Genomic DNA, 57671 nt, shown 5'->3' with positions numbered 1-57671 from the left:
TGTGACCTACAATCCGGACTCGCACAGGTTGTCGGTCATTGATCAGACCGGACTACCGGCAAACAACAACCCATAGAGCAGGCCATTGGAAGGATAAAAACAGGAAATCATCAGCGCAAACGAAAACACCCGACCACGCAGTAACTGATGTCACACCCCGTTTTCAGGTACCTGACCCCGTCGAGGACGAGGTCAGGTATCCATTACGATTTCAAAGGTCTCAGAACAGCTTCCGGCCTTTGTTCGCCGCAATGCGCATGCGCAGGGCGTTGAGCTTGATGAAGCCCGCTGCATCCGCCTGGTTGTAGGCGCCGCCATCTTCTTCGAAGGTAGCGATGTTGGCGTCGAACAGCGAGTCGTCGGACTTGCGGCCAGTGACGATCACATTGCCCTTGTACAGCTTCAGGCGCACAACGCCGTTCACGTTGACCTGGGACGCATCGATCATCTGTTGCAGCATCAGACGCTCAGGGCTCCACCAGTAGCCGGTGTAGATCAGGCTGGCGTACTTGGGCATCAGCTCGTCCTTGAGGTGAGCCACTTCGCGGTCCAGGGTGATCGATTCGATCGCACGGTGGGCGCGCAGCATGATGGTGCCGCCAGGGGTTTCGTAGCAGCCACGGGACTTCATGCCCACGTAACGGTTCTCGACGATGTCGAGACGGCCGATACCGTGCTCGCCACCGATACGGTTCAGGGTCGCCAGTACGGTGGCCGGGGTCATTTCGACGCCGTCCAGCGCGACGATGTCACCGTTGCGGTAGGTCAGTTCCAGGTACTGCGGCTTGTCTGGAGCGTTTTCCGGGGAAACGGTCCAGCGCCACATGTCTTCTTCGTGCTCGGTCCAGGTGTCTTCCAGCACGCCGCCTTCATAGGAGATGTGCAGCAGGTTGGCATCCATGGAGTACGGGGACTTCTTCTTGCCGTGGCGCTCGATCGGGATCGCGTGCTTATCGGCGTAGTCCATCAGCTTTTCACGGGACAGCAGGTCCCACTCGCGCCACGGAGCGATCACTTTCACACCTGGCTTCAAGGCGTACGCACCGAGTTCGAAACGAACCTGGTCGTTACCCTTGCCGGTGGCGCCATGGGAAATGGCGTCAGCGCCGGTTTCGTTGGCGATTTCGATCAGGCGCTTGGCGATCAGCGGACGAGCGATGGAAGTACCCAGCAGGTACTCGCCTTCGTAAACGGTGTTGGCGCGGAACATCGGGAAAACGAAATCGCGCACGAACTCTTCGCGCAAGTCGTCGATGTAGATCTCTTTGACGCCCATGGCCTGAGCCTTGGCGCGTGCAGGTTCGACCTCTTCGCCCTGACCCAGGTCAGCGGTGAAGGTCACCACTTCACAGTTATAAGTATCCTGCAGCCACTTGAGGATCACCGAAGTGTCCAGGCCGCCGGAATACGCCAGAACGACCTTGTTTACGTCCGCCATGCCATCACTCCACGGGGTTCTACGGAAAGCCGGGAAGTCTACCGCTCATGCAGAATAATTTACAGTGGCGCGACAGCTTATGACGACGAAGCGACAGATTATGTCGAGGGAGCGACGATGACCAAATAGTCAGGAAGTTGCCGAAACGGCCGCCTTCGTCGCTTGCGGGGCGACTTGTTCCGCGGGTGCTCCGCGCTCCAGGCGTACCGCCACTCGACGGTTCTTCGCGCGGTTGGTGTTGTTGGTGTTAGGCGCCACCGGATAACGCTCGCCATGGAAACGCAGGGTGATTTGCGACTCCTGGATGCCATTGGCCTTGAAGAACTCCATCACTGCCAAGGCTCGGCGCCGCGACAGGTCGCGGTTGGTCAGGCGGTTGCCGCTGTTGTCGGAGTGACCGTCGAGTTCGATGTGATTGACCGTCGGATCGGCCTTCATGTACTCCAGCATCACCTGCAGTTTGGCTTTTGCGGCGCTGTCGAGTTCGATTCCGCCGCCGGGGAAACCGATTTCGGATTGCTTCACCTGTTCGAAATTCTGTGGCAACAGTTTCGCTACACACCCCTGATAGTCGGCAAACGCTTTGGTGAACCTGACCGGCAACAAGCGTACTTCCGACACCCGCCCATCCCCCGAGGAATGTCGAACCACCGGGCCGCGACCGTCCATCAGGCCACTGATCAGACGCCCGGCCTGAACCTGCGAGCTATTGAACAATACGTTGCCACTGCCGATTCTCACCGTGCCCAGGTTGATATCGTCACGGCCCGGTTGCCACGGCGCCGCAGCGGCCAGCAGCGTCGCCGAGCCACCGCCAATCATCGGGTTGTAGGCTTTCAGACGAAACGTCGCCTGCTCGCCGGCACGACGCACGAACTCGCCCGAACCGAAATCGGTGATCGGCTGAGTCAGGCGGCATTCGAACTTGTCGCCTTCTACCGTCCACTCAATGTTCTCCAGACGGGTCTGGAAAGTGAGCGCCATCGCCGGAAGGCTGGCAAACACACTGAGCAAGGCTAAATAACGCTGGCGCACGGGAGGCTCCACTGGCTTCTACAACAAAAAGACCGACATACACATGTTTACGGCATACCTGTTGGATATCGGAAGCTTCCTGCAAAACTTGATAGCGAGTGCCTGCAAGAGTCTTTTCCGGTAGCATTCCCTTGAGTTTGACCCGCCTGGAATCCCCTCATGTCCGACCGCCTGACCCTGCTGCGTCCCGACGACTGGCATATTCATCTTCGCGATGGTGCCGTGTTGACCAATACCGTCGCGGATGTCGCGCGCACCTTTGGTCGCGCCATCATCATGCCCAACCTGGTTCCTCCGGTGCGCAACGCGGCCGAAGCCGACGGCTATCGCCAGCGGATTCTCGCTGCCCGCCCGGCCGGCAGCCTATTCGAGCCACTGATGGTCCTGTACCTGACCGACCGCACCCAGCCTGAAGAAATTCGCGAGGCCAAGGCCAGCGGATTCATTCACGCCGCCAAGCTGTACCCGGCCGGCGCGACCACCAACTCGGATTCTGGCGTCACCAGCATCGACAAGATCTTCCCTGCACTCGAGGCCATGGCCGAAGTCGGGATGCCGTTGTTGGTCCACGGTGAAGTCACCCGAGGCGATGTCGACGTGTTCGACCGCGAAAAAATCTTCATCGACGAGCACATGCGTCGTGTAGTCGAGCGTTTCCCGACCCTCAAAGTGGTCTTCGAACACATCACCACCGCGGACGCCGTGCAGTTCGTCAACTCGGCTTCGGCCAACGTGGGCGCGACCATCACCGCGCACCACCTGCTGTACAACCGCAACCACATGCTGGTGGGCGGGATTCGGCCGCACTTCTATTGCCTGCCGATCCTCAAGCGCAATACCCACCAGGAAGCCCTGCTCGACGCCGCCACCAGCGGCAGCGAGAAGTTCTTCCTCGGCACCGACTCGGCTCCCCATGCCCAGCACGCCAAGGAAGCGGCCTGCGGTTGCGCCGGTTGCTACACCGCCTATGCGGCCATCGAGATGTACGCCGAAGCCTTCGAACAGCGTAATGCGCTGGACAAGCTCGAAGCTTTCGCCAGCCTCAACGGCCCGCGGTTCTATGGTCTGCCGGCCAACACCGATCGCATCACCCTGGTCCGTGAAGAATGGACCGCCCCGACCAGCCTGCCATTTGGCGAGCTGACCGTTATCCCGCTGCGCGCCGGTGAAAAACTGCGCTGGCGCCTGCTGGAGGAACACGCGTGAGTGAAGACCATTTCGACGACGAACTGGAAGGCAATGGCGGCGGAGGCGGCCCGCGTCATCCAATGGCGGCCAGGTTCCGTGGTTACCTGCCGGTTGTCGTCGACGTAGAGACCGGTGGCTTCAACTCGGCCACCGACGCTCTGCTGGAGATCGCCGCGACCACCATCGCCATGGATGAAAAGGGTTTTGTTTACCCGGATCACACCTACTTCTTCCGTGTCGAGCCGTTCGAAGGCGCGAACATCGAAGCGGCGGCCCTTGAGTTCACGGGGATCAAGCTCGATCACCCGCTGCGCATGGCCGTGAGCGAAGAGTCTGCCCTGAACGATATCTTCCGCGGCGTGCGCAAGGCCCTCAAGGCCAATGGCTGCAAACGGGCGATCCTGGTCGGGCATAACAGCAGCTTCGACCTGGGCTTCCTCAATGCGGCGGTTGCGCGGCTGGACATGAAGCGCAATCCGTTCCATCCGTTCTCCAGTTTCGATACCGCGACGCTCGCCGGCCTCGCTTACGGCCAGACCGTACTGGCCAAGGCTTGCCAGGCAGCGGACATCGACTTCGACGGTCGCGAGGCTCACTCGGCTCGCTATGACACCGAGAAGACGGCAGAGCTGTTCTGCGGCATCGTCAATCGCTGGAAACAAATGGGTGGCTGGGAAGACTTCAACGATTGATGGCTTTCTGTAGGAGCGAGCCTGCTCGCGATGGACTTGAGAACGCCGCCGGGTGTCAGATTCCCCTCGTTATCGTTCACGACCATCGCGAGCAGGCTCGCTCCTACACAGTCCCGGCGTTATCCCGCCCATAAAAAAACCGGCCTCGATGGCCGGTTTTTTTGTACCTGCGCGCCTTACAGAGCGGCAGCGTGCTCGGTCAGGTAAGCCGCAACGCCTTCTGGCGAAGCGTTCATGCCCTTGTCGCCTTTCTTCCAGTTGGCAGGGCAGACTTCGCCGTGCTCTTCGTGGAATTGCAGAGCGTCGACCAGACGCAGCAGCTCTTCCATGTTACGGCCCAGCGGCAGGTCGTTGATGATCTGCGAACGGACAACGCCTTTGTCGTCGATCAGGAACGCGCCACGGAACGCAACGCCGTCAGCGGACTGAACGTCGTAGGCCTTCATGATGTCCTGCTTGATGTCGGCAGCCATGGTGTAGCGAACTTCGCCGATGCCGCCGTTGTTGACCGGGGTGTTGCGCCAGGCGTTGTGGGTGAAGTGCGAGTCGATCGACACAGCGACCACTTCAACGTTGCGCGCCTTGAACTCGGACATGCGGTTGTCCAGAGCGATCAGCTCGGACGGGCAAACGAAGGTGAAGTCCAGCGGGTAGAAGAACACCAGGCCGTATTTGCCTTTGATCGCCGAAGACAGGGTGAAGCTGTCAACGATCTCGCCATTGCCGAGTACGGCCGGTACGGTGAAGTCAGGGGCTTGTTTGCCTACGAGTACGCTCATTGGATATCTCCTGGTGTAATAGCGTGAGAAACAGGGTTCGCATCAGCCTGCCACCCTGAGGCGACAGCCCTGTGACACGAACCCCGGTCGCAAAAGACCGGCCATCATACACCGCGTGTTTGAGCTGGCTTAGCTGTTTTTTCCCGGTACGATGAAATCCCCGGCGGTTTTGTATCACCGGTTTGCCATATAGACCGTTCGTCAGCCATCCCCGCTTATGACGAAAAGTACTCTGAAACCACTTTGACAATCATTCTCGTTAACATTAAGATCCATCGCAATTGAGTCACAATCAGCGACGGTCTTCCTTATGTATGTTTGCCTCTGCACTGGCGTCACCGACGGTCAAATCCGCGATGCGATCTATGAAGGATGCTGCAGCTACAAGGAAGTCCGTGTGGCTACCGGCGTCGCCAGTCAATGCGGCAAATGTGCCTGCCTCGCCAAGGAAGTGGTCCGTGAGACCCTGACCAAACTGCAAACGGCCCAGGCTGCAATTCCTTTTCCAGCAGAATTTACAGCCGCTTGAATATCGAATTCCAAAGAACCGGACATATGTCCGGTTTTTTTATGCCTCAAAATCAACTAGTTATGCTCTAGACGCGGAACACAAACATTCTTATTCCGATTAATTTTCATTTAAGTTTCAATAACTTAGGTTTGACACTATTAAATACCCGGCTCAAACTCTGCTCTATTGACAGCTAATACAGGGCAGGACCCCATCATGAAAGGCGACGTTACAGTCATCCAGCATCTCAACAAGATCCTTGCCAATGAGCTGGTCGCGATCAATCAATATTTCCTGCATGCACGCATGTACGAAGATTGGGGCCTGAACAAGCTCGGCAAGCACGAGTACCACGAGTCCATCGACGAGATGAAGCACGCGGACAAGCTGATCAAGCGCATCCTGTTCCTTGAAGGCCTGCCGAACGTCCAGGACCTGGGCAAGCTGCACATCGGCGAGCACACCAAGGAAATGCTGGAGTGCGATCTGCGTATCGAGAAAACCGGCCATGCCGATTTGAAAGTAGCCATCGCGCATTGCGAAACAGTTGGCGATTTCGGTAGCCGTGAACTGCTTGAAGATATCCTCGAGTCCGAAGAAGAACATATCGACTGGCTGGAAACCCAATTGGGCCTGATCGATAAAGTGGGTCTTGAGAACTACCTGCAATCGCAGATGGGCGAAGACGAGTAAGTTCTACGCCATTAATCTCGATGCAATAAAAAGCCCCACCCTCTTTCGAGTGGCGGGGCTTTTTGTTACCCGGAATTCAGGTTTACCCTGAAATCCTGATGTGGGAGCGGGCTTGCTCGCGAAGCAGGCGACACGATTTATCTGGAAACCGCGTTATCGTTCTTCGCGAGCAAGCCCGCTCCCACACACGGCGAATCAGGCTTCGGTCTTTGGAGCAGCAGCCTTGGCGGCGGCGTCCTTGATCAGGCTCTGCAGCGAACCGTCAGCAGCCATTTCAGTCATGATGTCGCTACCGCCGACCAGCTCACCGGCAACCCACAGTTGCGGGAAGGTTGGCCAGTTGGCGTATTTTGGCAGGTTGGCGCGGATTTCCGGGTTCTGCAGGATGTCCACGTACGCAAACTTTTCGCCACACGCCATCACGGCCTGCGCGGCTTTCGCGGAGAAGCCGCACTGCGGGGCATTCGGCGAGCCTTTCATGTAAAGCAGAATGGTGTTGTTGGCAATCTGCTCTTTAATCGTTTCGATGATATCCATGGAGCACCTCGGCTGAACTTTCCGACTCATGGGTCGGCACGGTGGCGCATTGTAACGGAAAGCCGAGCGCCCTGCTCGGTCTCTCCGTCAGACTGATTCAAGCCGCCGCCACGGTCACCGGCACACCATTGAGTGCAGCATTTCCCGACAACTCGTCAAGCTGGCAGTCGTCGGTCAGGTCGTTGGCGCTTGAGCCCGGCTGGCTGCTGGCAATCGTCATTTGCACGCCCGGCCGCGCGTGACCCCAGCCGTGCGGCAGGCTGACCACGCCTTTCATCATGTCCAGGCTGCCAAGCACTTCGACTTCGATCACACCCACCCGCGAACTGACCCGGACGCGCTGCCCGTCGCTGAGCCCGCGGCTGGCCAGATCGTCCGGATGCATCAGCAACTGGTGACGCGGCTTGCCTTTCACCAACCGATGATAGTTATGCATCCATGAGTTATTGCTGCGCACATGTCGGCGGCCAATCATCAACAACTCGTCGGCGGCCGGCGCCTGCAAGGCTGCGAAGCGCGCCAGGTCAGCGAGAATCGCGGCCGGCGCGGCCTGGATGCGTTGATTGGCAGTCTTCAGGCGGAGCGCCAGGTTAGGCTTGAGCGCGCCCAGATCGACGCCATGGGGATAATCGAACAAAGTCGCCAGCGACAGCTTGTGCTCTGAATTGTCGCCGTACATCCCCATGCGCAGGCCGCGATCGATCATTTGCGCAGGGGCGATGGTGGGCTTCAGTTCTTTACCGGTCCTGGCGGCAAATGCCTTGGCCAGGCCGACGAAGATCTCCCAGTCGTGCAATGCACCTTTGGGTTTGGCGAGGATGGCGCGGTTGAAGCGGCTGACGTTGCGCACCGCAAACAGATTGAAGGTGGTGTCGTAATGGTCGTTTTCCAGCGCCGATGTAGACGGCAGGATCAGGTCGGCGTAACGCGTGGTTTCATTGATGTACAGGTCGATGCTGACCATGAATTCCAACCCGTCCAGCGCCTGTTCGAGTTGTCGGCCATTGGGTGTGGACAGCACCGGATTGCCCGCCACGGTGATCAGCGCCCGGACTTGACCTTCCCCTTCGGTGAGCATCTCCTCGGCCAGCGCCGAGACAGGTAGTTCTCCTGCGTACTCCGGGCGCCCGGAAACCCGGCTCTGCCACAGATTGAAATGCCCGCCCGAAGTCGTCGCCACCAGGTCCACTGCCGGCTCGGTGCACAAGGCGCCACCCACGCGATCGAGATTGCCGGTGACCAGATTGATCAACTGCACCACCCAGTGGCACAGCGTACCGAAGACCTGGGTCGAAACGCCCATGCGGCCATAGCAGACTGCACTCGGTGCCGCGGCGAAGTCCCGCGCCAACTGGCGGATCTGTTCGGCCGGCACGGCGCACAACGGGCTCATGGCCTCGGCAGTGAACGGCGCAACGGCCTTGCGTACATCCTCCAGGCCGTCCACCGGCAGATGGCTGTCACGTGTCAGACCTTCAGCGAACAGGGTATTGAGCATGCCGAACAACAGCGCGGCATCACCGCCCGGGCGCACGAACAGATGTTGGTCGGCAATCGCCGCCGTCTCACTACGACGCGGATCGACCACCACCACCTTGCCACCCCGGGCCTGTATCGCCTTCAAGCGTTTTTCCACATCCGGCACGGTCATGATGCTGCCGTTCGACGCCAGCGGGTTGCCGCCCAGGATCAACATGAAATCGGTGTGATCGATGTCCGGGATTGGCAGCAACAGACCGTGGCCGTACATCAAATGACTGGTCAGGTGATGGGGCAATTGATCGACCGAGGTGGCGGAAAACCGATTGCGGGTTTTCAACAGGCCGAGGAAGTAATTGCTGTGGGTCATCAACCCGTAATTGTGCACGCTCGGGTTGCCCTGATAGACCGCCACGGCGTTTTGCCCGTGATGCTCCTGAATGGCGGCGAGGCGTTCGGCGACCAGATTGAATGCCGCTTCCCACTCGATGGGCTGCCACTCATTGCCCACCCGCTGCATCGGCTGATGCAGGCGATCCGGATCGCTCTGAATGTCTTGCAGGGCCACGGCCTTGGGACAGATGTGCCCACGGCTGAACGTGTCCTCAGAGTCGCCCTTGATCGATGTGATCTGGACGCTACCGCCTTCGACCTCGGTGGTTTCGATGGTCAGGCCACAGATGGCTTCGCACAAATGGCACGCACGGTGATGGAGAGTCTTGGTCATGGCCAGTCTCTGTCTTGTTTTGGGCGGGCAGCGTTGGCCGCGGAAACAAAACTATGGCGCCAGAGCCGCCGCCACGCCAGCGACGTTCGTCTTGTGAATCGAGGGGTATCAGGCCAGCCGATGGCTGCCCGGGTTCAGTTCGAAGGCAGCCTGGGCGGCGCCTGCAACTGGATTTCCTGCAGGGCTTCAATCGGCCCGTGGGGGCCATGCACACCGGTCAGTTCGCCGATCAGGCGCCAGTGCTCGTCGAGCCCGGCGCCGATGAATGACAGGTCAGAAACCGACTGTCAGCGCACCATTGCCGCCCCGCCTGATTGCCAAGTCCCGAGGGGCCGGTGTACAAATGAACCGCTGCTATCAGGAAACAGGCTTCAAAAGCGCTACCTCGGTGAACCCGTAGCACCTCTGAAACTCCCTAAAAACTGTAGCCCTATTGGTAAGACGCGACATTTAATTATAAGATCGCGCCTCCCCCTATTTCGTCGCCCCCGTGCGGCTTACGCCGCAGGTCTCGCCCGTTGTTCCGTTAAACAAGGCTTTGAGCATCTGCGGTTTGTAGCAAAAGGTAGTCAATGATGAGCGCAAGGCACTTTCTCTCCCTGATGGATTGCACGCCCGAAGAGCTGGTCAGCGTGATCCGTCGAGGCGTTGAGCTCAAGGACCTGCGTAACCGCGGCGTACTGTTCGAGCCTCTGAAAAACCGCGTGCTCGGGATGATTTTCGAGAAATCCTCGACCCGTACCCGGATCTCCTTCGAGGCCGGCATGATCCAGCTCGGTGGCCAGGCGATCTTCCTGTCGCCCCGTGACACCCAACTGGGCCGTGGCGAGCCGATCGGCGACGCCGCCATTGTCATGTCGAGCATGCTCGATGCGGTGATGATCCGTACGTTTTCCCACAGCACCCTGACAGAATTCGCCGCCAATTCGCGCGTCCCGCTGATCAACGGCCTGTCCGATGACCTGCACCCGTGCCAGTTGCTTGCCGACATGCAGACCTTCCTCGAACACCGCGGCTCCATCCAGGGCAAGACCGTGGCCTGGATCGGCGATGGCAACAACATGTGCAACAGCTATATAGAAGCGGCGATCCAGTTCGACTTCCAGTTGCGCGTTGCCTGCCCGGAAGGCTACGAGCCCAACCCGGTGTTCCTGGCCAAGGCCGGCGATCGGGTCACTATCGTTCGCGACCCGAAGGAAGCCGTGCGTGGTGCGCATCTGGTGAGCACCGACGTCTGGACCTCCATGGGCCAGGAAGAGGAAACCGCCAAGCGTCTGCAACTGTTCGCACCGTACCAGGTCAACCGCGCCCTGCTCGACCTGGCCGCTGAAGACGTGCTGTTCATGCACTGCCTGCCGGCGCACCGTGGCGAAGAAATCAGCGTCGACCTGCTCGACGACCCGCGCTCTGTGGCCTGGGATCAAGCCGAAAATCGTCTGCATGCGCAAAAGGCCTTGCTCGAATTCCTCGTTCCGCCTTCGTACCACCACGCATGAGCCAGCCATTACTGCTTAACCTGCGCAACCTCGCCTGCGGCTATCAAGACCAGCGCGTGGTGCAGAACCTCAACCTGCACCTCAACGCAGGCGACATCGGTTGCCTGCTGGGCTCCTCGGGTTGCGGCAAGACCACCACCCTGCGGGCGATTGCCGGTTTCGAACCGGTACACGAAGGCGAAATCCAGCTGGCAGGCGAGACGATCTCCAGCGCCGGTTTCACCCTTGCCCCGGAGAAACGCCGCATCGGCATGGTGTTCCAGGACTACGCGCTGTTTCCGCATTTGAGCGTGGCCGACAACATCGCCTTCGGCATTCGCAAGCATCCGCAAAAGGATCGCGTGACCGAAGAACTGCTGGAACTGGTCAACCTGAAGAACCTCGGCAAGCGCTTCCCCCACGAGCTTTCAGGTGGCCAGCAGCAACGTGTCGCCCTGGCCCGCGCCTTGGCGCCGGAACCGCAACTGCTGTTGCTCGATGAACCGTTCTCCAACCTCGATGGCGAATTGCGCCGCAAGCTCAGCCATGAAGTACGCGACATCCTCAAGGCCCGTGGCACCAGTGCGATTCTGGTGACTCACGATCAGGAGGAGGCCTTCGCGGTCAGCGACCACGTTGGCGTGTTCAAGGAAGGTCGTCTGGAGCAGTGGGATACGCCCTACAACCTGTATCACGAACCCCTGACACCCTTCGTGGCGAGTTTCATCGGTCAGGGCTATTTCATTCGCGGTCAGTTGAGCAGCCCCGAATCGGTGCAAACCGAGCTGGGTGAGTTGCGCGGCAATCGGGCCTACACCTGGCCGGTAGGCGGCGCCGTGGACGTGCTGCTGCGCCCGGACGATATCGTCTATGCGCCCGACAGCGCACTGAAGGCACGAATTGCCGGCAAGACGTTCCTGGGTGCATCGACCCTGTATCGCTTGCAACTGCCGACAGGCGCACAGCTGGAATCGATCTTCCCGAGCCATGTCGACCGTCAGGTTGGGGCGGATGTGGGTATTCGTGTCGCGGCTGAACACCTGGTGCTGTTCCAGGCGTCCGGCAGCACGGCGGCGCAGATTCCTGCTGTTGAATCGGGCGTCCGGCGCTACAGCACAGCCAACTGATACACACGAAACAATTGTGGGAGCGGGCTTGCTCCCACAATTGGATTGGAGCTAACCCAGCAAAAGCGTTCCGCTTGCTACGAGCGTTGCATCCCCGCCGATCATCACCCGCTCGCCTTCCAGCCGGCAGAACAACTCCCCGCCCCGCGTCGAACGCTGATAGGCCGTCAGGCTCGACTTACCCAAACGCTTCGACCAATACGGAATCAGAAGGCAATGGGTCGATCCGGTCACCGGGTCCTCATTGATGCCGATTGCCGGGGCGAAGTAACGGGAAACAAAATCGTGCTGCTCGCCCTGCGCCGTCACGATAGCGCCCAACCACGGCAGTTTTGCCAGGGCCACCATGTCCGGCTTGCAGTCGAGCACGGCTTGCTCCGACTCCAGCACCACGAACAGCTCATTCGAAGCCAGTACCTCGACAGCCTTCACACCCAGTGCACGCTCGATGTCCGAGATCACGCTCACCGGCGCCGCAGTGATCGACGGGAAATCCAGCCACAATCGTCCATCTTCACGGGTCACGCTCAATGGACCGGATTTGCAGGTGAAGTCCAGCCGTTCGACGGGCTCTTTATAGACCTCAAACAGCACATGGGCGCTGGCCAGCGTCGCGTGGCCGCACAATGGCACCTCGGTGGTCGGCGTAAACCAACGGATGTGCCAGCCCTGCCCTTCACGCACCACAAACGCTGTTTCGGCTAGATTGTGTTCGGCGGCAATCTTTTGCATCAACTCATCGGCGAGCCATGTATCGAGCCGATAGACCATCGCCGGATTGCCACTGAATGGCTGATTGCTGAACGCGTCGACCTGATGAAACTCAAGCTGCATAACCTTCTCCCTTTGTCAGACCGCCGAGCATGCCGCGCTGGCCCAGCCGGCACCAGTGACAGAGCAGGCTGATTTTCACCATACAGCGCTGCACTTGGTCTTCAAGCGCGGCCGATATCGGCAAACTTCGCCTGGGTGTGTTCGGCCAGCACCGCCGGTGCCAGTTCGACTTCCAGTCCACGTCGGCCCGCACTGACAAAAATGCTGGCGAAGGGCTGAGCCGAACTATCAATGAAGGTACGCAAACGCTTTTTCTGCCCCAGCGGACTGATCCCGCCCAACAGATAGCCAGTAGAGCGCTGCGCTGCCGCCGGGTCGGCCATTTCGACCTTTTTCACGCCCGCGGCGTGGGCCAGCCCTTTCAAGTCCAGACTGCCGACAACCGGCACTACGGCCACCAGCAACTCGCCCTTCTCGCTGGCCGCCAGCAAGGTCTTGAACACCTGCGCCGGATCGAGCCCGAGTTTTTCAGCCGCTTCCAGCCCGTAGGAAGCGGCCTTGGGGTCATGTTCGTAACTGTGTACGCGATGTTCGGCCCGAACCTTTTTCAACAAATCCAATGCGGGGGTCATGACAGCTCCAGACTGGGCGACAGAAGAAAAATACTGCGCCCGATTCTAGGACATTGATTGTTAAAAGGCTCTACGGCGGCGCATCCATGACGCCATTGCCTGGCCATCCCATTCCCCAATGACTCGCTCATTCATACAGCGAATAGTTTCTTTATGACCGACGGTTCACTTTCGACCTTTGACAGCAGCGTTTCTTGTCTATATTTTTTCGTTTATGAAACTGCACGAAACGCCCTACCGTTGCACCCAGCAGTAAACCGCGACCAGGATGGGGATCCTGCCTCGGCGAAAAACGCGCTCCGACCATGATGGAAAAAAGCGCCAGACAACAAAAAAAAATGAGGTTTCAATGACAACTGCTTTACAACAACCGTCGCTCTCGAGCCAATGCATGGCCGAGTTTCTGGGTACGGCGCTGCTGATCTTTTTTGGTACAGGTTGCGTTGCCGCGCTCAAGGTCGCGGGTGCCAGTTTTGGCTTGTGGGAAATCAGCATTATCTGGGGCGTCGGCGTCAGCATGGCGATCTACCTTACCGCCGGGGTTTCCGGGGCTCATCTGAACCCTGCCGTCAGCATTGCCCTGAGCATTTTCGCGGACTTCGATAAGCGCAAATTGCCTTTCTACATACTCGCCCAAGTGGCGGGTGCCTTCTGTGGAGCGCTATTGGTCTACACCCTCTACAGCAATCTATTCTTCGAATTCGAACAATCACACCATATGGTTCGCGGCACTCAAGCCAGCCTTGAGTTGGCCTCCGTGTTCTCCACCTTCCCGAATCCAGCGCTGACCACCGCCCAGGCATTTCTGGTCGAGGTGATCATCACGGCCATCCTGATGGGCGTGATCATGTCCCTGACCGATGACAACAATGGCCTGCCAAAAGGCCCGTTGGCACCGCTGCTGATCGGCCTGCTGATTGCGGTGATCGGCAGTTCGATGGGGCCGCTGACCGGTTTTGCCATGAACCCTGCGCGGGACTTCGGCCCTAAACTGATGACTTTCTTCGCTGGCTGGGGTGAAATTTCCTTCACTGGCGGGCGCAATATCCCGTATTTCCTGATTCCTGTTTTTGCACCGATTGTCGGTGCCTGCCTCGGTGCTGCAGCCTATCGTGGGTTGATTGCCCGCCATCTGCCCAGCGCCGTACCTGCTACAAAGGATGCAACAGCTGCCATTGACGGCAAACCCAGAACTTCTTGATACCGTTGGCGCGCGCCCCCTGCCCTTTGATCGCGCGCCAGACCTCACTCCCTTATTTCGTCCAAGGCAATCGACATGACCGACACACAGAATAAGAACTACATCATTGCCCTCGATCAGGGTACGACCAGCTCCCGCGCGATCATTTTCGACCGCGACGCGAACGTGGTCTGCACCGCCCAACGGGAGTTCGCGCAGCATTACCCGCAAGCCGGCTGGGTCGAACACGATCCGATGGAAATCTTCGCCACCCAGAGCGCCGTGATGGTCGAGGCCCTGGCGCAAGCCGGCCTGCACCACGACCAGGTGGCGGCCATCGGCATCACCAACCAGCGCGAAACCACCGTGGTCTGGGACAAGAACACCGGCCGGCCGATCTACAACGCGATCGTCTGGCAGTGCCGACGCAGCACCGAGATCTGCCAGCAACTCAAGCGCGATGGCCACGAGCAATACATCAGCGACACCACCGGTCTGGTCACCGACCCGTATTTCTCCGGCACCAAGCTCAAGTGGATCCTCGACAACGTCGAAGGCAGCCGCGAGCGCGCGCGCAACGGTGAACTGTTGTTCGGCACCGTCGACAGCTGGCTGATCTGGAAATTTACCGGCGGCAAGGTCCATGTCACCGACTACACCAACGCTTCGCGCACCATGCTCTTCAACATCCACACCCTGGAGTGGGACGCGAAGATGCTGGAGGTGCTGGATATTCCGCGCGAAATGCTGCCGGAAGTTAAATCGTCCTCGGAAATTTATGGCCGCACCAAAAGCGGCATCGCCATCGGCGGCATCGCTGGCGACCAGCAAGCTGCTCTGTTCGGCCAGATGTGCGTCGAGCCAGGCCAGGCGAAAAACACCTACGGCACTGGCTGCTTCCTGTTGATGAACACCGGCGACAAAGCCGTGAAATCCCGACACGGCATGCTCACCACCATCGCTTGCGGCCCACGTGGCGAAGTGGCCTACGCGCTGGAAGGCGCGGTATTCAACGGCGGCTCTACCGTGCAGTGGCTGCGTGACGAACTGAAAATCATCAACGACGCCCACGACACCGAATACTTTGCCAACAAGGTCAAGGACAGCAACGGCGTATACCTGGTGCCGGCCTTCACCGGTCTTGGCGCGCCCTACTGGGACCCGTACGCCCGTGGCGCACTGTTTGGCCTGACCCGCGGTGTACGCGTAGATCACATCATTCGTGCCGCGCTGGAGTCGATTGCCTACCAGACCCGCGACGTGCTCGACGCCATGCAGCAGGACTCCGGCGAACGCCTCAAGGCCCTGCGCGTGGACGGCGGCGCGGTGGCCAACAATTTCCTCATGCAGTTCCAGGCCGACATCCTCGGCACGCAGGTCGAGCGCCCGCAAATGCGCGAAACCACGGCACTGGGTGCGGCTTACCTGGCAGGCCTGGCCTGTGGCTTCTGGGGCAGCCTGGAAGAGTTGCGCGGCAAGGCCGTGATCGAACGCCAGTTCGAGCCGACTCTGGATGAAACGGCGAAGGAAAAACTCTACGCCGGGTGGAAAAAAGCGGTCAGCCGCACCCGCGATTGGGCAGTTGAAGACGAGGCTGAATAAGCGAACTCCAGTCCCCGTATCTGTATGTAACTGGTAGGGAGCGGATTCCTGCGGCATCATGGGCAAATTTTGCACGGCAGCCCAAAGGACGCCCCATGAATCTGCCTCCCCGTCAGCAGCAAATCCTCGAACTGGTCCGCGAACGCGGCTATGTCAGCATCGAGGAAATGGCCACTCTGTTCGTAGTTACCCCGCAGACCATTCGCCGCGACATCAATCAGCTCGCGGAAGCCAATTTGTTGCGTCGCTACCACGGCGGCGCGGCTTACGACTCCAGCGTTGAAAACACCGCCTACGCCATGCGCGCCGATCAGATGCGCGATGAGAAACAGCGTATCGGCGAAGCCATTGCCGCGCAGATTCCCGACCATGCGTCATTGTTCATCAATATCGGTACGACCACCGAATCCATTGCCCGGGCATTGCTCAACCACAGTCACCTGAAAATCATCACCAACAACCTGCACGTCGCCTCCATGCTCAGCGCCAAGGACGATTTCGATGTCCTGCTGACCGGCGGCAATGTGCGGCGCGATGGTGGCGTGGTGGGCCAGGCCAGTGTCGATTTCATCAATCAGTTCAAGGTCGACTTCGCCCTGGTCGGCATCAGCGGCATCGATGAAGACGGCAGCCTGCTGGACTTCGACTATCAGGAAGTGCGGGTGTCCCAGGCGATCATCGCCAATGCCCGGCAAGTGATACTCGCGGCCGACTCCAGCAAGTTCGGGCGCAACGCCATGATTCGCCTGGGGCCGATCAGCCTGGTCGATTGCCTGGTCACCGATCAGCAACCTTCGCCAGCGCTGGCGCAGCTGCTGAACCAGCACAAGGTTCGGCTGGAAGTCGTTTAACCCCACCATCTCCAGTGCCTACACTGGCGCTATCGCGGGCAAGCCCGCTCCCACAGGCCCGTGTGATCCTTGTGGGAGCGGGCTTGCCCGCGAAGACGATCGCACATACAGCATCCCTCTTGCGCCATAACGCGCATCAAAATGTTCGTAAATTTTCCTTTAACGGCCCTTCGATGAGTATTTTCAATCGAAGCTGACTGGCTGCGGGCGTCTTTATGGGCTAGTATTTTCGCAAATGAACATTAATGTTCGAATTCAAATACAGAACATCAAAGAATTCCGAGGCCGTGCCGATGCCCACTTCCACCTTGCCTACGCCCCCTCTCGCCGAGGTTTACGATATCGCCGTCATCGGTGGAGGGATCAATGGCGTGGGGATCGCAGCGGACGCCGCCGGCCGTGGTCTCTCGGTGTTCCTTTGTGAAAAGGATGACCTGGCCAGCCATACCTCGTCGGCCAGCAGCAAGCTGATTCACGGTGGCCTGCGCTACCTCGAACATTACGAATTCCGCCTGGTGCGTGAAGCCCTGGCCGAACGCGAAGTGCTGTTGGCCAAGGCTCCGCACATCGTCAAGCAAATGCGTTTCGTGTTGCCGCACCGCCCGCACCTGCGCCCGGCGTGGATGATTCGCGCCGGCCTGTTCCTCTATGACAACCTGGGCAAGCGCGAGCAATTGCAAGGTTCGAAAAGCCTGAAGTTCGGCCACGACAGCGCGCTCAAAAGCGAAATCACCAAGGGCTTCGAATACTCCGATTGCTGGGTCGACGACGCACGCCTGGTGGTGCTGAACGCCATGGCCGCCCGGGAAAAAGGCGCCCACGTTCACACCCAGACCCGCTGCGTCAGTGCACGCCGCGCCAAGGGCTTGTGGCACCTGCACCTGGAACGCGCCGATGGCAGCCTGTTTTCGATCCGCGCCAAGGCATTGGTCAATGCGGCCGGGCCATGGGTCGCCAGGTTCATTCGCGATGACTTGAAGATGGAATCGCCATACGGCATCCGCCTGATCCAGGGCAGCCACCTGATCGTGCCGAAACTGTACGAAGGCGAACACGCGCACATCCTGCAAAACGAAGATCAGCGCATCGTGTTCACCATTCCGTACCTGAATCATTTCACCCTGATCGGCACCACCGACCGCGAGTACACCGGCGATCCGGCTGCCGTTGCAATTACCGATGGCGAAACCGATTACCTGTTGAACGTGGTCAACGCTCATTTCAAAAAGCAAATCGGCCGCGACGACATCCTGCACAGCTATTCCGGTGTGCGCCCGCTGTGCAACGACGAATCCGACAACCCGTCGGCCGTGACCCGCGATTACACCCTGGCGCTGTCTGGCACTGGCGAAGAGGCTCCGTTGCTGTCGGTGTTCGGCGGCAAGCTCACCACCTATCGCAAACTGGCCGAGTCGGCGCTGGCGCAACTGGCACCCTACTTCAAGCACATCCAGCCGAGCTGGACCGCCAGCGCCACGCTGCCGGGCGGTGAAGACATGACCACCCCGCAAGCCCTGAGCTCGCGCATTCGCGACAAATTCGACTGGGTACCGAGCGAGATCGCTCGCCGCTGGGCTACCACCTACGGCAGCCGCACCTGGCGCATGCTCGAAGACGTGCAAGACCTCAGCGATATGGGCGAGCACATCGGCGGCGGTCTCTACACCCGCGAAGTCGACTATCTGTGCAGCGAAGAATGGGCCACCAGCGCCCACGACATCCTCTGGCGTCGCAGCAAGCTCGGCTTGTTCACCACGGTGACCGAGCAGGAAAAGCTCAAGGATTACCTGAGCAAGGTCGAACAGAACCGCAGCAAGATCGAAGCCGCCTGATCGGTCACCTGTATAAACAAAAGCCCCTGGATCTCACGATTCAGGGGCTTTTTCGTATCGATGAATTTCAGTCGCGCAAATCCGATTCATGAATGGGCTGCTCACGGTGGGTCGCCCGCTGATACTGCGCCGGCCACACGGCCTTGTGCCCGCCCAGGTCGTCGTCGGCGTGCAGCGCCCAATACGGATCGCGCAACAACTCACGAGCGAGGAAGATGATGTCCGCCTGACAGGTGCGCAGGATGTGCTCGGCCTGGGCCGGCTCGGTGATCATGCCGACTGTGCCGGTGGCCATGCCCGACTCCTTACGCACCCGCTCGGCGAAGCGGGTCTGGTAACCCGGCCCTGTGGGAATCTCCGCATTCACCGCCGTCCCGCCCGACGAGACGTCGATCAGGTCGACTCCCAGGGCTTTGAGGCGGCGCGCCAGCTCCACGGTTTCATCGGGGTTCCAGCCGTCTTCTACCCAGTCGGTGGCCGACACCCTGACAAACACCGGCAACTCCTCAGGCCACACCGCACGTACCGCTTCGGTGACCTGCAGCACCAGCCGAATGCGATTTTCGAACGAACCACCATATTGATCGCGACGCTGATTGCTCAACGGCGACAGGAACTGATGCAGCAGATAGCCATGGGCGGCATGCACTTCGACCACCTTGAAACCGGCCGTCAGCGAGCGCTTTGCCGCATCGACAAAGGCCTGGATCACCTTGGCGATCTCGCCGTCATCGAGTTGCCTGGGTTGGGTGTGTTGGGGATCGAATGCAATCGGTGAAGGTCCGACCGGCACCCAGCCGCCCTCATCCGGCTTGACGCTGCCATGTTTGCCGAGCCACGGCCGGTAGGTGCTGGCCTTGCGCCCGGCATGGGCCAGCTGAATGCCGGCAACGGCGCCCTGGGCGGTGATGAAGCGGGTGATGCGTTGCAGGGGTTCAATCTGTCCGTCATTCCACAGACCGAGGTCCTCGGCCGTGATACGCCCGTCGGCGGTGACCGCCGTGGCTTCGGTAAACACCAGCCCGGCCCCGCCGACGGCGCGGCTGCCGAGGTGGACAAGGTGCCAGTCATTGGCCAGGCCATCGGCACTGGAGTACTGGCACATCGGCGATACCGCGATGCGGTTGGGCAGGGTCAATTGGCGAAGGGTAAAGGGTTCAAGCAGCAGACTCATGGGGCACCTCTCGAATCAGTGGGCAGGCTCCAGGTTCTGTTTGAATAGTCGACGAGTGACAGGAAAAAGGTACAACACCCGCCCCCGCGGGCAAAAAATTCGACAAGACGTCACAAGGCCAAAATCAAGCAGTGTTTAGAGCCTAGTCGACATCGGGGGATGTTGCCCCTTGCAGGAGCGAGCTCGCTCGCGATGGAAGACAGGACACCGCGGGGTATCAGGTCCCCAGCGCCATCGTTCACGTCCATCGCGAGCAAGCTCGCTCCTACAGGGGGTCAACGCGGTTCGATGTGGGCAATCATCAGTTGAACCGTCTCGTTGCCGCGAAACTCGTTGAGGTCAAGCTTGTAGGCCAGTTCCACCCACTTGATGGTCGGATTCGGCCAGATGTCGCGGTCGATCCCGAAGGCAATGCCATCGAGTTTCACCGAACCACATTCACTTTTGAGCACGACTTTAAGGTGCCGCTCGCCAACGACGCGCTGCTCGACCAGCTGGAACACCCCGTGAAACAAGGGTTCCGGGAAGTGCTGTCCCCAAGGACCGGCATGCCGCAGGGCACGGGCCAGTTCCAGATGGAACTCTTCCACCGCCAGGCTACCGTCCGACAACAGGCGGCCAGTCAGGTCTTCTTCGCGCAGTTGCCGGCGCACTTCAGCGTCAAAGGCTTCGGCGAACAAGGGGAAATTCGCTTCCGGCAGCGTCAGGCCGGCCGCCATCGCGTGGCCACCGTACTTGGTGATCAGATTCGGATGCTGCGCCGCCACCACACTCAAGGCATCGCGGATGTGAAAGCCCTGGACCGAACGCCCCGAGCCCTTGAGCAGGCCATCCCCGGCATCGGCAAAGGCAATGGTCGGGCGGAAATAGCGCTCTTTCATCCGTGACGCGAGGATACCGATGACGCCCTGATGCCACTCGGGATCGAACAGGCACAAGCCGAATGGCATTGACTCCACCGGCAGATCCTTGAGCTGCGCCAGTGCTTCGCGCTGCATGCCCTGCTCGATGGATTTGCGATCCTGGTTCATGCCGTCCAGCTGAACAGCCATCTCACGGGCCAGACCTGCGTCTTCGGTCAGCAGGCATTCGATGCCCAGGCTCATGTCATCCAGACGCCCTGCAGCGTTCAGGCGCGGGCCGACAATGAAGCCCAGATCGGTGGAGGTGATGCGCGCATGATCGCGCTTGGCCACTTCGAGGATCGCCTTGATCCCCGGCCGGGCACGTCCGGCGCGAATCCGTTCCAGGCCCTGATGCACCAGAATCCGGTTGTTGGCATCCAGCGGCACCACGTCGGCCACGCTGCCCAGAGCCACCAGATCGAGCAGTTCGCCGATATTCGGCTGAGGCTTGCTTGTGTACCAACCCAGCTCGCGCAACCGCGCACGCAGGGCCATCAGCACATAAAAAATCACCCCGACACCGGCCAACGCCTTGCTCGGAAACTCGCAACCGGGCTGGTTCGGGTTGACGATGGCATCGGCCAAAGGCAGCTCGTCACCGGGCAAGTGGTGGTCGGTGACGAGCACCTTGAGCCCGGCCTTTTTCGCCGCTGCCACGCCTTCGACGCTGGAGATGCCGTTGTCGACGGTGATCAGCAAATGCGGCTGACGCTCGAGCGCCACCGCGACGATTTCCGGTGTCAGGCCGTAGCCGTAGTCGAATCGGTTGGGCACCAGGTAATCGACATGTGCTGCACCCAGCAAACGCAGGCCCAGCGTGCCGACAGTGCTGGCCGTCGCGCCGTCGGCATCGAAGTCGCCGACGATCAGGATACGCTGGCGCTGTTCGAGCGCAGTCACCAGCAGATCCACGGCGGCATCGATGCCCTTGAGTTGCTGGAACGGAATCAACCGCGCCAGGCTCTTGTCCAGTTCCGCCTCGGACTGCACGCCACGAGCCGCGTACAGGCGGGTCAACAGCGGTGGAATATCACCGAGGAATGGCAGGGTGTCGGGCAGCAGGCGAGGTTCGATGCGCATGGGGTGAAAGATGCTTCTCTTCAATACGTAGGATAAAACCGGGTGACGCGGGGCAGCGGCAAAAAATCAGCCGCGCTCACCGGCCAGCCACTGCAACTGGACTTCGTGCTGACCACGGTCGTCGGTGACGAAGATCGTCCCTTCGCTGATCATCACGTCCCACTTGATGACGCGAGGCATGTCCTTGGCCAGGGTCTCCAGGACTTCCTGAGGCACGGCAGCGATGTTGACGTTCTTCAGGTTCTTCACCGCCGGCACCACTTTGCCTTCCCACACGCGCAGGCTGCCGTAGGCCAGCAGGCTGGTGCGCTCAGTGCGGCGCGAGCACCAGGTCAGGCGCTCGGCGTCCGGCTGGCCGACTTCGATCCAGTGCAGGACGCGGTCATCCAGGCTTTTTTCCCACAAGGCAGGTTCATCCACTTCCGACAGACCACGACCAAAAGACAGCTGCTCGTTGTACCAGAGAGCGTAAGCCAGCAGGCGCACGGTCATGCGCTCTTCGGTTTCCGAAGGGTGACGGGCAATGGTCTGCTTCACGCTCTCATAGACGCTGCGGTCGAGGTCGGTGAGGTTCAGTTCAAACTTGTAGGTCGTGGACGGCTGGGCCATGAACGGGCTTCTTGATACGAGGAAAGGCGGCAAGTCTAACCGATGCGACGGGCAATCCACGAATTGAACACAATCAAGCTGGAGCGTCTGACAGTCGGCTATGTTAAAACCCTGTATCCGCCCAACCTTTGCCCCTACAGGATCCAGCATGCCGTTCACCGCCAAACCGCTTTCCGGTCTGAAAGTCATCGAATTGGGCACCTTGATTGCCGGCCCGTTTGCCTCGCGCATCTGCGCAGAATTTGGCGCCGACGTGATCAAGATCGAATCTCCGGACGGCGGTGATCCATTGCGCAAATGGCGCAAGTTGTATGAAGGCACTTCGTTGTGGTGGTTCGTCCAGGCCCGCAACAAAAAATCCCTGACCCTCAACCTCAAGCACCCCGACGGTCAGGCGATCCTGAAACAGCTGCTGGGAGAGGCAGACATCCTGATCGAAAACTTTCGCCCCGGCGTCCTGGAAAAACTCGGCCTGGGCTGGGACGTCCTGCACGCCCTGAACCCGAAACTGGTCATGGTACGGCTGTCGGGTTTCGGCCAGACCGGCCCGATGAAAGACCAGCCCGGCTTTGGCGCGGTCGGTGAGTCCATGGGGGGCCTGCGCTACATCACCGGCTTCGAAGACCGGCCACCGGTGCGCACCGGCATTTCCATCGGCGACTCGATTGCCGCCCTCTGGGGCGTAATTGGCGCGTTGATGGCCCTGCGTCATCGCGAAGTCAACGGCGGCCAGGGCCAAGTGGTGGACGTGGCGCTGTATGAAGCCATCTTCGCGATGATGGAAAGCATGGTCCCGGAGTTCGACGTGTTCGGCTTCATCCGCGAACGCACGGGCAATATCATGCCGGGCATCACCCCGTCCTCGATCCACACCAGCGCCGATGGCAAGCACGTGCAGATCGGCGCCAATGGCGACGCGATTTTCAAACGTTTCATGCTGATCATTGGCCGGGAAGACCTGGCCAACGACCCCCTGCTTGCCGGCAACGATGGCCGCGATGCCCGACGCGACGAGATTTATGGCGTCATCGATCGCTGGGTCAATTCGTTGCCACTGGACAAGGTGCTGGCGCAGCTCAATCAGGCCGAGGTGCCGGCCAGCCGGATCTTCAGCGCCGAAGACATGTTCAATGACCCACAGTACCTGGCGCGGGAAATGTTCCTGCAAGCCAAGCTGCCGGACGGCAAAGACTTCAAGATGCCGGGCATTGTGCCGAAACTCTCAGAGACACCCGGGGAATGTGAATGGGTTGGGCCACAACTGGGTGAGCACAACGCACAGGTACTCCAGGAACTTGGCTATGACGCGACGCAGATCGCACAGTTGCGCAAAGACGGAGCCATCTGAACTGAGGGGCCTGCCTGCATGGGCCATTGGACACGGCCCGCCACGCGGTGGGTGGCTGCTGTGCGTGCTGGCGATTTCACTCCTGCTCCTTGAACCGGCCCCCTCAGCCCTGGCGCAAACCAGGGAAACCCTGATCTGGCTCAAACGCGACCTGCCGCCGCTGACGATCTTCGACGGCCCGAAAAAGGGCCAGGGCGTTATCGATCAACTGCTTCCACTGCTGATTGCCCGCATGCCGCAATACCAGCACAGCGTGATGAGGGTCAATCGCGCCCGTGGATTGCAAATGCTCCACGAGCCGTCCCTCGTCTGCGACGCGGCGCTGAACTGGAGCAAGGAACGGGAACAGTGGATCGCCTTTTCCATCCCGGTCTTCCGCGCCATGAGCAATGGCCTGGCCGTGCGGCGTGTCGACCAGAAAGTGCTGGCGCCCTTTATCAAGGACGGCGAAGTGGACCTGGCAGCGCTGCTCGCCAGCGGCAGTGAAAAACTGGGGATCATTGCCGAGCGCAATTATGGCGAATACCTCGACGGACTGCTCAAGCAAGCGCCAGCCGACGCGCTGACCGCTCATTACGGCAATGATGCCTTGGGCAGCCTGCTGCAGATGCAGCGCCTGGGACGCTTGCGCCTGCTGCTGGGTTATCGCCCGGAAATTCGCTACCAGGCCTCGCTGCAAGGCATTGCCGAGGATGAGTTGCAGTTCTATCCGATCCGTGGCACAGGCAAATACCTGTCCGGTTACATCGGCTGCACCGACACGCCCAAGGGTCGGCAGGCCATTGCCGAGATCAACCAGGTGCTACGCACCCTTCCCCGCGAACGCCTTGACGAGGCCTACGCCGCCTGGCTGGATCCGCAAAGCCGCAGCGATTACCTGAAAGACACCAAGGCGTTTTTCGACAATCTGGCGCAACCCTGACAAATCCCGGGCAAAAGAAACCCCGAGAAGTGGGGAGACGACTCGGGGTTAAACGTGGTCTGCCTGGAGACCAGTAGCAGCAAGCTACAAGCACCGGAGCACAATGCTTGATCCTGCTGTTACAAAGTCTGACTGACCTGGGCGCGGGAAGGTTCCCACAAAAATCCGTTTAATTGCGGTTGGCCAGCAGCCTGTCCTGCGCCGCATTACGCAATGCCGCTATGACACAAGGCTCAAGGCGTCCTTCAGCGATCAGCACGTCGCGATGCAAACCGTCGACCACATCCGTCAGCAGGCGTTTGTCATTCAACTGGGCCTGATTGAACTCGCGCTCGACCACGGTCACGCCAATAGCATTCTTCAGGGTCACCCGGCATTCGCCACGAATGCCCGAGGGGGTCAACGTAACCTGATACGGGCTCAGCGCCTCACCGAGCAACAGACTGATACTTTCCATCCCGATCACCACTCAATAGTCTGAAAACAACGTGCCTGGGGCATGCCTACAACAAATGACCGCTGGCCCGAGAAGAAAGTTCTGGATACTGACCGCAGGCGAACCTGCAACCCAGTCAAGTGAGCATGCACGGCGAACATGACAGAGAAAAAACGCCACCATCACGTCTGTCGGGTGCGCCGGGCGATGTCGGCCCAGCCCCCCAACAATCCTCGTAGCTGGCCATCGGCCGTATAAAACGGCACTGTCCACTGGTAGATATCCCTGACACCGTCCTTGAACATCAATTGACGCTCGAAAAAGCGCGTCCTGCGCGTATTCAATTGCACCATGTACTCGGCATGCAGCAGTTCCGCGGTTTGCCTGGGCATGGCGTCGACCTCGATCAACTGCCGCCCCTGCATCCGGTCAAAACGCATCGACAAGGCGTCCTCATAACTTTTGTTGCACATGATCAAGCGCCCTTGCAGATCACGGACAAACATCGGGTCAGGCATGGCATCCATCAGGGCATGCTGGAAGGCGAGCTGATCGCGCAGGCTGCTTTGGGCCTCGCCCCGTTGCCTGACCACCACCGCCAATCGCCGATTCCAGAGCAGGGACAACAGGCCGAACAGGCTGACCACCAACACGCCCCAGCAAACCCACTGGTCGATCCGCTGCCAGAGGCCAGGTGCCTGTGGCACGGTAGCGCCGCCGAACCACTTCAGGCGAAGGTCGCGCAATTCCTGCTCAGGAAACGCCTCTAGCGCCTTGTTGAGGATGCTCAGCAACTGCGGCTGGCCTTTGCGCACCGCCAGATAATCCGCGTCCCATTTGCCCGGCACCACGGCGCCGATCTGCAGCCGGCCCGACGGAATAAGCTGGGCGCCGATTTCGCTTTCGATGGTGGCGTAGGCTTCGCCGCTTTCCACCCAGGCACGGGCTTCGGCGTAGGTTTTAACCGAGCGCAATTCGATGGACGGATAATTGCGACGGACCATCGCTTCCAGTGCATGCCGGGTCGGCAGCACCAGTACCCGCTTCGCCATATCCTCCAGCGACTGTACCGGAGGTGCCCCGGCCCGCCCGACAAAAACCCATCCGGCACCGCCGTACGCATGGCTGAAATCCAGAAACGCCTTGCGTTCGTCATTCATCGCCAGGGTCGTACTCAAATCCGCGGTGCCACTTTCCAGATGGGCCAGCATCTGATCTGTGGAAAAAGACTCCTGGTAAACGAACCGCAACCCCGTCATGTCACTGATGCGCTTGAGCAGATCACTGTTCAAGCCCGTCCATTGGCCATGTTCATCCTTGAACAGGTACAACGGGTATTCCAGTGCCGTGACCACGACCCGTGGATGGCTCTCCATCCATTGCAACTCCAGGTCATCCAGCACGACCATTGAACGCGCGACAGACTTCCCGGGGGCCGGAATCGATGCAGGGTTCGCCCCTCCCCATTCGGCGATTCCCAGCATGCCGAATAAAAACAGCCAGCACGCAACCGGCTTGAACACACTTGTAAACAGCATTCCCACGTCCTTGGTGATCCATTCGCCTGTCCTTTCGCGGCGATAACACGACAAGTGTGCATGCAGAAATGAAAAAGCCCGTCAGGAGACGGGCTTCAAAATGTAACAGCGCTGACCGCTTAGAGCGGCTTGCCGCGGTTGCCATGCTTGCTGACAAAGGCCTGCACGGCCTTCAGGTCATTTGGCAATACGGTGCAACGTTCGTCTCGCTCAAACAAATCAGAAAGATGTACCGGCAGTTCGAGAGCTTTTCCTACACCGGCTTTTTCCACGGCGTCCGGGAATTTGACCGGGTGGGCGGTACCCAGGATCACCATTGGAATGTCCAGGCTGCGGCGGCATTCCCGCGCAGCTTTCACGCCGATGGCTGTGTGTGGATCCAGCACTTCGCCAGTCTGCTCGTAGACTTCGGCGATGGTTTCGCAGGTTTGCGCGTCATCCACAGCCAGCGAGTCGAACAACTTGCGGGCTTCGGTCCAGCGCTCTTGCTCGACGCTGAAACCGCCACCCTGCCTGAACGAATCCATCAGCCCGGCGATGGCCGCGCCGTTGCGACCGTGCAGGTCGAACAGCAGGCGTTCGAAGTTCGACGACACCATGATGTCCATGGACGGCGACAGCGTGGCGTGCAGGGTTTCCTTGACGTACTGGTTGCCGCTCATGAAGCGGTGCAGGATGTCGTTACGGTTGGTGGCGACGATCAACTGGTTGATCGGCAGGCCCATGTTGCGCGCCAGGTAACCGGCGAAGATGTCGCCGAAGTTGCCGGTCGGCACCGAGAACGACACCGAACGCGCCGGACCACCCAGTTGCAGGGCTGCGTGGAAGTAGTAAACGATCTGGGCCATGATCCGCGCCCAGTTGATCGAGTTCACGGCGACCAGGCGAGTACCCTTGAGGAAGCCCTGGTCGGCGAAGCTCGCCTTGACCATTTCCTGGCAGTCATCGAAGTTGCCTTCGATGGCGATGTTGTGGATGTTCTCACCGAAGATGGTGGTCATCTGCCGACGCTGCACTTCGGACACCCGGTTGTGCGGATGCAGGATGAAGATGTCGACGTTTTCGCAGTGCTTGCAGCCTTCGATGGCGGCCGAGCCGGTGTCACCGGAGGTGGCGCCGACGATCACCACGCGCTCGCCGCGCTTTTCCAGCACGTAGTCGAGCAAACGACCCAGCAGTTGCAGGGCGAAGTCCTTGAACGCCAGGGTCGGGCCGTGGAACAGTTCCAGCACCCATTCGTTGCCGTTCAGCTGACGCAGCGGCGCAACGGCGCTGTGGGCGAACACACCGTAGGTTTCTTCGAGGATCTTTTTGAAATCGGCGTCCGGGATGCTGCCGGTGACGAACGGGCGCATGACGCGGAAGGCCAGCTCGTGATACGGCAGGCCGGCCCAGGAAGCGATTTCTTCCTGGGTGAAACGTGGCAGGTTTTCCGGGACGTACAGACCGCCGTCGGTGGCAAGGCCTGCCAGCAGGACGTCTTCGAAATTCAGGGCCGGTGCCTGGCCGCGGGTACTGATGTAGCGCATAGGGGCAAACCTTCGGTTTGGGCTTCAAGCTTCAAGCTTCAAGCTGCAAGTTCAAAGCACCGGGGCTTTTAGCTTGCAGCTTGCAGCTGACGGCTTGCAGCTGCTTCTCAATTAGTTAAGGTGCTCGACGCGGATTCGTACAACCGGACCGACCACACCCGCCAAGGCTTCCAAAGCAGCGATGGCATCGTTGATGTGCTGTTCCAGCACGCGGTGGGTCAGCAGGATCATCGGCACCAGGCCGTCGTGCTCCTCGGCTTCCTTCTGCATGATCGACTCGATGTTGATGCCCCGCTCCGAGAGGATGCTCGCGACCTGAGCCAACACGCCCGGATGGTCCTTGGCCTGAATACGCAGGTAGTAGGCGCTTTCGCAGGCTTCGATTGGCAGGATCGGGTGAGCCGACAGCGAATCCGGCTGGAACGCCAGGTGCGGTACGCGGTTTTCCGGGTCGGAAGTCATGGCGCGAACCACGTCCACCAGGTCGGCGATCACCGACGAAGCCGTTGGCTCCATGCCGGCGCCAGCGCCGTAGAACAGGGTCGAACCGGCAGCATCGCCGTTGACCATCACCGCGTTCATCACGCCGTTGACGTTGGCGATCAGGCGATCGGCCGGGATCAGCGTCGGGTGCACGCGCAGTTCGATACCGGCCGCGGTGCTGCGCGCCACGCCCAGGTGCTTGATGCGGTAGCCCAGCGCTTCGGCGTAGTTCACGTCGGCGGTGGTCAGCTTGGTGATGCCCTCGGTGTAGGCCTTGTCGAACTGCAACGGAATACCGAACGCGATGGACGCCAGGATCGTCAGCTTGTGAGCGGCATCGATACCCTCGACGTCGAAGGTCGGATCGGCTTCGGCGTAACCCAGGGCCTGGGCTTCGGCCAATACGTCTTCGAAGGTGCGACCCTTCTCGCGCATTTCCGTCAGGATGAAGTTGCCGGTGCCGTTGATGATGCCGGCCACCCAGTTGATGCGGTTGGCGGACAGGCCTTCGCGGATCGCCTTGATCACCGGAATGCCACCGGCCACCGCCGCTTCGAACGCAACGATCACGCCCTTCTCGCGGGCCTTGGCGAAAATTTCATTACCGTGAACGGCGATAAGCGCCTTGTTCGCGGTGACCACATGCTTGCCATTCTCGATGGCCTTGAGTACCAGCTCGCGGGCAACGGTGTAGCCGCCCATCAGCTCTATAACGATGTCGATCTCAGGGTTCGTGGCCACTTCGAAGACATCGTTGGTAATCGCAATACCGGTCGTTTGGAACTGAGGCTTTGGCGTGCGAATGGCAATTTGTGCCACTTCGATCCCACGCCCGGCACGACGAGCAATTTCCTCGGCGTTGCGCTGAAGTACGTTGAAGGTACCGCCACCGACGGTTCCTAACCCACAGATGCCTACTTTGACCGGTTTCACTGTGAACTCCCCATAAAACGGCCGACTCGAGGCCGGCCGTGAAAACAACCGCATACTCGCGGTTCTCTATTGATGGCCCGGCGATGTCGCTGCCGGAGCATGATCGTCAAGGCTTGCCGTAACGATGCGAATTTACTTCGCGCCCAGCGCCAGTTTGGCGACTTGTGGCGCAGGCTGGTAGCCCGGAATGACCTGACCGTCGGCCAAAACGATGGCCGGTGTGCCGTTCACGCCGATCGACTGGCCGAGCGCGAACTGTTTGGAAACCGGGTTATCGCACTTGGCGGCCTTGATTTCCTTGCCGTCGACCATTTTGTCCATGGCCGCTTTCTTGTCTTTCGAGCACCACACCGCCTGCAGTTGCTCGTCACCCGGCGAGCCCAGGCCCTGGCGCGGGAACGCGACGTAACGCACTTCGATGCCGCGCTTGTTCAGCTCAGGCACTTCGGCATGCAGCTTGTGGCAATACGGGCAGGTGGTATCGGTAAATACGGTGATGTGCGACTTGGTTTCGCCAATGGCCGGGTAGACCACTGTTTCGGCAACCGGAATGGCGTTGATCAGCTTGGAAATGCCCAGGCGCTCGGTCTTCTCGGTCAGGTTGACCGGCTTGCCATCCTTGAGATCGAACAGGTAGCCCTGGACCACGTACTGGCCGTCGGCGCTGGCGTAGAGCACACGGCTGCCCTTGAGCTTGACTTCGTACAGGCCCGGCAACGGGCTGGCGGTGATGGTCTCTACCGGCACTTCGAGCTGGAGGTTTTCCAGGCTTTTACGAATGGCTTTGTCGGCCGCGTCATCGGCGACGGCAAAGGTACTGACCAACGCAATGGCTGCGGCGGCGAAAATCTGGGTCAGACGCATGAGAACTCCTGAAGGCGAACATATGGGACGATCAGAACGCCCGTGCCGAAACACCGGGTCATAACCGCCCATCGTGCAAACCGGCCCAGCCTATCACATAAGGCCCCCGGGGCCGAATGCGCCTGATGCACGACATTTCGCTCACGTTGCACGACGCATTCATGTAGCAGCTGGCGAAGCCTGCGTTCGGCTGCGCAGCAGTCGCCAGCCCTCAGCTCGCGGTTTGACTGAAATACCGCGGTGTCTGATTTTACGACTGCTTCGCAGCCGGACGCAGGCTTCGCCAGCTGCTACACAGTCCCGTGCTAGCCGCGCGGGTGGTGTTTGGCATGCAGATCCTGCAACCGCGCCCGGGCAACATGGGTGTAGATCTGTGTCGTCGACAAATCGCTGTGTCCCAGCAGCATTTGCACTACCCGCAGGTCTGCACCGTGGTTGAGCAGGTGCGTGGCAAAGGCATGGCGCAAGGTGTGCGGCGACAGCGACTTGCCGATCCCGGCCACCTTGGCCTGGTGCTTGATCCGGTGCCAGAAGGTCTGGCGGGTCATCTGCTCGCCACGCTGGCTCGGAAACAACACATCGCTGGGACGCCCACCAAGCAGTTCGCTACGGGCGTCACGCATGTAGCGCTCGACCCAGACAATCGCCTCCTCGCCCATCGGCACCAGTCGCTCCTTGCTGCCCTTGCCCATCACGCGCAGCACCCCCTGGCGCAGGTTGACCTGCTCCAGGGTCAGGCTGATCAGCTCCGTCACCCGCAGACCACAGGCATAAAGCACTTCGAGCATCGCCCGGTCACGCTGGCCGATGGCTTCACTGAGGTCCGGTGCAGCCAACAGCGCGTCAACGTCTGCTTCCGACAAGGATTTGGGCAGTGGCCTACCCAGTTGCGGCATATCGATGCGCAGGGTCGGATCGACGGCGATCAGCTTTTCCCGCAACAGATAGCGATAGAAGCCACGCACGCCAGAGAGAAACCTTGCCGTTGAACGGGGCTTATAGTTTTGCTCCATGCGCCAGGCCAGGTGGTCGAGGATCAATTCGCGTCCGGCGTTGATCGGCTCCAGGCCTTTTTCCTGCAGCCAGCCATTGAACAGAGCCAGGTCACTGCGATAGGCATCGCGGGTGTTGTCGGAAAGTCCTTTCTCCAACCAGAGGGCGTCGAGGAACTGGTCTATCAAGGGATGATCAATGGCGGGCATAAAGGCTCATGCAAGACCGGCAACACGGTCAACGAAGATAAATCGCAGGCAACAAAAAAGCAGCCCGCAGGCTGCTTTTTTTTGCATCGGAAGCTGGACTTAAGCCAGTTTTTCCTTGATGCGAGCTGCTTTACCCGACAGGTCGCGCAGGTAGTACAGCTTGGCTTTACGTACGTCACCGCGACGCTTGACAGCCATGCTGTCGATTTGCGGGGAGTAGGTCTGGAAAGTACGCTCTACGCCAACACCGTTGGAGATTTTACGAACGGTGAATGCACTGTTTACGCCGCGGTTACGCTTGGCGATAACAACACCTTCGAACGCTTGCAGACGCGAACGGTCGCCTTCCTTCACTTTCACCTGAACGACAATGGTGTCGCCCGGGGCAAAGGTAGGGATCTCTTTGGTCATCTGCTCTGCTTCGAGTGCAAGGATGATTTTGTTAGTCATGCTGTGCTCCTAAGGTAAATCGTCGGATCTACCATCGATACGTTGTTAACTATCGTCCCGCTCGCGGATGTATTCCTCGAGCAGCTTCTTCTCTTCTCCAGAAAGCGAGCGGCTTTCCAGAAGATCGGCGCGTCGTTCAAAGGTCCGACCAAGGGACTGCTGTAAACGCCAACGCCGGATGTGCGCGTGATTGCCACTTAGCAATACGTCGGGAACACGCTGATCCGCATACACCTCCGGTCGGGTGTAGTGCGGGCAATCCAGCAAACCATCCGTAAAGGAATCTTCCTCGGCGGAGTCCGCATGCCCTAAAGCTCCAGGCAGCAGTCGTGTAACCGCATCGATCAGGACCATCGCCGGCAGCTCGCCGCCAGACAGTACATAGTCGCCAATCGACCACTCTTCATCGACATGAGCATCAATAAAACGCTCGTCAATGCCTTCATAGCGGCCGGCAATCAGGATCAATGCATCCAGATTCGCCAACTCGCGTACCGCCGACTGAGTCAGTTGACGGCCTTGGGGGGACAGGTAAATTACCTTCGCCGCCTCCCCGGCTGCTGCCTTGGCCTGAACCAGAGCATCTTCCAGGGGCTTGATCTTCATCACCATGCCCGGACCACCGCCAAACGGGCGATCGTCCACAGTGTGATGTCGATCCGTCGTGTAGTCTCGCGGATTCCAACAGGTGAGCTGCAAGAGCCCCTGTTTCACCGCCCGACTGGTGATGCCGTACTCACTGATGGCGGAAAACATCTCGGGAAACAGACTGATCACTTCTACGCGCAAGTTAGCCACGCTTAGAAATCCGCGTCCCAATCCACCTTCATCTCGCCCGCGGCCAGGTCGACGGCCAACACGCATTGCTCCGTATAGGGCAACAGGCGTTCGCGATCATCCAGGCTGCCAGCGCAAGGCTTGACCACCATGACATCGTTCGAGCCGGTCTCCAGCAGGTGATCGATTTTCCCGAACAGCTGTCCGAGGGTGTCGATGACCTTGAGACCTTCCAGCTGGTACCAGTAGTACTCGCCGTCGGTGAGTTCAGGGAACAGGTTGCGCGGCACGCAGATCTCATAACCGGCCAGAAGACGAGCTTCTTCGCGATCATCGAGACCCTTGAGCTTTGCGACCAGGAACTTGTCGTTCCCGCGTCCGCTGACCAGCTCTACCTGCTTTACATTACCGTCACGCTTGAGCGTCCAGGTTTTGTAGTCCAGCAGGTTTTTAATCGGATCAGTAAAGGAGTACACCTTCACTTCGCCGCGAACGCCGTGAACAGAATAAATCTTGCCGATAACGATCAAATCATCAGCAATGGCTGGCGTCGCGTTCATATTGCTCAGGCCGCAGCCTTAGCAGATTCCTTCAACAACTGAGCAACGCGCTCAGAAGGTTGTGCACCAACGCTCAGCCAGTAGGCTACGCGCTCTTGGTTCACGGACAGACGAACTTCCTGACCACGGGCAACAGGGTTGAAGTAGCCAACCTGTTCCTTGTGCGAACCGTCGCGCGGGTTGCGGCTGTCGGTTACGGTCAAGTGGTAAAACGGGCGCTTTTTGGAGCCGCCAAGGGCAAGACGGATTGTTAGCATGTGAACATCGTTCCTGTAGTCGGTGCTGCAAATCTAAATGCACAGCGGGCATGGGTGCCCGAAAGGCCGCATATTCTAAGGAATATCCGGACTTTTGCAAATGACTTTTTCCGGCGCCTATCGGCCGCCATGCAGATTTGCTATAGAGCCGTCGTTGAAAACGGCCGGTCAGCTCCCGCCAAATGCGGGTTTGCTGGAGATCCCGCTTCCTTGCGGGGTCTGCGCCGGTGCGATGACCGGCGCGGATTCTTTAGAGCTTTGGCATGCCGCCGCCGGGCAACATACCGCCCATGCCGCGCATCATCTTGGCCATTCCGCCTTTCGCGGAGAACTTCTTCATCATCTTCTGCATCTGCTTGTGCTGCTTGATCAAGCGGCCGATGTCCTGCACCTGGGTGCCGGAACCCATGGCGATCCGGCGCTTGCGCGAACCGCTGATCATCTCAGGGTCGCGGCGCTCGGCCGGGGTCATGGAGTTGATGATGGCTTCCATCTGCTTGAATTGCTTTTCTGCCGCGCCCTGGGCGTTGCCCATCTGCGCCAGGTTCACGCCACCCATGTTCGGCAGCTTGTCCATGAGCCCGCCGAGGCCGCCCATGTTCTTCATCTGTTGCAGCTGATCGCGGAAGTCTTCGAGGTCGAAGCCCTTGCCCTTTTTCAGCTTCTTGGCCAGTTTATCGGCCTTGTCCTTGTCGAGGGTCGCTTCCGCCTGCTCGATCAGGCTGAGCACGTCGCCCATGCCGAGGATGCGCGAGGCGATACGCTCAGGATGGAACGGATCGAGCGCTTCGCTCTTCTCGCCCATACCGATGAACTTGATCGGCTTGCCGGTAATGGCGCGCACCGACAGCGCGGCACCGCCACGGGCGTCGCCATCGACCTTGGTCAGGATCACGCCGGTCAGCGGCAATGCATCGCCGAAGGCCTTGGCCGTGTTGGCGGCGTCCTGGCCGGTCATGGCGTCGACCACGAACAGGGTTTCGACCGGGTTGATCGCAGCGTGCAGGGCCTTGATCTCGCCCATCATCTCTTCATCGATGTGCAGGCGACCGGCGGTATCGACAATGACCACGTCGATGAATTTGAGTTTCGCTTCCTTAATAGCCGCTTGCGCGATCTCGACCGGCTTCTGGCTCAGGTCGGACGGGAAGAAGGTAACGCCGACCTCACCGGCGAGCATTTCCAGCTGTTTGATCGCCGCTGGACGATAAACGTCGGCAGACACGACCATGACGGTCTTCTTCTTGCGCTCTTTAAGGAAGCGCGCGAGCTTGCCGGCGGTGGTGGTTTTACCCGCGCCCTGCAAACCGGCCATGAGGATGACCGCTGGCGGCACGGCGCTCAGGTTCAAATCTTCGTTGGCCGCGCCCATCAGGCTTTCGAGTTCGGCCTGGACGATCTTCACGAAGGCCTGGCCCGGCGTCAGGCTGCGCGACACCTCGGTGCCTACGGCGCGCTCCTTGACCGAATTGACGAAGTCCTTGACCACCGGCAGGGCGACGTCGGCTTCGAGCAATGCCATGCGCACTTCACGCAGGGTGTCTTTGATGTTGTCTTCAGTCAGCTTGGCCTTGCCGGTGACATGGCGCAGCGTCTGCGAGAGACGGTCGGTTAAGTTTTCAAACATTGCGCGATCCTTTCAGGCCCTGTGTAGACCGGGATAATGGCGGCCCGGACCGGACTAAACGTGTGCTCGGCGAGCCTGCGGCGTGGGCAGGTCGCGGATTATAGCGAAGACTGTGGCCGGCGGACACCTCGCTGTCGGGTTGCGCGGTCTTTCGTGCGGCGGGGGTTCTATGCCAAACTCAGCGACTTTCGGGCTTGCCTAACAGGATTTATGCTCCCCTTGTCACCCAGCTTGCTAACTACCCTCGCCGCCGCCTGCTTATACGCCGCTGCGACCATTTACCAGGGCACTCGCCTGGCGTCCGGCGCCAAGGTCAACAAACGCCTGCTGGTCATGCTCGGCGTGCTCGCCGTATTGGCCCACAGCGTCAGCCTGCTCACCCACCTGCTGACCCCGACCGGCCTGGCCCTGGACTTCTTCAGTGCCGCCAGCCTGATTGCCGTGGCGGTCATCGCACTGACCCTGCTGGCCTGCTCGCGGATTCCGGTGGAGAACCTGCTGGTCCTGCTGTTCCCGCTTGGGGCCCTGACCGTGATGCTGGCGCATTTTGCCCCCGCCGGCACGGTACAGGTCATCGATGAGGAGCCGGGCATCCTCGCCCACATCCTGCTTTCGATTCTGGCCTACGGCATGTTCACCATCGCGGTGTTCCAGTCCTTGCTGCTGCTGATTCAAGACCACCAGCTCAAGCACAAGCACCCATCCGGGCTGATCAAGAACTTCCCGCCGCTGCAAACCATGGAAAGCCTGCTGTTCGGGTTCCTCTGGGCCGGCTGGACGCTGTTGTCGCTGTCGCTGATTTCCGGCTGGCTGTTCGTCGAGAACCTGTTCGCCCAGCATCTGGTGCACAAAACCCTGCTGGCCTGCCTGGCCTGGGTCGTTTTCAGCGTACTGCTGTGGGGACGCAATCGCCTCGGCTGGCGCGGGCACAAAGCCATTCGCTGGACCCTGGCCGGTTTTTGCCTGCTGATGCTGGCGTATTTCGGCAGCAAGCTGGTTCGTGAATACATCCTGCATATCTGACGGGCGGCATTAATGGACGACTTGCCCATAGGGCCGATGCTCGCGGTACTGACCCTGCTGGTTTTATGGTCGGGGCTGTTTACCGCCATCGAAGCGGCGCACCAGCATTTGCTGGCCCAGCGCACCGCAACGCGTTCCAGCGACAAACCGGTGGCGAAACTCAGCTTCCCCCTGGCCAGCCTGATTTTTTGCAACACCCTGTGCCGTGCACTGGTGGTGGTCATCAGCACCTTGCTGGCCATTTTCACCTGGGCCGAAAACGGCCCGTGGGTCGCCTGCCTCGGGGCGGGCGCCATGTTGCTGGTGTTTTCCGACTACTTGCCACGCACCCTCGCCGCACGCTATCCGGATGCAATCCTGGCCCAGGGCAACAACCTGCTGCGGTTGCCGCTGAAAATCATCTATCCCGCGGCATGGCTGCTCAATAGCATCAGTCAGTTGCTGACGCGGCCACTCGCCCGTAAAGCCAAAGTGGTGCAACAGAGTGAGGACGAAACGCTGACGGAGCGGCATGAGCCCTCCGAAACCGTAAACCGCCCTCACCCGCTGCCGGGCATCCACGCACTGGACAACATCACCGTCAATGACATCCTGGTACCGCGCAGCGACGTGGACGGTATCAATCTCGATGACTCCATCGAGGAAATCATCGAACAATTGCGCCACAACAGGCGCACGCGCCTGCCGGTGTTCCACAGTGATATCAACCAGGTCGAAGCCGTCCTCAACACCCGGCACGTCCTTCACCTGCTGCCCGATGCGAGCCTGACCAGGGAAGCGTTGCTGGCGGCCAGCCACGAGCCGTACTTCGTGCCGGAAAGCACCCCATTGCAACTGCAACTGCTCAACTTCCACAAGCAGCAGCGGCGCCTGGGCATGGTGGTCGACGAATACGGCGAAGTGCTGGGCATCGTCACCCTGGAAGACATTCTCGAAGAAATCGTCGGCGAGTTCGAAAGCCAGCAGAGCCTGGACAATCCGCACATTCATCCGCAAGCCGACGGACGCCTGGTGATCGATGGCGCCGCGTCCATTCGCGAGCTGAACAAGAGCCTCGGCTGGCATCTGCCCAGCGATGGCCCGAAAACCCTGAACGGCCTGGTGACCGAGGCCCTGGAGACTATTCCCGATAGTGCGGTGTGCCTGAAAATCGGCCGATATCGCCTGGAAATTCTCGAGACCGAGGACAACCGTGTCACGCGGGTGCTGATCTGGCAGACCAGCTCGATGCCTGTGGTTATCTAAAACCCGACACAAATCCCCATGGCCACTCAAGCCACTTGTTCGATAGTTAGCCACCTTCCTATAATCGAAGCGCTTACCCAAGCCTCGCCGGCCCCGTGCTTACCCCGCACTTCGCAGCTTCCGGCCTGTCCGCCCGCAAAGCCCGCAACAAACCGACGACTGTTCCTACCTTGAACAGCGACCGTGCCTCCACCCACATCCCTGGGTTCTCGACCATAATAATCCGCTCCACTGGAGCACATGACTGTCAGGGATAACCGCATGACGACCAGCACGACTTACAGCAACTCCACACCTGCGCAACCGACGAACTCCGCCACCCGGGTGGCCACCGCGAGCTTCATTGGTACCGCCATCGAGTTCTACGACTTCTACGTCTATGCCACCGCCGCCGCGCTGGTGATCGGTCCGGTGTTCTTTCCGCAGACATCCGGCACTGCCCAGATGCTGTCGGCGTTTCTCACGTTCGGCATCGCCTTCCTTGCACGCCCCTTGGGTTCGGCCCTTTTCGGTCACTTCGGCGACCGTATCGGCCGCAAGTCGACTCTGGTCGCCTCGCTGCTGCTGATGGGCGTATGCACCACGTTGATCGGCGTGCTGCCGGGTTACGACAGCATTGGCGCCTGGGCACCGATCCTGCTTTGCGTCCTGCGCTTCGGCCAGGGCCTTGGGTTGGGCGGTGAATGGGGTGGCGCGGCATTGCTGGCCACGGAGAACGCGCCGAAAGGCAAGCGCGCGTGGTTCGGCATGTTCCCGCAGCTGGGCCCATCCATTGGCTTCCTGGCGGCCAACGGCCTGTTCCTGACCCTGGCCGTGGTGCTGGACGATGAACAGTTTCGCTCATGGGGCTGGCGTATTCCGTTCCTGCTCAGCGCCGCATTGGTGATGGTCGGCCTGTATGTGCGTCTCAAGCTGCATGAAACCCCGGTGTTCGCCAACGCAATGGCGCGCCAGGAACGGGTGAAGATCCCGCTGTTCGAGCTGTTCGGCCAATACTGGGTGCCAGTCTTGCTGGGCGCCGGCGCGATGGTCGTGTGCTACGCGCTGTTTTACATCTCCACCGTGTTTTCCCTGAGCTACGGCGTGACAACGCTCGGCTACAGCCGCGAAACCTTCCTCGGTCTGCTGTGCTTCGCGGTGCTGTTCATGGCTGCCGCCACCCCGCTGTCGGCCTGGGCCAGCGACCGTTACGGGCGCAAACCGGTGCTGATCATCGGCGGCGTGCTGGCGATCCTGTCCGGCTTCCTCATGGAGCCGCTGCTGACCCAAGGCTCGACCTGGGGCGTGGCGTTGTTCCTGTGCATCGAACTGTTTCTGATGGGCGTGACGTTTGCGCCGATGGGTGCGCTGTTGCCGGAGCTGTTCCCCACCCACGTGCGCTACACCGGCGCCTCGGCGGCCTACAACCTGGGCGGTATCGTCGGCGCCTCTGCAGCGCCGTTTTTCGCCCAGAAACTGGTGGCGATGGGCGGGTTGAGTTACGTCGGCGGTTATGTGTCCGGGGCTGCGGTGCTGAGTTTGATTGCGGTGCTGTGCCTGAAGGAAACGCGGCATAACGATTTGAATCAGGTCGCCTGACAGATCGCTTTCGCGGGCAAGCCCGCTCCCACAGGATCAGTGTCGATCACAAAATAGTGGTTCGACAAAAAGTCCTGTGGGAGCGGGCTTGCCCGCGAAGGGGCCATAACTGACGCAATAGCCACCAAACAATCACAACTTTCCCCCCACCCATTGTCACCTCGCTATACGCGCATCGGCTCATCCCCGCTATACTTCCCGGCTTTTCCTGAATAAATGCCAATAGGGTCCCGCCGCGCATGGATAAGACCTACCAGCCGCACGCCATTGAAACTTCCTGGTACAACACCTGGGAGTCAGAGAATTACTTCGCCCCGCAAGGCGCGGGCGAGTCCTACACCATCATGATCCCGCCGCCGAACGTCACCGGCAGCCTGCACATGGGTCACGGCTTCAACAACGCGATCATGGACGCCCTGATCCGTTTCCGCCGCATGCAGGGTCGCAACACCCTGTGGCAGCCGGGCACCGACCACGCCGGTATCGCCACGCAGATGCTGGTCGAGCGTCAGCTCGAAGCCAAGGGCCAGAGCCGCCATGACCTGGGCCGCGAGAAATTCCTTGAGAAAGTCTGGGAGTGGAAGGACGAGTCCGGTGGCAACATCAGCCGTCAGATCCGTCGCCTCGGTTCGTCCGTAGATTGGAGCCGCGAGCGCTTCACCATGGACGACGGTCTCTCGGAAGCCGTTAAAGAAGCTTTCGTACGCCTGCACGAAGACGGCCTGATCTACCGCGGCAAGCGCCTGGTCAACTGGGACACCAAGCTGCACACGGCGATTTCCGACCTCGAAGTGGAGAACCACGACGAGAAAGGTTTCCTGTGGAACCTGAAGTACCCGCTGGCCGACGGCGCCAAGACCGCTGAAGGCAACGATTTCCTGATCGTCGCGACCACTCGCCCGGAAACCATGCTCGGCGACTCCGCCGTGGCCGTTAACCCGAACGATGAACGCTACAAAGCCCTGATCGGCAAATTTGTCGAGCTGCCACTGGTTGGCCGCCGCATCCCGATCGTCGCCGACGATTACTGCGACCCTGAATTCGGCACCGGCTGCGTGAAAATCACCCCGGCCCACGACTTCAACGACTACGAAGTCGGCAAGCGCCACAACCTGCCGCTGCTGAACATCTTCGACAAGAACGCAGCAGTCCTGCCGGCTTGCCAGGTGTTCAACCTCGACGGCACGCTGAACGAAACCATCGACGGCAAGATCCCGGCCGAATACGCCGGTCTCGACCGCTTCGAAGCGCGCAAGCGGATCGTGGCCGCGTTCGACGCTGCCGGCCTGTTGGTCAGCGTTGACGATCACGCCCTGAAAGTGCCGAAAGGCGACCGCTCCGGCACCGTCATCGAGCCTTGGCTGACCGACCAGTGGTACGTGTCCACCAAGCCATTGGCCGAGCCTGCGATTGCCGCCGTTGAAGACGGCCGCATCCAGTTCGTGCCGAAACAGTACGAAAACATGTACTTCTCGTGGATGCGCGACATCCAGGACTGGTGCATCAGCCGTCAACTGTGGTGGGGCCACCGGATTCCGGCCTGGTACGACGAGTCGGGCAAGGTCTACGTCGGTCGCGACGAAGCCGAAGTGCGTGCCAGGCACAACATTGGCCAGGACGTCGCGCTGCAACAGGACAACGACGTTCTCGACACTTGGTTCAGCTCGGGCCTGTGGACGTTCTCCACCCTCGGCTGGCCGGAAAAAACCGAGTTCCTGAAGAAATTCCACTCCACCGATGTCCTGGTGACTGGCTTCGACATCATTTTCTTCTGGGTTGCCCGGATGATCATGCTCACCATGCACTTGGTGAAAAACGAAGACGGCACGCCACAGGTTCCGTTCAAGACCGTGTACGTTCACGGCCTGGTGCGTGACGGCCAGGGCCAGAAGATGTCCAAGTCCAAGGGCAACGTCCTGGACCCGCTGGACATCATCGACGGCATCGAGCTCGAAGCCCTGGTGCAGAAACGCACCTCCGGCATGATGCAGCCGAAACTGGCGAAGAAGATCGAGAAGCAGACCCGCGACGAGTTCGCCGAAGGCATCGCCAGCTACGGCACCGACGCCCTGCGCTTCACCTTCTGCTCGCTGGCGTCCACCGGTCGCGACATCAAGTTCGACATGGGCCGCGTCGAAGGCTATCGCAACTTCTGCAACAAGATCTGGAACGCGGCGCGCTACGTGCTGGACAAGGGCGAAGACTGCGGCCAGAACGGCGAAGCCTATGAACTGTCCCTGGCCGATCGCTGGATCATTTCGCAGCTGCAACGCACCGAAGCCGAAGTGACCCGCCAACTCGACCAGTTCCGTTTCGACCTGGCCGCGCAAGCCCTGTACGAGTTCATCTGGAACCAGTATTGCGACTGGTACCTGGAACTGTCCAAGCCTGTGCTGTGGGACGAAAACGCACCGGTCGAACGCCAGCGCGGCACCCGTCGCACCCTGGTGCGCGTACTGGAAGTGGCCCTGCGCCTGGCGCACCCGTTCATGCCGTTCATCACCGAAGAAATCTGGCAGCGCATCGCGCCGCTGGCGGGCATCGAAGGCAAGACGATCATGCTGCAACCTTGGCCGGTGGCCAACGAAACACGCATCGATCAGGCGGCCGAAGACGACATCGAATGGCTCAAGGGCCTGATGCTCGGCACCCGTAACATCCGTGGCGAAATGAACATCGGCCCGGGCAAACCGCTGCCGCTGTTCCTGAAGAACGTCAGCGCCGAAGATCAGCGTCGCCTGACCGAGAACGAAGCCCTGCTGAAGAAGCTGGCGCGCCTCGAATCGATCACCGTGCTGGCTGCTGGCGAAGAAGCACCGCTGTCCGCCACCGCGCTGGTCGGCGAGATGGAAGTGCTGGTGCCAATGGCCGGGTTGATCGACAAGGGTGCAGAACTGGCGCGCCTGGACAAGGAAATCCAGCGTCTGCAAGGTGAAGTGCAACGTGTCGGCGGCAAGCTGTCCAACGCCGGTTTCGTTGACAAGGCCCCAGCCGAAGTCATCGAGAAAGAACGCGCCAAACTGGCCGAGGCCGAACAGGCCCTGGGCAAGCTGGCCGAGCAGCATGCGCGAATTGCCAGCCTGTAACGGCAGATCGCAATGAAAAAGGGAGGCCCAAGTGGCCTCCCTTTTTTGTGCCTGCCACTTCCCGACTAACCAAAGACGATCCCTGTGGGAGCGGGCTTGCCCGCGATGAGGCCATCACATCCAACATATGTGTTGTCTGACACACCGCCATCGCGAGCAAGCTCGCTCCCACAGGGTTATGTGCTGATTGCTACAGTTGGGTTCACATTGGCCGGATGTGGGACAATGCCCGCCACTTTCAGCCATACCCGAATCGACCACCGCCATGACCGCCCCCCGCTCCCCCAAGCCTGCGCGCAAAAAGCCTGCCCCGAAGACCCCGGCCACGGCCGTCGCTCCGAAGGAGAAGGCCAGCCTGCACCCGCGCAATCGCCATCAGGGTCGCTACGACTTTCCGGCGCTGATCAAAAGCGCCCCGGAACTGAAGAAGTTCGTGATCATCAATCCGTACGGCAAGGAAAGCATCGACTTCGCCAGCCCGGAAGCCGTGCGGGTGTTCAATCGGGCGCTTCTCAAGTCGTTCTACGGCATCGCTCACTGGGACATTCCGGCCGACTACCTGTGCCCACCGGTGCCAGGCCGTGCCGATTACGTGCACTTCCTCGCCGACCTGCTGGCCAGCGGCAATGACGGCGTGATTCCCCGTGGCGCCGCCGTGAAGGTGCTGGACATCGGCATGGGCGCCAACTGCGTGTATCCGCTGATCGGCTACAGCGACTATCGCTGGCATTTTCTCGGTTCCGATATCGATGGGACCGCCATCGCTGCGGCGAAGGCCATCATTCAATCCAATGGCCTGAACAAAGCAATCCAGGTACGCCAGCAGAGCAACCCCAAGCAGATCCTCACAGGCTTGCTGGAGAGCACTGAGCGCTTTGACCTGACCATGTGCAACCCACCATTCCACGCCTCGCTGGACGAGGCTACGCGGGGCAGCACGCGCAAATGGCGCGCCCTGGGCAAGGCCGATCCAAAACGCAAGCTGCCGGTGTTGAACTTTGGCGGACAAGCGGCGGAATTGTGGTGTGAGGGCGGGGAGGTGCGTTTCGTCACGCAACTGATCAGCGAAAGTGCGCACGTGGCACAACAAGTGCTGTGGTTCAGCACGCTGGTGTCGAAAGCGTCGAACCTGCCGGCAATCCAGAATGCCCTGACCAAGGCCGGAGCGCTGGACAGTCGGGTGGTGGAAATGGGTCAGGGACAGAAGCAGAGCCGCTTCGTCGCCTGGACCTTCCAGACCCAAGCGCAGCAACAGGCCTGGCGTCAGGCACAATGGAGCACCGCTTCAGCGTAGTGAGCGCTTTATCGCGCCCACAAAAAAACCGTGCCCGGATCGCTCCGGTGCACGGTTTTTTTTAACAAGTCTTACTTGTTAACAGCGTCGGTCAGGCCTTTGGCCACAACCAGCTTGATCACTTTCTTGGCAGCGATTTCGATGGCAGCGCCAGTCGAAGGGTTACGGCCAGTACGGGCAGGGCGCTCAGTCACTTTCAGTTTGCCGATACCTGGCAGAGTGATTTCGCCGCCGTTTTCCAGCTGATCGGCAACGATTTGGCCCAGTTGGTCCAGAGCGTTACGCGCGGTGGTTTTCGGCGCGTCGATAGCTTCAGCGATGTCGGCGATCAGTTGGTCTTTAGTAAGAGCCATTTAGTGTTCCTTCCCTATCAAATTCATATGGATTGCAGAGTGCAATGTCAGCCATCGAGCCCGATCTTCTGGATCTGGCACCCTCGGCCAAATAACCTCGGGATCGGGGTTATAGATACCGAAATCAGGGTTTGGTTCGACCTGACAAATGCTGACTGCACGCTTAACGCAGTGACTTCGCGCAAGACCGGGCAAAGCTAGCACACAGACGTGGAAATATCCGCCTCTAGCTACCCATTTGGTCAGCTTTATTGCGCTAAAACAGGAAAAAACTGCATAAGCGCCGTCGGTCGCCCGTCAATTGCCCTTCGTACCGCGCCAAAACCAGTGGTTGCGGTACACTGGGCGCTTTTTCGGGGGAGCACGCCCTCCTCTCTTCATTCAGCCGAGAAGCCCATGCCGATCCGTCATTGCATCGTCCACCTGATCGACAAAAAACCCGACGGCACACCTGCAGTTCTCCACGCCCGTGACTCTGAACTGGCTGAGTCCGCGGCCATCGAGAACATGCTCGCCGACCTCAACGAAAGCTATAACGCCAAACAGGGTAAAGCCTGGGGCCTTTTCCATCCGGAATCCGGCGCGTTCCCGTTCAGCGGCTGGCTGAAGGAGTACCTCGAGGGCGGCCAGGATTTCACTGCATTCAGCCGCGTGGCGGTCGAGCACCTGCAAAAACTGATGGAAGAATCGAATCTGTCCGTCGGCGGCCATGTATTGTTCGCACACTACCAGCAAGGCATGACCGACTACCTGGCCATCGCCCTGCTGCACCACAGTGAAGGCGTGGCCGTGACCGATGAACTGGACGTGACCCCGTCCCGTCACCTGGACCTTGGCCAGTTGCACCTGGCGGCGCGGATCAACGTTTCCGAGTGGCAGAACAACAAACAATCCAAGCAATACATTTCGTTCATCAAAGGCAAGAACGGGAAAAAGGTTTCGGAGTATTTCCGCGACTTCATTGGCTGCCAGGAAGGCGTCGACGGTCCGGGTGAAACCCGTACCCTGCTCAAGGCCTTCAGCGATTTCGTTGAAAGCGAAGACCTGCCGGAAGACGACGCCCGCGAGAAGACCAAGACCCTGGTGGATTACGCCAGCAGCCAGGCCAAGCTCGGTGAGCCGATGGGCCTGGAAGAATTGTCGGGGCTGATCGACGAAGAACGCCCGAAGGCCTTCTACGATCACATCCGCAACAAGGATTACGGCCTGTCGCCGGAAATCCCGGCCGATAAACGCACCCTGAACCAGTTCCGCCGATTCACTGGCCGCGCCGAAGGCCTGTCGATCAGTTTCGAAGCGCACCTGCTGGGCTCGAAGATCGAGTACGACGAAGAAGCCGGCACGTTGATCATCAAGGGCCTGCCCACTTCGCTCACCGACCAGCTCAAGCGTCGCAACTGATGCTCGGCGGCGTACTGAAGAAATTCCTGCTGATCCTGCTGGTGGTCGTGGCCTATCAGAACTGGGGCAAGATCGAGCGGGTGTTCAATCCATCGCAAGTGGTGCCGGCGCAGACCCAGGCCAAGGCCAACGTCGTGCTCTACGCCACCGAATGGTGTGGTTACTGCAAGTTGACCCGGCGCTTCCTCGATCAGAAAGGCATTGCGTACAAGGAGTTCGACATCGAGAAGGATGCCGTCGCGCGCGGGGACTATCAGGCACTGGGCGGTGGTGGAATTCCGATCATCGATGTGAACGGGACGCTGATTCGCGGGTATGACCCGGATGCGATTCTGGCGGCACTGAAGTAACTGTGGGGGCGAGTCTGCTCGCTCCCACAAGTTTTTTTTCAGCAGGCTTCGATCCGGAAACCAAACCGCGGGAAGTGCACATGCACCACGCCGCCACGCTCGTCCTCTCGTCGTACAATCAGCTCTTCGCGGCCGGCAAACAACAACTCCCCTGCCACCGGATCCACGCCGTAGTCCGTGGCTGCGATCACTACCTGCTGCCCCGCCTTGAATCCATTGGGATCGACAAATTGCTCATCCGGCAAGGCCGCTGGCGTGGACGTGCGCGCCACTGCCAGGGCCTCCTCGGAACTCATCTCGCTGGAAGCACCATGACCGAAGCCCATTACCCGTGCATGCCATGCATTGACTGCCGGATAAGCTTCGACCAGTGGAGCCGTCACCGGCGTGGCCTTGAGGAACCAGAGGCAATGAGCCAGGGCGAAGTCGGCAATCGACGGCTCGCCAAACAGGTAGTCACCCTCCTCGCGCTGCAACTGTTGCTCCAGACGCGACATGATCGTTGGCCACTGATGCCTGGCCTGTTCGGTAGACAATTTTGTCGCGCTACCACCATTGAAAAAACCGGCACGGTCGGCCAGAAACGCCTTGATCGCTTCCTGCGGTAAATTACCGAAGCGCACGGCAATCGATTCCGGCTGGAACACCAGGCTGACCGCATGCTGGAACACCACCGAATCAGCCCAGGTTGCAAACGATGCGGTGATCATTTCCTGACCTTCCGGGAAGAACGCCGGCAAGGTTTTCTCCTGCTCCAGTCGCCGGGCAATCAATGCCGTGTCGCAATAGATATCGGCACCGACCTGCAACACCGGTGTCTTGCGGTAGCCACCGGTCAACGCCGTGAGATCCGGTTTGGGCATCACTGGCGAGATCTTCACCGAACGCCAGGACAAACCCTTGAAACCCAGCAGCAGGCGGGCCTTCTCGGCAAAGGGGGACGTCGGGTAATGATGCAGAATCAACTCGGACATGCTCGGCTCCGCCGCAAGGATCAGGAACCAGCAGCTTAGCGCGCAATCACCTGGCAGCCTACAGATCCGCCTGATGGGAACTGATCAGTCAGAGTGATAAGCCAGGGGCTGCGCTCGCTGCGCTCGCCACCAGACATTCCTTGGCGCTCTTCTTGAGTTTTTTGATCAGCCGCTCCTGACGCAAGGCATCGCTTTTGTCACGACAGCGTTCGGTGTAGACCAGGGCCATTGCAGGGCTGGAAAGAAAGAATCGCGCGCCCTTGCCGCTTTGATGCTTGGCGAAGCGACGCACGGGATCATTGCTGATCCCACAATAGAGCGAACCGTTGGCCGCGCGAACGAGGTAGACGAACCAGGTTTTGCTCGCGGGGGTGTCGGCGTCGACAGGGCTTTCGCTGAGGGTGGTCACGTAACGATCAGGGCTTGAAAGGAAACAGGCCGCGATCTTATCAGCGACTGGCCTGGAATGCCTTCAGCCCCTTCAGGGCCTGCGAGCGAACGGCGTTGCGAACAAGTGGCGTCCAGCCCAGCAACAGGCCTTTGAAACCCAGGGCCTGACGCGACCATGTCCACAGGTCGAAACTGTCGTGATGCTCGCAGATCTTGCCATCGCGAAAGACAAAGCGTGCCTGGATGTCATTGACCACGGTATTGCCGGTCTGACTGAACAGATAAGTCGCGACCCAATGGGCGCTACCGGCACGATCATCGGCACGGACATGATCGAAGGTCAGGGAGAAATCCTTGGCACGGGTGGCGAGCATCCGCCACATGTCGCCGGCATCCCGGCCACGCAGCTCACCGAACGCCGGGTCACTGAATACCACGTCATCGGTATAACAGGCGCTCATGGCCTCGGCATCCAGCCGCTGAAACGCTTGATAGAACCGGGTAATCAATGCGCTGTTGGCGTCACTCATGCATAAGCTCCGTAAAGTTGAGAATGCCTGCACGATAGTCCGTTAATGCGCTGAACACTATTGGCATTCGCCACGCAAATATCGGGACTGTCTATCTACCACCGGCCTAGAGCGACATTCCGTTGTCACGGGCATAGGAGAAAAGATCGACATCCGTAGAGATGCCCAACCTGAGCATGGCCATGTTTTTTTGCTTGCTGATGGTTGAGACGCTGCGTTTGAAGTGGCTGGCGATTTCGCTGACGGTCATGCCGCTGGCCAGCATCCGGACCACTTCATGCTCTTTGGCCGACAACCGCGACTCGGGCAACGGGCTGCTCGTATTTGTCAGCATCGTGCGCAAGCGCTCACTGAGGTAGCGTCGTCCGTTACTCACAGCGCTGATTGCCAGGAGCAGTTCGTTTGCCGAGTCGGCTTTGGTGACGATTGCGGACACCCTTTGAGCCAATGCCGCCCTCGCCGTCGTCGCACTGCTGAACATCGTCACCAAAATGATCGGCAGTTTCGGGTAGCGTCGTTGAATCGTACTCAGCATTTTCAAACCATCGGCATTCTGCCCGCCTGGCATGGCAAAATCGGTAATCAACAAATCACAGGGCGTTTCTGCGAGCAGGTTCATCAGGCTGTCCACACCATCAGCCTCTCCCACAATTTCACATTGCCGGCTGGCACTGATGAGCATCCGCAGACCGATGCGAACGACGCAATGGTCATCGGCAATTACGACTCGCACTGTGGGAAGCCTCCTACTTGTGGCTGGAAGAGTCGGAAAATAGCGTCGTTCTCCACCCTCCACAACACCCTGAAAAACCCTCGTTTTTACTCTCCTCAATGTATTCAAGGGCCGGGGCTTTTTATCTATCAAACAACAGAAATAACCTACATCGTTTCGCGCGAAAGACTACAGAGCTGGACTAACTCCTGAGCGTGTTCCGAAAGAATACTTTTTTCTCGCAACACTCTTTCATACAGACAGTCGTCCCTTTTCGTATTTGTTGCATTCCTCCCACCCCCCCTTCTCGCTAAGTTGTGCCTATCGAGCAGCCTGTCTGCACCGGCGTTGCGCCGGGCCCATCGCCACCTCATCCAACCTTTATTCAAGAACGAGTGAATACATGAACAAGACACTGATGACCCTAGGCACTGCATTACTCTTTAGCGTGACTTCGTTCGCGTACGGCAGCTCCAGCACCGACTTGACCGTCACAGGCCTGATTACACCGGCAGCCTGTACACCGAGCCTGTCCGGTGGTGGTGTTGTGGATTATGGAAAAATCTCCGCAAAGGATTTGAATCCGGACACCCACACCCCATTTCAAGACAGAACCCTCCAACTGACCGTGAGCTGCGACGCACCTGTGAAGTTTGCAATTGTTCCCGTCGACAACAGAGCCGGCACCTCGTCTACTGCCGGTGCCTTCGGATTAGGCCTGATCAACGGCAATGAAAAGCTCGGACGTTATTTTTTGCACTACCTGAATCCGGTTGCAAACGTTCCTTCGCTGGCGATTCAGTCTCAGGACAACGGCCAAACCTGGCTTGAACTTGACAACTCCGCGCTGAAACCTGATGACCTGCTTTCATTCGGCAGCGCTAACACAGGCGTCACGGCGCCCCACGATGTTCAAGATGTCGTCGTGGACATATTGCTCTTGACCGCCATCGCCCCGGCCAACGGCCTTACGCTAACCGACGAACAGAAAATCGACGGTTCGGCAACCCTGCAAATCACCTACCTGTAACTCGACAGCATCTTCGGGCAACGGCTGACTCCAGCCGTTGCCCGTGCTCTGAAGGGTTCTCGCCAAAGTCCTCGCTTCTGCTTCTGCCTCTCGCGCTATCGGTGATTTCCGAGTACGGCCCATGTCAGCGACCTTTTTTCGTGACCATCAATAAGGCACGTCATGACGATGTTTTTAAAATTCGCACGCCATTTGATCCCCTTCGGTGTCGGTGCACTTGCATGGTTCCCGCCTCAGTTGGCTCAAGCCGACGGTATGGTTCCCGACACCTCCGTGGTGATCGTCAACGAGGCCAACGGCGAGGCATCCGTATCCGTGACCAATACCGATGACAGCCTGGTGTTGCTGCACGTCACCCTTGAAAACATTCCAGAAGACACCGAGCCCTTGGTGTTCGTGACGCCACCGCTGGCACGGGTTGAACCGTCCGGGACCCAGTTGATCCGCTTCATCCTGCAATCGGAAAAGCCCTTGCTCACCCAGCGATTGAAACGCGTGATCTTTGAAGGCATCCCCCAAGGCAAGTCCGCTGCCGAGGCCGGGCATGCCCGGGTGGGTGTAACGGTGCGCCAGAACCTGCCGGTCATCCTTCATCCAGCCAGCCTGGCGCCCAACCGCACTCCGTGGACCGACCTGCGATGGTCGCTGCAGGATGGCCAGCTGACCGTGAGTAACCAGACACCTTACGTCGTACGCCTGGCTCAGGAACTACAGATGCTGCCTTCCGGGGACCCCGCAATGCTGCCGCGAACCTACCTGTTGCCCGGTGACCGGATCAGCATGTCGGTGCCAGCAAGAACCGCCACCCAGGTACGCCTTCAACCGGCGACCGTCTACGGCTTTGCAGTGCCACCCTACGACGCCCCGATCACCCCTTAGAACCGCAACACCGATAGCCCCAACCGGGAAAAGCGGGCGCTGATGTTCCAACGCGAACCTGATGCCGTAGTGGTTCAGGCCAGCGCACAGGTCAACCCAAGTGAACCCCATGAACACTGTACTGAAATACCGTGGCGGCGAAGCCATGCCTGCTTTCAGGCGTGCCGACACTCGTCCTCGACTGCCGCCGCTGCGCACCGGCGTGGTGTTGCTGATGACCAACGTGCTGATGGTGCTCGATGCCCGCGCCGAAGATCCCGGCAGTGCTTCGTTGCTGACCTCGTTCGACCAGAAGACACTGGTCCAGCGCGGTATCGATCCGGCGCTGGCGACCCAACTGCTGAACGCCCCGCGATTCACCGTCGGCCGCCATCCGATCACACTCACAGTTAATGGTCAGCGCCAGGGACGCGTAGACGTTACGTTCAACAATGAGGGCGACTTGTGCTTTGACCATGCCTTGCTTGATGCGGCAAACCTGAGCGAGCCCACCGCCCCCACCAACGACCCTCGTTGTTTTGACGTTCTCGGCACTTGGCCGCAAACCCTGATCGAACAGGACCCCGCCAATCTCGGTCTGTCATTGATCGTGCCCACGGACGCCATGCGTGCGAAGGTCCGGGACTTCTCGGGTTATCAGACCGGTGGCGTCGCCGGGTTGCTCAACTATGACGTCAACAGCCTTTACAGCCATTACGACGACCAATCGAATCGCTACCTGTCGGCCAATACCGAAGTCGGTTTCAATGCCGGCGACTGGATCGTCCGCAGCCGCCAGGTGCAGACCTGGCAGAACGAAGTGTCCCGAACCAGTCACCTTGCAGCCTACGTCCAACGCACCTTCACCGGTTATCAAACGGTGCTTCAGGCCGGTCAGATCAACCTCTATAACCCGGTACTGGCCACTGCGCAGATTACCGGCGTGCAACTGATGACCGAGCAGGCGCTGCAGACCGAAAGCCAAGGCAGGCCCATCGAAGGCATTGCCCACGGCCAGGCCCAGATCGAAATTCGGCAGAACGGGTCACTGATCCACTCGACCGTGGTGCCCGCCGGCCCCTTCTCCCTGAGCAACGTTCAGCGTCTCGACAGCCGTTCCGATGTCGAAGTCGTGGTCAAGGAAACCACTGGCAGCGAGCAGCGCTTTACCGTCCCGGCGTCTCTGCTCGGAATGGAGCTCCCGGCGTCTGGCTTTTCGCTGACTGCCGGCCAGCTACGTCACTTCGGCGATATACAGACCAACGATCCCTGGCTGATCAGCGGGAGCTGGAGCGGGGCATTGAATCCACACGTCATGCTCAGCACGGGCGCCACGGGTGCCGCCGATTATCGTGCAATAGCCGCAGGCGTGGGCTTGCTGCCCTGGACCGATACGCAGCTGCAGACAAGTCTGCAAACCTCTGAAGTCAGTTCCAGTCACCCCGAAAAAGGCATTCAGGCCGATTTGAACCTTTCGCATCGCTTGGGTGAACAATGGTCAATGAATGCCGGGACGTCCCACCGGTCCTTCGGTTATCGCGAACTGTCGCAAGCGGTGCTCGAAACCGAGTCGCCGCGCAACCGGTCCCGTTATCGCGACCAACAAAACCTGGGGCTGTCCTGGTCGCCTTCCGGGACTGGTGCACTCAGCGCCAGTCTCAGCCGCTCAACGTCCTTCGACGGACAAAGCAGCAGCCGCGCCATGGCATCCTGGGGCACCCTCATCGGCGGTGTATCGGTCTCGGCCACGGTGCAATGGCAAGTCCGCGGCACCCGGAACATCGATGACAGCGCCTATCTGAACCTCAGCATTCCGTTGGGTGAAAACCGTCGGGGGCGAACCTGGGTTCGCAGCTCTGCCGGCGAACATCGCAGCGGTGTGGGTTTGAACGAACAACTCAACGATCACTTGAGTTACCGGGTCGGCGTTGAGCATGACAGTCGCGACAGACAAGTGCAGTCTTCCGCCGGTGTTTCTATCCTGCCACGCTACAGCCAACTGGACGTGAGCTATACCCGCACTGATGCCCAGCGCCCCAGTTACCAGGTGGGAGCACGCGGTGGGGCGGTGTTGCATGGCGATGGCCTGACACTGTCGCCTTATCCCGTGCGTGAAACCTTCGCGTTGCTGTCGGTAGGCGATGCCGCCGCCATCAAAGTCTCCACCCCCAGCGGCCCGGTGTGGACCGATTGGCAAGGTCGAGCCGTGGTTCCACACGTGACGGCCTATGGCCGCAACCCGGTGGAAGTCGAAACCCGCTCGCTGCCGCGCAATCTCGATATCAACAACGGCCTGGCGGTGATATCCGCCGGGCGCGGCGCCGTCGACAAGGTCGAGTTCGGGGTCATCCAGACTCGCCGCGCCTTGCTCAAAGTCACCTTGGACAACGGCGCATCGCTGCCCCGTGGCGCGACGGTGAACACCGACGATGGCGAGTTCGTCACGCTCGTACAGGAAGGCGGGCTGGTATTTCTGCCCAATGTCCTGGCGACTCCCACCCTGTGGATAACCGCACCTGGCCTGGATCGCTGTGAGCTGCACTTCGAGCTGCCGGTCAAGGCCGACTCCCAGGCGTACTTCGAAACCGCCCTCGCCCAATGCCGCACGCCATAAGGATGACTGCATGAAACTGTCCGCACCTTTGATGCTGACCTTCGCCACCCTGACGCTGGGCGGGCTCACGCCCGATGCCCGGGCGCTCGCCGATGACTGCCGGCTGAGCCTGAGCCAGTCGATACTCGATTACGGTTTGATGCAAAGGGCGATTCGCACTCCCGAACCCCAAGAGCAAACCTTGGGTGAACGTCGCGTGAGCTTGAACCTGAACTGCCCGCAACCCGCCGACATGAGTGTGTTCTATCGCGCCGTCGCTGCGACCGCAGAGCGCTTTCGGCTCGCCGACCACGGCAGCTATGCCCTGCACATTAGTGATGCGGTGCTAGATGGACAATCGGTGGACCTGGGTTTGATTTCCACTGCCGGCCAAGCACCGCAGGCCACAGCCTCAGGCCTGCCTTGGCGACCTGGGCAGGCCATTGTTCCAGTGCGCAGTGGCGCCGCCGTGCGAGGGAAAAACCTGTCGGCTCAACTTCAACTGACAGCCTGGACACAGGCGCAGGTGTCGCAGCTTCGTGACGCCGCTGCCTGGGAAACCTCCGGGCTGTTCGAGCCGGTCGCCGCGGGGCGCTCCGCAGAGATAACCCTGCGTGCACGTTTTGCGCCCGCCGCCTGTCACGTGAAACTGTCCAATGGCGGTCGGGTGGATTTCGGTCGGATGTCGAAAAACGATCTTGATCGCGACAACAGCACTCGCCTGCCACCCAAGAACTTGACCCTACAGGTTGGCTGCGATGCCCCGACCCCCTTTGCCCTGCTCATGCACGACAACCGCGCAGGCTCGGCCACCGCCACCAGCGAGATTTACTACGGCCTCGGTCTGGACAACAGCAGCAATAAAATCGGTCTGTACTCGCTGAGCGTCGACCCCACCGACGCCAGCGCCGACAACCTCCCCCGCCTGTACCGAACCGATTCCACCACCGGCGGCGTGGCCTGGAGTCGTGCCAGTTCGAACCCGATACCGATGGCTCAGAGAAGTCTCCTGGGGTTTACCCATAATGCCGGCAGCCTCTCAGGCCCGGTGCCGATCCAGAACTTCACCACGAAGGTAACGGTCGAGGCCGTCATTGCCCCCACTTCGACCCTGGATCTCACCGACAAAGTGATCCTCGATGGTTCAGCGACACTGGAAGTCCTGTATTTGTAGCCCTTGACCGCTTCTAAATTTTCTCGCTGACCACCTGCACGTACAGCGCTCGCCCGGCTCCGAGGCCGGCGATGATCGCACCAAGGCCGATGACACCGAAGATCCAGCCCACGGCCGTCCAGCCGCCGGTCCAGTCATGCACGATGCCGACCGCGAACGGCCCCATGGACGCCAGGGTGTAACCAAAACCCTGGGCCATGCTCGACAGGTTTGCCGCCACGTGGGAGTCCCGCGAGCGCAGCACAATCAGGGTCAAGGCCAGGCTGAACGTGGCGCCCTGCCCCAACCCCAGCACAATCGCCCAGCCCCACAAGCCATCAATTGGCGCATACAGGCAACCGAACAGACCACCGAGGGTCAGGACCATCACGATCACGATCGCCAGGCGCTGGTCCTTGCCCCGTGTCGCCAGCCATGGCGCGGCGAGGGAGCTGACCAGTTGCACGATCACCGAACCCGACAGCACCAGTCCGGCCTGGGTCGGGGTCAGGCCACGTCCGATCAGGATCGACGGCAACCAGCCGAACACGATGTAGGCCAGGGACGATTGCAGGCCCATGTACAGGGTCACCTGCCAGGCCAGCGGATCGCGTAACAATCCCCGAACCCGGTAGGCCACGTTGTGCGCGCCGTGTTTCTGGCCGACTTGCGGCAACCAGAACAGCGCAGCCGCCAATGCCGGAATGACCCAGAAACCGAGGCCCTGCGCCCAGCTCTTGTCAAAGTGTTCACTCAACGGCACGGTCGCACCCGCCGCCATTGCCGCGCCCAGGCACAGGGCCATGGTATAGACACCGGTCATGGTCCCGGCCTGCTTCGGGAAATCGCGCTTGACGATGCCCGGCAGCAACACGCCGATCACGCCGATGCTGGCTCCGGCCAGCACACTGCCGGCAAACAGGCCGATCTCACCGAACGAACTGCGCAGGATGATCCCGCACGCCAGGGTCAGAAGAATGCCCAGCACCACCCGCTCCGCACCAAATCGCCGTGCCAGCACGGGTGCCAACGGCGCAAACAGGCCCAGGCAAAGCACCGGCAACGTGGTCAGCAACCCCGCCGCGGACGCCGACAAGCCAAGGGATTTCGAGACCTCGCTGAGCATCGGCGCCATGCTCGACAACGCCGGGCGCAGGTTCAGCGCCACCAGAATCAGGCCCAGCAGCAACAACCACGGCCGCCGTAGAACCGGGTGGGCCTGCTGGACCTGTTCGTCATCAGCCTCGGCATCGATCAGCAGCTCTTCCAGTTCGGCCGAACGTTTTGAGGTTGTGGATAACTCACTGCGGTGCATGGATCTCTCGGTTTCAAGGTTCATTGATCAACTGCCTCGACAGGGCTTTGGCCCGTTCCGGGTCGCGTTGCTCGACGGCATCGAGCAACTCGATGTGCAGGTCGAACACTTCCTGGCGGCGCGGGACGATGCTCAGGGTCTGGCGCAGTTGCGCGCCGACGATGCTGGAAAAATAGCGATACAACTCGCTGAGGGTCGGGTTGTGCGCGGCGTCCACCAGACGGCGATGAAACACCAGGTCGCAGGCGATGTAGGTGTCGAGATCGCCGTGATAGTGGCTGCCGCTGACACCCAGGGCCTCGCGCAATGCCACCAGGTCTTCGTCGGTGCGGCGCACTGCCGCCAGGCCGATGGCCTCGACTTCGAGGATGTGCCGGGTTTCCCGGGCCTGCTCAAGGGAACAACGGGACAGTGCCTTCAAGGTATCGAGCGGATCGACCACCGCCCGCAGGTAACTGCCGTCACCCTGACGGATTTCGATCAACCCGGAGAACGCCAACACCCGCATGGCTTCGCGCACGGTGTTGCGGCTGATGCCCAGCTCGGCGGACAACTCAGGTTCGGTGGGCAAACGCTGGCCCACGACCCAAACGCCCTGGTTGATGCGCAGGCGCAGTTGGTCCAGGGCCTGATCGACCAGGGATCGTTTCACTAATGGAGAGATTTCTGACATGGAATTCGCCCTCTCATCCAATCATAGGATGAATTTTCTGACATGTTAGTCAGCTTAAGCTGCCCACACAACCCCTGTAGGAGCTGCCGAAGGCTGCGATCTTTTGATCTTCGCTTTTGAAAAAGCAAAATCAAAAGATCGCAGCCTTCGGCAGCTCCTACAGGGTTGGGCACAAAATCGCGGGCAAAAATAAACCCGGAACTCGGTCCGGGTTTATTTCAGTGCCTGGGGTCGATCAATGCAGGATCTGGCTCAGGAACAGCTTGGTCCGTTCATTCTGCGGGTTGTCGAAGAAGTCGTTCGGCGCAGCCTGTTCGACGATTTCACCCTTGTCCATGAAGATCACGCGGTTGGCCACGGTGCGGGCAAAGCCCATTTCGTGGGTCACGCAGAGCATGGTCATGCCGTCTTCGGCCAGGCCGATCATGGTGTCCAGTACCTCTTTCACCATCTCCGGATCGAGTGCCGAGGTCGGTTCGTCGAACAGCATGATCTTCGGTTTCATGCACAGCGCACGGGCAATCGCCACACGCTGTTGCTGGCCGCCGGACAGTTGCCCCGGGTACTTGTGCGCCTGCTCCGGAATGCGTACGCGCTCCAGATAGTGCATGGCGATTTCCTCGGCCTTGCGCTTGGGCATCTTGCGCACCCACATCGGCGCCAAAGTGCAGTTCTGCAGGATGGTCAGGTGCGGGAACAGGTTGAAGTGCTGGAACACCATGCCGACTTCACGACGGATCGCTTCGATCTGCTTGAGGTCGTTGGTCAGTTCCACGCCATCGACCACGATGCGGCCCTGCTGGTGTTCTTCCAGGCGGTTGAGGCAGCGGATGGTGGTGGACTTGCCGGAACCCGACGGGCCGCACAGTACGATACGCTCGCCCTGCTTGACGTTGAGGTTGATGTCCTTGAGTACGTGAAACTGACCGTACCACTTGTTCACGCCCTGCATCTGAATAATGCCTTCAGGGCTCACAGGCTGTTTGATTGCTTCGCTCATCACAAAACTTCCTAAATTAGGTAGCGACTTAGCGCTTGTGGCCAGTGTCGAGCTTGCGTTCCAGATGCATGGAATAGCGCGACATACCAAAACAGAAAATCCAGAACACCAGGGCGGCGAACACATAGCCTTCGGTGGCCATGCCCAGCCACTTCGGGTCGGCGGCGGCTTGCTTGACGCTGTTGAGCAGGTCGAACAGGCCGATGATGATCACCAGGCTCGTGTCCTTGAACAGCGCAATGAAGGTGTTGACGATGCCGGGGATCACCAGCTTCAGGGCTTGCGGCAGAATCACCAGGCCCATGCTGCGCCAGTAACCCAGGCCCATCGCCGCTGCCGCTTCGTACTGACCTTTTGGAATTGCTTGCAGACCGCCGCGCACCACCTCGGCCACGTAGGCCGACTGGAACAGGATCACGCCGATCAGCGCCCGCAGCAGCTTGTCGAAGTTCATGCCTTCAGGCAGGAACAACGGCAGCATCACCGAGGACATGAACAGCACCGTGATCAACGGCACGCCGCGCCAGAATTCGATGAAGGTCACGCAGACCACGCGAATCGCCGGCATGTTCGAACGACGGCCCAGCGCCAGGACAATCCCCAGCGGCAACGCACCGGCGATGCCGACGGTAGCGATCACCAGGGTCAGCATCAGGCCGCCCCACTGGCTGGTCGCCACGGCGTCCAGACCCAATACGCCGCCATGCAGCAGGCACCAGGCAATGATCGGGTACAGCACCAGGAAGCTCAGCCCGTACACCGCTTTATGGTGAAAGCGCGAGATAAACAACGGCGCCACGCCGACAATCGCCAGCCACACCGTCAGGTCCACGCGCCAACGCAGTACCGGCGGGTAGTAGCCATACA

54 protein-coding genes (1 of these 54 running past the window's edge) are annotated in these 57671 nt (G+C 59.9%); 24 read left to right on the top strand and 30 right to left on the bottom strand.

Annotated features, from left to right (window positions below; translation table 11 throughout):
- Positions 1–76: the 3' portion of a hypothetical protein gene (locus PMI34_RS02990; RefSeq protein WP_008053527.1), read on the top strand. The gene continues 623 nt to the left of window position 1, outside the view; only the last 76 of its 699 coding nucleotides appear in the window; its start codon lies beyond the left edge, outside the window; it ends in the stop codon at positions 74–76.
- Positions 77–220: 144 nt separating this feature from the next.
- Here PMI34_RS02990 and PMI34_RS02995 read toward each other — a convergent pair whose 3' ends face one another.
- A complete protein-coding gene (locus PMI34_RS02995) occupies positions 221–1438 on the bottom strand; it encodes an argininosuccinate synthase (RefSeq protein ID WP_007985864.1) in 1218 nt (405 codons plus the stop codon).
- A 129-nt stretch (positions 1439–1567) separates the two neighbouring features.
- A complete protein-coding gene (locus PMI34_RS03000; RefSeq protein ID WP_008053526.1) occupies positions 1568–2473 on the bottom strand; it encodes a flagellar protein MotY in 906 nt (301 codons plus the stop codon).
- 159 nt (positions 2474–2632) lie between these two features.
- Between PMI34_RS03000 and pyrC the strand changes: the two genes are divergently transcribed.
- Positions 2633–3679, top strand: coding sequence for a dihydroorotase (pyrC, locus tag PMI34_RS03005; protein WP_008053524.1), 1047 nt, complete (start codon positions 2633–2635; stop codon positions 3677–3679).
- The gene (gene rnt / locus PMI34_RS03010) at positions 3676–4353 is read left to right on the top strand and encodes a ribonuclease T (RefSeq protein WP_007997489.1); all 678 of its coding nucleotides are present in this window, start codon (positions 3676–3678) and stop codon (positions 4351–4353) included. The genes pyrC and rnt overlap by 4 nt, the downstream gene beginning before the upstream one ends.
- A gap of 176 nt (positions 4354–4529) precedes the next feature.
- On the opposite strand, the gene PMI34_RS03015 is transcribed toward rnt, so the two are convergent.
- Positions 4530–5132 carry a peroxiredoxin gene (locus PMI34_RS03015; RefSeq protein ID WP_008053522.1) on the bottom strand — a complete coding sequence of 201 codons (603 nt, stop codon included), beginning with the start codon at positions 5130–5132 and terminating at the stop codon, positions 4530–4532.
- Between the two features lie 310 nt (positions 5133–5442).
- Between PMI34_RS03015 and PMI34_RS03020 the strand changes: the two genes are divergently transcribed.
- Together PMI34_RS03020 and bfr are read left to right on the top strand one after the other, a co-directional pair.
- Complete coding sequence (locus PMI34_RS03020; protein ID WP_008053520.1) at positions 5443–5661, top strand: bacterioferritin-associated ferredoxin; 219 nt, start codon at positions 5443–5445, stop codon at positions 5659–5661.
- A 198-nt stretch (positions 5662–5859) separates the two neighbouring features.
- Entirely contained in the window at positions 5860–6336 is a 477-nt protein-coding gene (gene bfr / locus PMI34_RS03025; RefSeq protein WP_008053519.1) for a bacterioferritin, read from the top strand.
- A gap of 195 nt (positions 6337–6531) precedes the next feature.
- Here bfr and grxD read toward each other — a convergent pair whose 3' ends face one another.
- On the bottom strand, positions 6532–6873 hold the full coding sequence (gene grxD / locus PMI34_RS03030) for a Grx4 family monothiol glutaredoxin (protein WP_007971318.1): 342 nt from the start codon (positions 6871–6873) through the stop codon (positions 6532–6534).
- Positions 6874–6970: 97 nt separating this feature from the next.
- Positions 6971–9079, bottom strand: a complete 2109-nt coding sequence (locus tag PMI34_RS03035; RefSeq protein WP_008053517.1) for a molybdopterin oxidoreductase family protein — start codon at positions 9077–9079, stop codon at positions 6971–6973.
- A gap of 575 nt (positions 9080–9654) precedes the next feature.
- On the opposite strand from PMI34_RS03035, the gene argF reads away from it, so the two are divergent.
- Entirely contained in the window at positions 9655–10575 is a 921-nt protein-coding gene (gene argF, locus PMI34_RS03040; protein WP_032829900.1) for an ornithine carbamoyltransferase, read from the top strand.
- Entirely contained in the window at positions 10572–11681 is a 1110-nt protein-coding gene (locus PMI34_RS03045; RefSeq protein ID WP_007971311.1) for an ABC transporter ATP-binding protein, read from the top strand. The genes argF and PMI34_RS03045 overlap by 4 nt, the downstream gene beginning before the upstream one ends.
- A gap of 51 nt (positions 11682–11732) precedes the next feature.
- Here the strand turns inward: PMI34_RS03045 and PMI34_RS03050 are convergent, their stop codons facing one another.
- Positions 11733–12515, bottom strand: a complete 783-nt coding sequence (locus tag PMI34_RS03050; protein ID WP_008053515.1) for a PhzF family phenazine biosynthesis protein — start codon at positions 12513–12515, stop codon at positions 11733–11735.
- A gap of 101 nt (positions 12516–12616) precedes the next feature.
- Positions 12617–13087: a Cys-tRNA(Pro) deacylase gene (gene ybaK, locus PMI34_RS03055; protein WP_008053514.1), complete on the bottom strand. Its 471-nt coding sequence runs from the start codon at positions 13085–13087 to the stop codon at positions 12617–12619.
- 349 nt (positions 13088–13436) lie between these two features.
- Here ybaK and PMI34_RS03060 point away from each other — a divergent pair, with 349 nt between their 5' ends.
- The 4 genes from PMI34_RS03060 (at position 13437) to glpD (ending at position 18552) form a co-directional block, all read left to right on the top strand.
- Positions 13437–14288 (top strand): MIP/aquaporin family protein, encoded by an 852-nt coding sequence (locus PMI34_RS03060; RefSeq protein WP_008053513.1) that lies wholly within the window; start codon positions 13437–13439, stop codon positions 14286–14288.
- Between the two features lie 75 nt (positions 14289–14363).
- On the top strand, positions 14364–15869 hold the full coding sequence (gene glpK / locus PMI34_RS03065) for a glycerol kinase GlpK (protein WP_008053512.1): 1506 nt from the start codon (positions 14364–14366) through the stop codon (positions 15867–15869).
- Between the two features lie 95 nt (positions 15870–15964).
- Complete coding sequence (locus tag PMI34_RS03070) at positions 15965–16720, top strand: DeoR/GlpR family transcriptional regulator (RefSeq protein WP_007971301.1); 756 nt, start codon at positions 15965–15967, stop codon at positions 16718–16720.
- A 293-nt stretch (positions 16721–17013) separates the two neighbouring features.
- Positions 17014–18552: a glycerol-3-phosphate dehydrogenase gene (gene glpD, locus PMI34_RS03075; RefSeq protein ID WP_008053511.1), complete on the top strand. Its 1539-nt coding sequence runs from the start codon at positions 17014–17016 to the stop codon at positions 18550–18552.
- 67 nt (positions 18553–18619) lie between these two features.
- Here the strand turns inward: glpD and PMI34_RS03080 are convergent, their stop codons facing one another.
- From PMI34_RS03080 to PMI34_RS03090, 3 genes are all read right to left on the bottom strand, one after another.
- A complete protein-coding gene (locus PMI34_RS03080; RefSeq protein WP_008053510.1) occupies positions 18620–19726 on the bottom strand; it encodes an NADH:flavin oxidoreductase/NADH oxidase in 1107 nt (368 codons plus the stop codon).
- Positions 19727–20001: 275 nt separating this feature from the next.
- On the bottom strand, positions 20002–21711 hold the full coding sequence (gene recJ, locus PMI34_RS03085) for a single-stranded-DNA-specific exonuclease RecJ (RefSeq protein ID WP_008053509.1): 1710 nt from the start codon (positions 21709–21711) through the stop codon (positions 20002–20004).
- Positions 21712–21777: 66 nt separating this feature from the next.
- Positions 21778–22320 (bottom strand): YaeQ family protein, encoded by a 543-nt coding sequence (locus tag PMI34_RS03090; RefSeq protein ID WP_007971297.1) that lies wholly within the window; start codon positions 22318–22320, stop codon positions 21778–21780.
- 148 nt (positions 22321–22468) lie between these two features.
- Between PMI34_RS03090 and PMI34_RS03095 the strand changes: the two genes are divergently transcribed.
- Entirely contained in the window at positions 22469–23668 is a 1200-nt protein-coding gene (locus PMI34_RS03095) for a CaiB/BaiF CoA transferase family protein (RefSeq protein WP_008053508.1), read from the top strand.
- On the top strand, positions 23622–24590 hold the full coding sequence (locus PMI34_RS03100) for a TIGR02285 family protein (protein ID WP_008053507.1): 969 nt from the start codon (positions 23622–23624) through the stop codon (positions 24588–24590). Before PMI34_RS03095 ends, PMI34_RS03100 begins: the two co-directional genes overlap by 47 nt.
- A gap of 169 nt (positions 24591–24759) precedes the next feature.
- Here the strand turns inward: PMI34_RS03100 and PMI34_RS03105 are convergent, their stop codons facing one another.
- The 11 genes from PMI34_RS03105 to ffh form a co-directional block, all read right to left on the bottom strand.
- On the bottom strand, positions 24760–25047 hold the full coding sequence (locus PMI34_RS03105) for a DUF3509 domain-containing protein (protein WP_008053506.1): 288 nt from the start codon (positions 25045–25047) through the stop codon (positions 24760–24762).
- A 161-nt stretch (positions 25048–25208) separates the two neighbouring features.
- Positions 25209–26564: a transporter substrate-binding domain-containing protein gene (locus PMI34_RS03110; protein WP_008053505.1), complete on the bottom strand. Its 1356-nt coding sequence runs from the start codon at positions 26562–26564 to the stop codon at positions 25209–25211.
- A gap of 119 nt (positions 26565–26683) precedes the next feature.
- Positions 26684–28093, bottom strand: coding sequence for a threonine synthase (thrC, locus tag PMI34_RS03115; protein ID WP_008053504.1), 1410 nt, complete (start codon positions 28091–28093; stop codon positions 26684–26686).
- Between the two features lie 111 nt (positions 28094–28204).
- Entirely contained in the window at positions 28205–29509 is a 1305-nt protein-coding gene (locus PMI34_RS03120; RefSeq protein WP_008053502.1) for a homoserine dehydrogenase, read from the bottom strand.
- A gap of 132 nt (positions 29510–29641) precedes the next feature.
- Complete coding sequence (dsbC, locus tag PMI34_RS03125; protein ID WP_008053501.1) at positions 29642–30373, bottom strand: bifunctional protein-disulfide isomerase/oxidoreductase DsbC; 732 nt, start codon at positions 30371–30373, stop codon at positions 29642–29644.
- A 305-nt stretch (positions 30374–30678) separates the two neighbouring features.
- Positions 30679–31575 carry a site-specific tyrosine recombinase XerD gene (xerD, locus tag PMI34_RS03130; protein WP_008053500.1) on the bottom strand — a complete coding sequence of 299 codons (897 nt, stop codon included), beginning with the start codon at positions 31573–31575 and terminating at the stop codon, positions 30679–30681.
- 99 nt (positions 31576–31674) lie between these two features.
- Positions 31675–32025: a 50S ribosomal protein L19 gene (gene rplS / locus PMI34_RS03135; RefSeq protein WP_003175895.1), complete on the bottom strand. Its 351-nt coding sequence runs from the start codon at positions 32023–32025 to the stop codon at positions 31675–31677.
- Positions 32026–32070: 45 nt separating this feature from the next.
- On the bottom strand, positions 32071–32823 hold the full coding sequence (gene trmD, locus PMI34_RS03140; RefSeq protein WP_007897583.1) for a tRNA (guanosine(37)-N1)-methyltransferase TrmD: 753 nt from the start codon (positions 32821–32823) through the stop codon (positions 32071–32073).
- A 2-nt stretch (positions 32824–32825) separates the two neighbouring features.
- Positions 32826–33362 (bottom strand): ribosome maturation factor RimM, encoded by a 537-nt coding sequence (gene rimM / locus PMI34_RS03145; protein WP_008053499.1) that lies wholly within the window; start codon positions 33360–33362, stop codon positions 32826–32828.
- 5 nt (positions 33363–33367) lie between these two features.
- A complete protein-coding gene (gene rpsP, locus PMI34_RS03150; protein WP_007972721.1) occupies positions 33368–33619 on the bottom strand; it encodes a 30S ribosomal protein S16 in 252 nt (83 codons plus the stop codon).
- A gap of 250 nt (positions 33620–33869) precedes the next feature.
- On the bottom strand, positions 33870–35246 hold the full coding sequence (gene ffh, locus PMI34_RS03155; protein WP_008053498.1) for a signal recognition particle protein: 1377 nt from the start codon (positions 35244–35246) through the stop codon (positions 33870–33872).
- Between the two features lie 210 nt (positions 35247–35456).
- Here ffh and PMI34_RS03160 point away from each other — a divergent pair, with 210 nt between their 5' ends.
- From PMI34_RS03160 to rlmF, 5 genes are all read left to right on the top strand, one after another.
- Entirely contained in the window at positions 35457–36269 is an 813-nt protein-coding gene (locus PMI34_RS03160) for a cytochrome C assembly family protein (protein WP_008053497.1), read from the top strand.
- A gap of 12 nt (positions 36270–36281) precedes the next feature.
- Positions 36282–37514: a transporter associated domain-containing protein gene (locus PMI34_RS03165; RefSeq protein WP_008053495.1), complete on the top strand. Its 1233-nt coding sequence runs from the start codon at positions 36282–36284 to the stop codon at positions 37512–37514.
- 261 nt (positions 37515–37775) lie between these two features.
- On the top strand, positions 37776–39092 hold the full coding sequence (locus PMI34_RS03170; protein ID WP_008053493.1) for an MFS transporter: 1317 nt from the start codon (positions 37776–37778) through the stop codon (positions 39090–39092).
- Between the two features lie 239 nt (positions 39093–39331).
- Positions 39332–42178: a valine--tRNA ligase gene (locus tag PMI34_RS03175; RefSeq protein ID WP_008053492.1), complete on the top strand. Its 2847-nt coding sequence runs from the start codon at positions 39332–39334 to the stop codon at positions 42176–42178.
- Positions 42179–42443: 265 nt separating this feature from the next.
- Positions 42444–43472: a 23S rRNA (adenine(1618)-N(6))-methyltransferase RlmF gene (gene rlmF, locus PMI34_RS03180; protein ID WP_008053491.1), complete on the top strand. Its 1029-nt coding sequence runs from the start codon at positions 42444–42446 to the stop codon at positions 43470–43472.
- A gap of 71 nt (positions 43473–43543) precedes the next feature.
- Here rlmF and PMI34_RS03185 read toward each other — a convergent pair whose 3' ends face one another.
- Entirely contained in the window at positions 43544–43825 is a 282-nt protein-coding gene (locus tag PMI34_RS03185) for an HU family DNA-binding protein (protein ID WP_007905514.1), read from the bottom strand.
- 396 nt (positions 43826–44221) lie between these two features.
- Between PMI34_RS03185 and yejK the strand changes: the two genes are divergently transcribed.
- Both yejK and PMI34_RS03195 read left to right on the top strand, forming a co-directional pair.
- Positions 44222–45226 (top strand): nucleoid-associated protein YejK, encoded by a 1005-nt coding sequence (gene yejK / locus PMI34_RS03190; protein WP_008018580.1) that lies wholly within the window; start codon positions 44222–44224, stop codon positions 45224–45226.
- Positions 45226–45576, top strand: a complete 351-nt coding sequence (locus PMI34_RS03195) for a glutaredoxin family protein (protein ID WP_008053490.1) — start codon at positions 45226–45228, stop codon at positions 45574–45576. Before yejK ends, PMI34_RS03195 begins: the two co-directional genes overlap by 1 nt.
- Positions 45577–45614: 38 nt before the next feature.
- Here the strand turns inward: PMI34_RS03195 and PMI34_RS03200 are convergent, their stop codons facing one another.
- The 4 genes from PMI34_RS03200 to PMI34_RS03215 all read right to left on the bottom strand — a co-directional run bounded on the left by PMI34_RS03200 (position 45615) and on the right by PMI34_RS03215 (position 48203).
- A complete protein-coding gene (locus PMI34_RS03200; RefSeq protein ID WP_008053489.1) occupies positions 45615–46550 on the bottom strand; it encodes a glutathione S-transferase family protein in 936 nt (311 codons plus the stop codon).
- A gap of 88 nt (positions 46551–46638) precedes the next feature.
- Entirely contained in the window at positions 46639–46959 is a 321-nt protein-coding gene (locus PMI34_RS03205; RefSeq protein WP_008053488.1) for a GIY-YIG nuclease family protein, read from the bottom strand.
- A gap of 40 nt (positions 46960–46999) precedes the next feature.
- Positions 47000–47470, bottom strand: coding sequence for a nuclear transport factor 2 family protein (locus tag PMI34_RS03210; RefSeq protein WP_008053487.1), 471 nt, complete (start codon positions 47468–47470; stop codon positions 47000–47002).
- 106 nt (positions 47471–47576) lie between these two features.
- Positions 47577–48203, bottom strand: a complete 627-nt coding sequence (locus tag PMI34_RS03215) for a response regulator transcription factor (RefSeq protein ID WP_008053485.1) — start codon at positions 48201–48203, stop codon at positions 47577–47579.
- 382 nt (positions 48204–48585) lie between these two features.
- On the opposite strand from PMI34_RS03215, the gene PMI34_RS03220 reads away from it, so the two are divergent.
- The 4 genes from PMI34_RS03220 (at position 48586) to PMI34_RS03235 (ending at position 53837) form a co-directional block, all read left to right on the top strand.
- Entirely contained in the window at positions 48586–49212 is a 627-nt protein-coding gene (locus tag PMI34_RS03220) for a DUF1120 domain-containing protein (RefSeq protein WP_008053483.1), read from the top strand.
- Between the two features lie 162 nt (positions 49213–49374).
- Positions 49375–50091 (top strand): fimbria/pilus chaperone family protein, encoded by a 717-nt coding sequence (locus PMI34_RS03225; protein WP_008053481.1) that lies wholly within the window; start codon positions 49375–49377, stop codon positions 50089–50091.
- A 109-nt stretch (positions 50092–50200) separates the two neighbouring features.
- Positions 50201–52684 carry a fimbria/pilus outer membrane usher protein gene (locus tag PMI34_RS03230; protein ID WP_008053479.1) on the top strand — a complete coding sequence of 828 codons (2484 nt, stop codon included), beginning with the start codon at positions 50201–50203 and terminating at the stop codon, positions 52682–52684.
- A gap of 10 nt (positions 52685–52694) precedes the next feature.
- A complete protein-coding gene (locus tag PMI34_RS03235) occupies positions 52695–53837 on the top strand; it encodes a DUF1120 domain-containing protein (RefSeq protein ID WP_008053477.1) in 1143 nt (380 codons plus the stop codon).
- 13 nt (positions 53838–53850) lie between these two features.
- Here PMI34_RS03235 and PMI34_RS03240 read toward each other — a convergent pair whose 3' ends face one another.
- The 4 genes from PMI34_RS03240 to PMI34_RS03255 form a co-directional block, all read right to left on the bottom strand.
- The gene (locus tag PMI34_RS03240; RefSeq protein WP_008053476.1) at positions 53851–55155 is read right to left on the bottom strand and encodes a CynX/NimT family MFS transporter; all 1305 of its coding nucleotides are present in this window, start codon (positions 55153–55155) and stop codon (positions 53851–53853) included.
- Positions 55145–55804 carry a FadR/GntR family transcriptional regulator gene (locus PMI34_RS03245; protein ID WP_008053475.1) on the bottom strand — a complete coding sequence of 220 codons (660 nt, stop codon included), beginning with the start codon at positions 55802–55804 and terminating at the stop codon, positions 55145–55147. The genes PMI34_RS03240 and PMI34_RS03245 overlap by 11 nt, the downstream gene beginning before the upstream one ends.
- Before the next feature lie 235 nt (positions 55805–56039).
- Positions 56040–56804, bottom strand: coding sequence for an amino acid ABC transporter ATP-binding protein (locus tag PMI34_RS03250; protein ID WP_008053474.1), 765 nt, complete (start codon positions 56802–56804; stop codon positions 56040–56042).
- A gap of 28 nt (positions 56805–56832) precedes the next feature.
- On the bottom strand, positions 56833–57671 hold an 839-nt coding region (locus PMI34_RS03255), incomplete at its 5' end, for an amino acid ABC transporter permease (RefSeq protein WP_008053472.1).

Origin of the sequence: Pseudomonas sp. GM74 (assembly GCF_000282455.1) — a bacterium.
In the GTDB taxonomy this organism is placed as follows: Bacteria; Pseudomonadota; Gammaproteobacteria; order Pseudomonadales; family Pseudomonadaceae; genus Aquipseudomonas.
This window is presented reverse-complemented; position numbering and strand designations above follow the sequence as displayed.

Excerpts from the sequence above, each read along its gene's own strand:
- PMI34_RS03090 (WP_007971297.1), bottom strand. The coding sequence starts at position 22,320 with ATGGCCCAGCCGTCCACGACCTACAAGTTTGAACTGAACCTCACCGAC.
- PMI34_RS03235 (WP_008053477.1), top strand. The coding sequence starts at position 52,695 with ATGAAACTGTCCGCACCTTTGATGCTGACCTTCGCCACCCTGACGCTG.
- PMI34_RS03200 (WP_008053489.1), bottom strand. The coding sequence starts at position 46,550 with ATGTCCGAGTTGATTCTGCATCATTACCCGACGTCCCCCTTTGCCGAG.
- PMI34_RS02995 (WP_007985864.1), bottom strand. The coding sequence starts at position 1,438 with ATGGCGGACGTAAACAAGGTCGTTCTGGCGTATTCCGGCGGCCTGGAC.
- argF (WP_032829900.1), top strand. The coding sequence starts at position 9,655 with ATGAGCGCAAGGCACTTTCTCTCCCTGATGGATTGCACGCCCGAAGAG.
- PMI34_RS03110 (WP_008053505.1), bottom strand. The coding sequence starts at position 26,564 with ATGCTGTTTACAAGTGTGTTCAAGCCGGTTGCGTGCTGGCTGTTTTTA.
- PMI34_RS03060 (WP_008053513.1), top strand. The coding sequence starts at position 13,437 with ATGACAACTGCTTTACAACAACCGTCGCTCTCGAGCCAATGCATGGCC.
- PMI34_RS03250 (WP_008053474.1), bottom strand. The coding sequence starts at position 56,804 with ATGAGCGAAGCAATCAAACAGCCTGTGAGCCCTGAAGGCATTATTCAG.
- PMI34_RS03070 (WP_007971301.1), top strand. The coding sequence starts at position 15,965 with ATGAATCTGCCTCCCCGTCAGCAGCAAATCCTCGAACTGGTCCGCGAA.
- ffh (WP_008053498.1), bottom strand. The coding sequence starts at position 35,246 with ATGTTTGAAAACTTAACCGACCGTCTCTCGCAGACGCTGCGCCATGTC.
- bfr (WP_008053519.1), top strand. The coding sequence starts at position 5,860 with ATGAAAGGCGACGTTACAGTCATCCAGCATCTCAACAAGATCCTTGCC.
- PMI34_RS03050 (WP_008053515.1), bottom strand. The coding sequence starts at position 12,515 with ATGCAGCTTGAGTTTCATCAGGTCGACGCGTTCAGCAATCAGCCATTC.
- rlmF (WP_008053491.1), top strand. The coding sequence starts at position 42,444 with ATGACCGCCCCCCGCTCCCCCAAGCCTGCGCGCAAAAAGCCTGCCCCG.
- recJ (WP_008053509.1), bottom strand. The coding sequence starts at position 21,711 with ATGCGCATCGAACCTCGCCTGCTGCCCGACACCCTGCCATTCCTCGGT.
- rpsP (WP_007972721.1), bottom strand. The coding sequence starts at position 33,619 with ATGCTAACAATCCGTCTTGCCCTTGGCGGCTCCAAAAAGCGCCCGTTT.
- PMI34_RS03035 (WP_008053517.1), bottom strand. The coding sequence starts at position 9,079 with ATGACCAAGACTCTCCATCACCGTGCGTGCCATTTGTGCGAAGCCATC.
- PMI34_RS03165 (WP_008053495.1), top strand. The coding sequence starts at position 36,282 with ATGGACGACTTGCCCATAGGGCCGATGCTCGCGGTACTGACCCTGCTG.
- thrC (WP_008053504.1), bottom strand. The coding sequence starts at position 28,093 with ATGCGCTACATCAGTACCCGCGGCCAGGCACCGGCCCTGAATTTCGAA.
- glpD (WP_008053511.1), top strand. The coding sequence starts at position 17,014 with ATGCCCACTTCCACCTTGCCTACGCCCCCTCTCGCCGAGGTTTACGAT.
- PMI34_RS03020 (WP_008053520.1), top strand. The coding sequence starts at position 5,443 with ATGTATGTTTGCCTCTGCACTGGCGTCACCGACGGTCAAATCCGCGAT.
- rplS (WP_003175895.1), bottom strand. The coding sequence starts at position 32,025 with ATGACTAACAAAATCATCCTTGCACTCGAAGCAGAGCAGATGACCAAA.
- xerD (WP_008053500.1), bottom strand. The coding sequence starts at position 31,575 with ATGCCCGCCATTGATCATCCCTTGATAGACCAGTTCCTCGACGCCCTC.
- PMI34_RS03045 (WP_007971311.1), top strand. The coding sequence starts at position 10,572 with ATGAGCCAGCCATTACTGCTTAACCTGCGCAACCTCGCCTGCGGCTAT.
- PMI34_RS03240 (WP_008053476.1), bottom strand. The coding sequence starts at position 55,155 with ATGAACCTTGAAACCGAGAGATCCATGCACCGCAGTGAGTTATCCACA.
- dsbC (WP_008053501.1), bottom strand. The coding sequence starts at position 30,373 with ATGCGTCTGACCCAGATTTTCGCCGCCGCAGCCATTGCGTTGGTCAGT.
- PMI34_RS03015 (WP_008053522.1), bottom strand. The coding sequence starts at position 5,132 with ATGAGCGTACTCGTAGGCAAACAAGCCCCTGACTTCACCGTACCGGCC.
- PMI34_RS03225 (WP_008053481.1), top strand. The coding sequence starts at position 49,375 with ATGACGATGTTTTTAAAATTCGCACGCCATTTGATCCCCTTCGGTGTC.
- PMI34_RS03100 (WP_008053507.1), top strand. The coding sequence starts at position 23,622 with ATGACGCGACGCAGATCGCACAGTTGCGCAAAGACGGAGCCATCTGAA.
- PMI34_RS03210 (WP_008053487.1), bottom strand. The coding sequence starts at position 47,470 with ATGAGTGACGCCAACAGCGCATTGATTACCCGGTTCTATCAAGCGTTT.
- PMI34_RS03170 (WP_008053493.1), top strand. The coding sequence starts at position 37,776 with ATGACGACCAGCACGACTTACAGCAACTCCACACCTGCGCAACCGACG.
- PMI34_RS03230 (WP_008053479.1), top strand. The coding sequence starts at position 50,201 with ATGAACACTGTACTGAAATACCGTGGCGGCGAAGCCATGCCTGCTTTC.
- PMI34_RS03160 (WP_008053497.1), top strand. The coding sequence starts at position 35,457 with ATGCTCCCCTTGTCACCCAGCTTGCTAACTACCCTCGCCGCCGCCTGC.
- PMI34_RS03080 (WP_008053510.1), bottom strand. The coding sequence starts at position 19,726 with ATGAGTCTGCTGCTTGAACCCTTTACCCTTCGCCAATTGACCCTGCCC.
- PMI34_RS03220 (WP_008053483.1), top strand. The coding sequence starts at position 48,586 with ATGAACAAGACACTGATGACCCTAGGCACTGCATTACTCTTTAGCGTG.
- rimM (WP_008053499.1), bottom strand. The coding sequence starts at position 33,362 with ATGAACGCGACGCCAGCCATTGCTGATGATTTGATCGTTATCGGCAAG.
- PMI34_RS03105 (WP_008053506.1), bottom strand. The coding sequence starts at position 25,047 with ATGGAAAGTATCAGTCTGTTGCTCGGTGAGGCGCTGAGCCCGTATCAG.
- PMI34_RS03195 (WP_008053490.1), top strand. The coding sequence starts at position 45,226 with ATGCTCGGCGGCGTACTGAAGAAATTCCTGCTGATCCTGCTGGTGGTC.
- PMI34_RS03245 (WP_008053475.1), bottom strand. The coding sequence starts at position 55,804 with ATGTCAGAAATCTCTCCATTAGTGAAACGATCCCTGGTCGATCAGGCC.
- ybaK (WP_008053514.1), bottom strand. The coding sequence starts at position 13,087 with ATGACCCCCGCATTGGATTTGTTGAAAAAGGTTCGGGCCGAACATCGC.
- PMI34_RS03185 (WP_007905514.1), bottom strand. The coding sequence starts at position 43,825 with ATGGCTCTTACTAAAGACCAACTGATCGCCGACATCGCTGAAGCTATC.
- pyrC (WP_008053524.1), top strand. The coding sequence starts at position 2,633 with ATGTCCGACCGCCTGACCCTGCTGCGTCCCGACGACTGGCATATTCAT.
- PMI34_RS03175 (WP_008053492.1), top strand. The coding sequence starts at position 39,332 with ATGGATAAGACCTACCAGCCGCACGCCATTGAAACTTCCTGGTACAAC.
- yejK (WP_008018580.1), top strand. The coding sequence starts at position 44,222 with ATGCCGATCCGTCATTGCATCGTCCACCTGATCGACAAAAAACCCGAC.
- grxD (WP_007971318.1), bottom strand. The coding sequence starts at position 6,873 with ATGGATATCATCGAAACGATTAAAGAGCAGATTGCCAACAACACCATT.
- glpK (WP_008053512.1), top strand. The coding sequence starts at position 14,364 with ATGACCGACACACAGAATAAGAACTACATCATTGCCCTCGATCAGGGT.
- PMI34_RS03095 (WP_008053508.1), top strand. The coding sequence starts at position 22,469 with ATGCCGTTCACCGCCAAACCGCTTTCCGGTCTGAAAGTCATCGAATTG.